Raw genomic sequence first — 57,671 nt, 5'->3', positions numbered from 1 at the left:
CAAGGACAGGTTGGCAGCGGTGATCGTTTTTCCCTCAGAAGCCCCTGGACTGGTGACTAAAATCGTTTGCATCAGCTTGTCGCCCATGGAAAACTGAATGTTTAAGCGAAGGGTACGGTAGCCCTCGACCAGCGGTGACAGCGGCTCCCAATGGGCGATCAGCTTTTGATAACGATCATCAGGCTTCTGCCTTCTCATACTCATTCCTCACTTCCTCCACCTTTGGCTGGCGAAATGCCTTCCGCGTTTTTTTGTCGATCACCGCAATGGTTGCCAGTACAGGTAAGCCTAAATACTCCTCCACTTCTTTTTCCGATTGAAGTCGGGTATCCATCTGCACAAGCAAGAAGACGACGACCACAGAGGTTGCCAACCCGAGGACAAAGGCGATCACCGAATTGAGAATCGGTTTTGGGCTCACTGGGATTGCCGCCGGATTGTTTCGCGCTTCCGCCAAAATATGCACGTTGTTCATGCTGAGCATTTTGACGACTTCTTCCTGAAAGGTCGTCGCGATTGTATTGGCGATGAGCACTGCTCTGCCCTGATCCGGATCTTCCACCGTAATGGAAATGACCTGCGAGTCCTTGACTGGCTCCACCTTCGTCTGAAGCAGTAGATCCTCCATGGTGGTTCCAGCCCCGAGCACATCGAGCACGCGTTCCATCACCCGCGGACTTTCAATAATGACGCGATAGGTCTCAATCAATTTCAGATTGGAATCAATTTCTGCGACGGATAGCATGCTCTCTACGGTTGAATCCAGCGAGCGATTCACTAATATTTCCGTCTTTGCCTGATAAATCGGTGTCAGTAAATAGAAGCTCACGAGCGCTGTTCCGATGGTGCACAAAGAGGTAATCAAAAGGATCAGCTTCCATCGCTTCAACAACATCAGGAGTATTTCACGAAGATTAAGCTCCTCATTCATCCTGCTTCCCCCTTTGCCCCGCCATGCTGTCACTTCCTTCTTTCGGCAGTTGTACGGGAGGTTCGATTTGTTTTTGAAAAGTTGCAAGACTCTCGGTCAACCTCTCACGCTCTTGCGGGCTGACGATATAGTAGTAGATTCCATTGATCATTTGACCCTTTCCTTCCAAACGAATCGTCTCGACGGAGGTAACTGCCGTGCTGTAGCTTAGGGCAAGCTCTTTCATCACATCAAAGGTCATGTTTGTTTTCACGTATTTCTCCATCGTCGCTAGGACGTCGTTCAATCGGGTAGGCGACGCAAGGGTCACCCCTTTATCCAGCAATGCCTTGATGATTTCCTGCTGTCTTTCGTTACGTCCGAGGTCGCCTCTCGGATCTTCGTAGCGCATGCGAGCGTAGACCAAGGCTTGCTTCCCGTCTAACTGGATGGGACCGACTGGAAAGGTGTAATCCGCATAAGTAAAGGCCAGCTTGTTGTTGACTTCCACTCCTCCCAGCGCATCGATCACACCTGCGAATCCTTCCATATTCGCGGTCACTACGTAATCAATAGGAAATTGGAGGAACTGTTCGACGGTGTCTACTGCCTGCTGCACTCCGCCGAATGCGTATGCGTGATTGATCTTATCCTGAGTACCTTTGTGAGCCATAGCTGTTCGCGTATCACGCGGTATGCTGATGAGCAACGCTGATTTCGTTTTCGGGTTGACGGAGAGTACGAGGATGACATCCGAGCGCCCCTTGTCATTTTCTCGTTCATCAACGCCAAGAAGCAGCAGGGTGATCGGTTCTTTGGGCAAAATAGCGGAGTTCTCCACTTCAGCCGCAGGCGGTGTAGCTGCTCCTTGGGAATTCATGGTCGTTGATTGCCTCACTGATGCTGGTTCAGTCGCTACAGGCATCTCGATAGATTTCTGCGTGCGGACAGGGAGGTACATTTTGCTGGCCGTTTCTTTTAACGACAGATAGACGTACACACCATAACCACTCAAGCTGATGAGACAAATCAATCCTCCCCAGGCAAGCAGCCTCTTCCACTTTATCGTGGCAACCTTTTCCTTCCATTTGCCGACGCTCATCCGATCGCCACTGGATAAGGGACTGGCGTAGCCTCTTCCTTCACGTAAGAAGTGGATTGATAGCCAGGAACGATCCCTTGCAAAATCTCGATAATAGATTGTTTGTCCTCTATCGTCGCTCCCTTGTCTGCAATTTGCTCCAACCGGGCGATCCCTGCCAAGAGCTCATTCCAGGAAAAATCGAGCGGCTTCCCAATGAAAATGCGATTATGGCAAGTAGACGACAAGCCTTCTTCTGCCGTCAAAATTTCTTCGTACAGCTTCTCACCTGAACGAATTCCCGTGAATACAACCGGAATATCCTTCCCGGGCTCCAAGCCTGCCAAGCGAATCAGGTCGAGGGCCATATCGACAATTTTGACCGGTTTCCCCATATCGAGAATGAATATCTCCCCTCCCTGGGCAAGTGCTCCCGCCTGAATGACAAGCTGGGCAGCCTCAGGAATAGTCATAAAATATCTCTCCATATCTGGATGCGTAATGGTAATCGGTCCACCTGCCCGTATTTGATTGAGAAAAACCGGAACGACACTCCCCCTGCTCCCCAGGACATTTCCAAAACGAACTGCCGCAAACCGGGTAAGTCCGAAATGGTTGTAACCCTGGATCAGAAGCTCAGCGATCCTTTTCGTGGCACCCATTACACTGGTTGGATTCACTGCCTTGTCCGTCGAGATCAGGATGAAATGAGAGACGCTGGTTTCCAGTGCGCATTCCGCCACGTTTTTCGTACCCAGAATGTTATTCTTCAATGCCTCGCACGGGTTGCTCTCCATTAACGGCACATGCTTGTGGGCTGCCGCATGAAAAACAACAGCGGGACGATACTCATGCATAATCGAAGCAATCCTTTGTCTGTCACGAATATCTGCAATCAAGCTGACTGTCTCCTGCTCAGGAAACAAACGCGAGAGCTCCAGGCTCATTTCAAAAATGCCGTTCTCTTCGTTCCCCAAGAGAAGAAGTTTCCTTGGACCAAATCTAGCTATTTGTCTGCAAAGCTCGGACCCAATCGAGCCGCCCGCTCCTGTCACAAGTACGACTTGCTGCCGCAAGTACCCCGTAATCTCTTCCAGATTGACCTGAACAGGCTCCCTTCCCAATAAATCCTCCAACGCTACATCCCGAATCATGTTCATCGTGATTTTTCCGCTGATGATGTCTGCTACATGCGGCAAAATTTTGACGCTCGCTCTCGTCGTTTTGCAAATGTCGAAAATCTCCTTAATCGTCTGCTGAGATGCGGATGGCATGGCAATCACGATGTCTGATATGGAAAGTCGTTGCACGATGCGGGCGATGTCAGCCCGATTCCCTACAACTGGCAGGCCGTACACACGCAGATTTTGTTTGCTGGGCTCATCATCGATAAAGGCCACTGGACGCAGCTCCGACAAAGGAGAGGTTTTCATCTCTCTGGCTACGAGCACACCTGCGCTACCTGCCCCGATAATTAATGTCCGCCTGCGATCCTGGGTTCTTTTCTCCCGTTCTTCATACCACCACTTCCATACAAACCGGGAGCCTGTGATCCCGAGCAAGACAAAGGCTAGCGTCATGAGAAAGAGTGAGGTAGGAAATCGAATGGACCAGCCAAGCAGGTACGTCATTTTCAGTACCAGGTAGAGTGCCAAAACGGAAAAGCTCGTGGCTAAAATGATCGAGACCAGTTCACGTACACTGACATAGCGGAAAACAGGTCGATAGAGTTGAGCAAAATGCATGCCTGTCACGACAAACAGTACGTGGCCCATCATCAAATACACAGGTTGATATCCGCTTATCTCTGTGAAAGAAAAATCAAATCGAACCAGGCAGGCCAACCAGACAGCCAAGCTGATAATTCCTGCGTCCGATAAGCTTAACCAGAATCTTCTCTTCCGGTAGCTCATATTCATCCGCTCCAGGTGATCGTTATTCAAAAAATGGTCATCATAAACGCCACAGCCTAATTTCTGCCGGGCATGTTTCGCGATTGAGCACGCTTTTCACGTCTGCGATGACACCTTGCCCCTGATACAAGAGTCCGGCAAGCTCCTCCCATCCCAGGTGCAGATATCGCTCATGAGGTACGGCCAATACGATTCCGTGGGCGGGCTGCAGGTCTTCCCACTCTCGCAATTGAATGCCGTATTCCTCTCTCGTTCGTTCCGGACAAGCCAAATCATCCGTCACTTGGACCTCTACGCCGAACTCCTTCAGTTCCTGAATGATGTCGATGACCCGACTATTGCGAATATCCGACACGTTTTCTTTAAAGGTGATGCCCATGATCGTAATCCGGGAGCCTTGTATCGCAATATTTTGCCAGATCATTTGCTTCACGAGTGAGGTCGCGACGAACTTGCCCATTCCGTCATTGATCCGTCGTCCAGCCAGTATGACCTGCGGATGATAACCAACACTCTCCGCCTTGTATGTCAAATAGTACGGATCGACACCAATGCAATGACCACCGACGAGTCCTGGAGAGAAAGAGAGGAAATTCCATTTGGTCCGTGCTGCTTCGAGCACATCTGACGTTGAGATGCCCAAGCGGTCAAAAATAATCGAAAGCTCATTGATCAAGGCGATATTGATGTCACGTTGCGTGTTCTCAATCACCTTTGCAGCCTCAGCCACCTGAATCGAGGGAGCTTTGTGAATACCTGCCTCTACTATCAATCCGTACATCTCGGCAATCGTTTCGCACGTCTGGCGATCTTGCCCTGAAACGACCTTGACGATCTGGGACAATCTCCGTTCCCGATCCCCTGGATTAATTCGTTCAGGTGAGTAGCCGACAAAAAAATCAATCCCCGCGAGCTTCCCAGACGCTTGTTCCAATACAGGAATACAAATTTCTTCTGTCGCCCCTGGATAAACTGTCGATTCATAGACGACGATAGTCCCTGAAGTCAGATGCTGCCCAACGCTTTCAGACGCGAGAATGAGTGCCCGCATATCGGGCCGTTTCGCAGAATCGACAGGAGTGGGTACCGTGATAACGATAAAATCACACGCTGCGAGACTTGAAGGGTCATCCGTATACGTGATGTTGGCTCGCTTTAGCTCATCTGTCGACATCTCTCCTGTTTCGTCCATTCCGCTCTCTAGGCTGCGTATGCGTCTTTCGTCTATGTCAAAACCCACCACTGGAAACACCTGGCCAAAAGCAATCGCTACAGGCAGTCCTACATATCCAAGACCTACTACTCCCACTTTTTTACGCATGCGCGACACCATAATAGCTGACGTACCAGTCTACAAAGCGAGAAATCCCCACATCGACTGGTGTTTTCGGCCGAAAGCCTGTCGCCTCATACAAAGCTTCCACTGACGCATAGGTAGCAGGAACATCCCCCGGCTGAATGGGCAAATAGTCGCGAACAGCCTTTTTACCCAGCTTCTCTTCCAATATCGAGAGAAACGTAAGCAAATCGATCGGCTGGTGATTCCCGATGTTGAAGACCGTATGCGGCGCCTTGTCCCCCTCCCTTTGGGGGATTCGATTCAGCAGTCGCAGCATCCCTTCGACGATATCGTCCACATACGTGAAGTCCCTCGTCATGTTGCCGTAGTTGAAAATGCGGACAGGCTCTCCCGACAAAATCGCCTTGGTAAACGTATAGAGCGCCATATCGGGTCGTCCCCAAGGCCCATATACCGTAAAGAAGCGAAGTCCCGTCGCAGGCAAGCCGTATAAATGACTATAGGTATAGGCCATCAGTTCATTGGCTTTTTTCGTTGCTGCGTACAAGCTGACCGGCTCATCTACGGGATCGTACTCCGCAAATGGCAGCTTTGTATTCCCTCCGTAGACGGAGCTTGAGGATGCGTAGAGCAAATGCCTGACTCTCGACCGTCGGCATCCTTCCAAAATGTGCAGAAACCCGGTGATATTGGAAGTCGTATAGGCATGGGGGTTTTCCAGACTGTACCTGACGCCCGCTTGAGCGGCCAAGTGAATGACAAGCTCCGGCTTCATTTCGCGGAACAACTCGTCCATTTTGCTCTGATCTGCAATATCCGCTTTGATAAAACGAAAGGATGGGTACGCTTGGAGGATTTCCAGTCGTTTGCCCTTCAAGACCGGGTCGTAATACTCATTGCAATTATCTACCCCCCACACCGTCTGTCCTTGTTCCAATAGCCGTCGTGCTACATGAAAACCGATAAATCCAGCTGCGCCTGTCACCAAAATCGACATACTCTCCACCTCTTTGCTTATTCATACGGAGGTTCTAGGACAAATATGCCAGTGGCTGCCCAAAGTTTATGGAACACATTTTTTATGCAGTCCATGCCCTTTTTACGAAATGGTTGTCAACATTTGAGAAATGGTTGAATGAAATGAAAAGAAGACAATCTTGTCTACCAATTTTTGGAGGAGAATGCTTTTATGTGGATGGATGTAAAAACGTACGGAGCAAAGGGGGATGGAGTGACCGACGATACCCAGGCAATCCAGGCTGCCTTGACTGCTGCTCTAAACCAGCAAATTCCTCTGTTTTTTCCTGCTGGTACCTATATTATTGAACCAAACAGGCTAGAGGTCATCCTAGGAACAGGAAAAAGCCTAGTGATGCAGGGAAGCGGTCCTTTTTCCGTGTTAAAAAGGAAAGCCAATTCAACAGCAGCAGATTGGCGCTGGCTCTTCTCGATTACGTCCACGGGTGGTGATGCTGATTCTTTTGTGGTCACGAACCTGAAGATTGATTCCAATGCAAGAGCCAACCCGCTGCCTCCCGATCCTTACGATTACGAGCATAGCGCCGATTTCTACATTCGTGGTGCCGGTCCTAACAGCTATATCAATTATGTAGCGCTACGACAAGTATGGTGTACGGATGGAGTCGCCGACCATTTTTACTTTGCCGGAGTAACGAACTGCTATGTCCGCTCTGTGCAAATTACCGATTTTTACAGCGACAGCCGCAAGCGTACACGCTCTGACATTACGGTTACGGGTGGCCTGGAACGTCTGAATGCAGCGAATGTAGCGTGTGATCGTTTTGAGGTCGAGCTCAATGAAGGGTATGACGGAGCCACACCCATGCACGTAAACCTGAGCAATGTCTCTTGCCGTCAGCAGCTCGACTTGGAGGGTGACCTGTCCTCCCCGATGGTCGTGCAAGGTAGTCAGCTTGTTTCACTCGCCAGCTTCAGTCTCACTGGCATGACAGGCTGTATCAGCTCATCCGTTTTTTATACCGCACCCAATGAGAAAAATCGGGTGAACTTTATGAAAAACATGACGTTCAGCAACTGTCGCTGGGTATTGCATACGACCGCACAAGGAAGTACAAAGACGGTTGGTACTGGGCTTACCGTGGATTATTCGGATGTAGGACTTGTATTTGATGGCTGCAGCTTCGAGGCCAATGATACGGCGACTTCCATCGGCGGCTACGCCTTGAGCTTGGAGCCATGGGATGTGCTCGCCGAGAGACAAGTTACTGTGAGGAACTGTTCGTTTGACCCACGGCTGACCCAAAACATTTCGTTGAACCGCTGCGGAAACGTCTCTCTCATAAACAACCGTTATTCCGGTTCTGACCACGCAATCATGCTCTATGGCACCGGAACGTACCCATTGGTAGTCACCGTGGATGGTGGCGACTTCAGCCAGGTTACTGGAAAAATGTTTTATCACAAGTCTTCGGATAAAATAACCCTCTCCATGAAAAACCTCCCTGTTCCTGTTTCCCTCACTAGCGGCTACAAATCCGAAAACTCTTCCTATATCCCAACTGTTTCGATCAACGAGCGTGTGGTGTATGTAGCAGCCCCACCAAGCACCACCGTCAAATACGGCGGGCTCAAAGGCGATACACTGCGCTTGATCACTCCTGTAAACAACCAACCGTGCGAATGGATTGCAACCACAACCAATAAGACCGCCTGTACCTGGCTGGCGACCAAAATTGCCAAAGCATAAGGTAAAAAAAACATCCATCTGCCCCCGCGTTGTGGGATAGATGGATGTTTGTCATTAGGCAATACGCTCCAAATCCGGATTGTACCGTTTCACATAGGCATAAATTTCTTCCCCAAGCAATTGCGTTCTCACAAGCTCATCTGCCTGTTCAGTCAAATGCTGAGTGAGTTGATTGGTTCCATTTTCGATCCGTCTTTTGGCAGCCTCAGGCAGTGTCAATACATGCGGTACGAGCAATTGCAGGTACCAAACGCCCTTATCTTCCTCGGAGACGTCGATCTCCAGCTCCATATCCGAACTGTCGAAATCGTACAGTTGATTAAAGAGCGACTCCCTTTTTTCCAGCGTCATTGCGGCAATGTCGATTTTTTCCACGCTCAAATAATACTCTTCATTGAACAAGACCATTTTGTCGTCAATTTCCTGATACTTTTTCGCCAGTGGATTCATCGTCATCGTTCCTTTCCATCTCAACATCTATCTTATAGCATACTACCTTACTGAATATTTAGGCAACTCGTCCGTTTAGAAAGGGCCTTGCTCTATGCAAGACCCTCGTTTTTTACACGAGTGTTGATCCCTCCACTACGGCTTGTGCATCCTCCTTGGAAATCAGGACAGCGCGAGCCTTACCGCCACTTTGTCCAGCGACGTACCCATCTGCCTCCATCATTTCGATGAGTCGGGCAGCACGGTTATATCCGACGCGGAAACGGCGTTGCAATCCAGATGCAGAAGCTTGTCCCTGATCGGCCACGAACACGAGCGCTTCCAGATACAACGGATCATCTCCGCTGTCAAACGAAGCAACCTGCTGCTCCAAATCTTCCTTGCTGAAAATGTACGCAGGCTTTCTTTGCTTTTTGATCATGTGCGTGATTCGCTCAATCTCGTCATCCGAAACGAAGTTCCCTTGCAGACGGACTGGAGTCGTGCCGCTCTCAAGGAACAGCATGTCCCCTCTCCCCAACAGTCGTTCTGCCCCAGACTGATCGAGAATCGTGCGCGAGTCCACTTGGGAGAACACGGCAAAAGCAAGACGAGTCGGTACGTTTGCCTTGATGTTTCCGGTAATGACGTCTACGGATGGGCGCTGTGTCGCCAGAAGCAAATGAATACCGCAAGCACGCGCCTTCTGGGCGATCCGGATAATGCAGTCCTCCACATCCTGCGGCGAGACCATCATCAGGTCAGCCAACTCATCAATGACGATCACGATATATGGCAGCTGATCGTCTGTCGTCTGATTGTAGCGTTCAATATCGCGAACACCCGCATCTACGAACAGCGCATAGCGCTTCTCCATTTCTTCCACGGCCCACTTGAGAGAAGCCGTTGCCTGCTTGGCCTCCGTTACGACAGGCGTAACCAGATGCGGCAAATGATTGTAAGGGGCGAGCTCCACCATTTTCGGATCGATCAAGAGCAATCGCACCTGCTCAGGAGTCGCCTTGTACAGCAGACTGACGATGATGGAGTTGATGCAGACACTTTTACCCGAGCCTGTCGAGCCAGCAATCAAACCGTGCGGCATCTTTTTAATATCCGCAATAATCGGCTCTCCGCCGATGTCCATACCGAGTGCGACCGCCAGCGGAGATGAATGTTCCTGAAACTTGTCTGAGCTGATGATCTTCTCGATTAATACAGGCTGGCTGGACATATTCGGGACTTCGATTCCGATGGCATTGCGTCCTGGAATCGGTGCCTCGATGCGAATGTCTTTGGCAGCCAAATTCAGCTTGATATCGTCAATCAATCCTGTAATCTTGTTCACTTTTACGCCGGGAGCCGGTTGCAGCTCAAAGCGTGTCACGGATGGGCCTTTGACAATCCCTACGACCTGAGCGCTGACATTGAAATTCGCGAGCGTCTCTTCCAATAACAGCTTTTGAATTTGCGTATGCTCATCGTCATCATCGCTGACCGGCGGGCTCGGATTCAGCAGTCCCAAATCCGGCAAGGCGTATGGCGGCTGTGCTGACTCTGCTCCTTGGTCAGCTTCATTGGACGAGTCTTTTAACGGAACAGCAGGCTGCCTAGTAATGGATGCCTGAGACATGTTCACGGACTGTGCAACGGATGAAGCTGGGACAGGGACTGGTACGGTTTCCACAACAGATTCTGCAGCTGGTTCTACAACTGGTTCTACAATCGGTTCCACAATTGGTTGAGCAATGGATTCAGGCTCAGTTGGCTCTGTTCGCTCTGGCATCTCTTCGGAAACCGAAGCCGTTCCTGCTGAACTGAGTTCCTGTGGTGAATCTATTTCTGCTCTCTCTAGCAAACGGCTGATAGCAGATGCATAGGCAGGCTCTTCGATGGCATCGCTCTCCAGCTCCGTATTGACTGCTTGATTCTCCTCCTCAACAGAAGGAGAATCCACGTTATCGCCATCATTCTCGCTCTCCACCTGCACAACCGCACTGAGTGTAGTGATCAGTCTATGCTCGGCTTCCTCATGGGCTAGCCGCTCTTCCATCGCTTGAGAGCAGTCTGTAGATTCTAATTGCCCAATAGACTCCGATTCCTTCTCTTCGGAAATCACGCTCGCCATTGGTTCTGCAAGTTCGCTCTCTTCTGCTTGTGCCTCTTCTTCCTCATGCACTTGTGCCACCGTCTCTTCCAATTGTACGGAAGCAGCAACCTCACGTTCTGAATCAAGAGCTTCTGCCACAGCAGTCTCCGCAGCAGCATTTTCTCCTTCGTTATGTACAGAATTATCCGCAACAAAAACATGCTGCGGTTCATTTTGCTCAAAAGAAGCAGACTCTTGCTCCTCTTGAAAATACCGCTCGCTTATCTCTTGTTCCCACTGCTTCATTTGCTGTAAATGCTCTTCTTGCTCCAAACGCGGATAAATGATTCCCGCAGTCGTATGGATTCGATGTTCCGCCTCGCGCGTCGCCGGGGTAATTTTCCCATAAACAGGGGAAACGATTTCAGACGGCTGGTAGGCACGCTTTTCTTCTGTAGAAAAAACGGGTCTCGTTACTTTTTCCGCTTCTTTTTGCGGCGTACGGTTTGGACGCTGCGGCATCTCGATGTTGTTTTTGACAAGCTCAGGTTTCTTTTTCTCGAAAACGGGCTCTGTCTTTGTTTCCAGCACGCGCTCATTTGCTGGCCGCACCGTTTCACGCTTGGGCTCGAAACGCTCACGAGGTGCCTGCTGGCGACTGCGTTCATTCGATTCGGCAGGATTCTCGCTACGATTGCGCTTCTTCTCCAAATAGTCATCCGGGACAACTGGAAAACGAAATTGACGCTCTCTTCTTTGACGCACATTGTCTTCTATATCTCGAGTGTCTACCCGTTCTTTTGGATATATGCTTTTTGTTCTCGCCTGAGGCTGACGGGGAGCGGGAGTACCTGTTGGGTTACCGGTACCTGCTGGACGGCCTTCTTCCTCTATTTCCTCTTCTCTTTCTCCCTGAAAAAAGTTCATCAGCTTTTGAAGCCACGACCACATGTTGCAACGCCCTTTCTTCACTAACCATCTTTTCCCCTTCATCTTACCACGAAAAGGGGGCAGAATTAGCTGGATTGTGATTTTTTTCCGTTTTTGCGAAACCTTTTCTCTATTTGAGCGTAGAACAAAGGGGAATAAAAATTTAAATACATAGGGGAGGAACACATCATGTGGAAAAAAGGTAGCGCCCTTTTGGTAGCAGGTACGGTACTGCTGACCGGTTGTGCTGGCGAGGCATCCCTGGTGCGTGATTCTATCGTAGCGACAATTGACAAGCCAAACTATGATTTCGAAGGCTCTTTGAAGCTGACAGGCGACGTTGAGAAATTGCCTGAAGCATTCGGAGAACCGGCTGACAAAGAAGGACAGGCGTTGTTGTCCGCTTTGAAAGCAGGCGTAACAGTAAAAGGCTCCCAGCTGGATCTGGACACTGTGAAGTTTGAAGTAGAAGTAAAAGACGACAAGCTCCTGCGCGACAACAAGCTCTGGACAGGTGACAAAAAAGCATCCGTTGAAACGATCGTTGACGAAGATAAAGTCTACGTGAAGTCTCCGCTGGACAGCAAATACTTGGTAATCGATTCGAACTCATCCAATCCATTCATGGCTGAGTTTGGCGGCTCCGATGCTGCTAACGCGGCGAAGCTGAAAGAATACCAAGACAAAATGAACGACCTTACTTTCAACTTTGTGAAAAAGTATGTAAGTAAATACGGCTATACATTGGCAGACGCGAAAAACCATGGCAAACAATCCGTTACATTGCCGAACGGTGAAAAAGTAGAAGCGACTCATGTAACTGTAAAAATCGACGCAAAAGAATTGGTAAAAATGTTCTTCTTCACAGCTAACGATGCAGTAGCTAGCAAAGAAGTAAAAGATTTTGCGATCGATATGATGGTACTGACCACTTCCATGACAGAAGATCTGTACCCGGAACTGGGCAAGAAAACCACAGAAGCTGAGAAGCGCGCAAATGCGGAAGCGATGGTAAACGAAGGCATGGCTGAAGCGAAAAAATGGTTGGATGAAACAGGTAAAGAATACACACCTGAAAAAATCGTAGAAGAAATGAAAAAAGAAGGCTTCCACAAGCTCGCTTGGAACCTCGACTTCTACATCGACAGCAACAAAATGCCTGTGAAACAAACAAGCGATCTGAGCGTAACGTTCCAAGCGCCTGAAATGAAGCAAGCTGTAACAATCGGTCTGGCTGCTGATCAATATGCATACAACTTCGGAAAAGCAACCAAGTTCAATGCGCCAGCAAAAGATGCTGGTCTGACTGTAGAACAGCTGGTAAAAGATGAAAAAGCAATCAACAGCTTCAGCGACAAAGGCTTTGTTCGTCCAATCGCTGAAAGCATGGTTGATCAACAAAAATGGATGGAAGAAATGGCTGAGGATCTGGAAGCTGAAGAAGCAGCGACCACTACGAAGTAATATTTTCCCTCACGAAGAAAGCACGGCGCCTCTCGCGTCGTGCTTTTTTACGTACCGATGAAACTAGAGAATTTGGTGCTCTTCCAGGTATGTAAGAACAATCTGGACAGCTTCTTCAATCGTCTGCTTGTCACTCTCAATGACCAACTCCGCTTGAACAGGCTCTTCATACGGTGCTGAAATCCCCGTAAACTGATCAATCTCCCCGCTTCTCGCTTTTTGGTATAGTCCCTTCACATCCCGGCGCTCGCACTCTTCCAATGAACATTTTACGTATACCTCGATGAATTCTCCTGCCTCTACCAGATTGCGCGCAAGCTCCCGGTCTTCCCGATACGGAGAGATAAACGCCGTCAAGGTAATCACACCTGCATCCACGAACAGCTTCGCGACTTCGCTAATTCGGCGAATATTTTCCCGTCTGTCCTCTGCTCCAAACCCCAATCCGTGGTTTAAGCCGTGACGTATATTGTCACCATCCAGTACGTAACTGGCTAGCCCTCTTTGATGCAGTTCGTGCTCGACTGCATTGGCCAACGTCGATTTGCCCGCACCAGACAGCCCCGTAAACCATAAGACACAGCTTTTGTGGCCTGCACGCTTCTGACGGTCTTGTTTGTTTACCGTCGTTGGATGCCATACAATATTCGCGGTGCCCTCTCTACTCATCGTCTCTCTCCTCTCTTACAACTGCTTTCTTTTAGCCGCTTATACGGACACCGGTCGCAGTCCTTCGATCAATACCTGTGCGACCTCAGGACGGCTAAATTCTGGTGGCGGAGCGTCCCCGCGCGAAAGCATTTCCCTCACCTTTGTCCCGGACAGCGCGACATGATGCTCACTGTCATGCGGGCACGTTTTGGTGGAGGCCATGTTTTCGCAGCTCTTGCAATAAAAGCTGTTCTCGAAAAATAATGGCGTAATCCCTAGCTCCTCTGGCTGGAACTGGCGGAAAATATGCTGGGCATCGTACGTCCCGTAATAGTTGCCAACACCCGCGTGGTCCCGGCCTACAATAAAATGAGTGCAGCCGTAATTCTTCCTCACCAATGCGTGAAAAATTGCTTCCCGCGGTCCCGCGTAGCGCATGGCAGCCGGGAACACGGCCAACTCTACCCGGCTAGCCGGATAGTATTTTTCCAGCAATACCTGATAACTGTTCATCCGCACATCAGCAGGGATGTCATCTGCCTTCGTTTCGCCCACGAGAGGATTCAAAAAGAGACCGTCAACGATTTCGAGCGCTGATTTCTGAATGTATTCATGCGCGCGGTGGACGGGGTTACGCGTTTGAAAGCCGACAATCGTTTTCCAGCCCTTCTCGGCAAATCTTTCTCTCGTTTGTGCCGGATCGAAGTGATAGCTGGCAAAACGACCTTTTTCGGTGCGCTTTACCAACGTAATCGGGCCACCCAAATAAACGGCGGGACGCTCCAGCAGCTTTTTCACCCCGGGATGATTCGGATCGTCGGTGCCATAGACGAGCCGGGCCTCTCGCTCCTTGTCAGGTGAATAAATATCGGTGATCGCAAGAATGCCATATACCGAGCCTTGATGGCTCAACCGCACCTTGTCTCCGATCTGCAAGGCTCCTGCGACAGTGGTCGAAACCGGAAGCGTGATCGGAATGCTCCAAACGGTACCATCTTCCAGCCGCATCTGCTCAACGACAGAAATATAATCCGCCCGATCCAAAAATCCCTCAAGCGGACTGTAGCCCCCAATCCCGATTAACTCCAGATCTGCGAGTGCAAATGCATCTATCTCCACCTCATGCGTAGTCACCGACAGGTCTGCCTGTGGATCAAAACGGTTTACCAGCTCTCCCCCGTGAGGTTTCCCACTCATACAAAAGCCCCTCCTATCCTTGGTTTGTTCTTCTCTTTCTCGTTACCTTGCGAGATGCAGCCCACATTCCGTTTTCCCTGCTTGCGCCCAGCGCCCTGCTCTCGAATCCTCGCCCTCTTTTACAGGACGCGTACAAGGCGCGCAGCCGATGCTCGGATAGCTCTGGTCGTGAAGGGGGTTGTACGGCAATTCAAATGCTCGGATATACTGCCACACTTCCTCCGACTTCCAATGAATGAGCGGGCAAATTTTTAGCGACTGGAATTTTTCATCACGATTGATAAACTCGACATTCGCTCTCGTGGCAGACTGCTCTCTGCGTAGTCCAGACATCCACGCAACTGCTCCGGTCAGCACACTTTCCATCGGCTGTACTTTGCGGATATGGCAGCACATATCCGGCTGCCTGCTCCACAACTCTTCGCCATGAAGGTCTGCCTGCTGTGCCAGCGTGATGTCTGGCTGCTTGACCGTTAGCCGCAGCGCAGGATACCTTGCTCTCACCTGCTCAATCAAGCTGTACGTCTCGGAAAAGTGGAGATTGGTATCCAAAAAAGTGACCTTGGCATCCTTTTTCACATCGCTGATCATATCGAGCAGCACCATGGCCTCGGCTCCAAAGCTACACGAATAAATCAAATCATCTGAAAATGTCTTGTAGGCCCATTTGATGACATCTATGGTGTCGCCCTTTGTGAGACTTTTATTGATGGAATCGAGTTGTTCCTCTGTAGCTGATGCATAATTCAGCTGGCTCATATGCCCCCTCCTTGATCATTCAGCGTGCGATCCTTCCTGTGAACCAGTCGCCGACAAGACAAGAGTCTGCCCTTGCTTGGCATGGTCGCGCCACGCCAAAAGCTCATTTATATGGATCGCGCTGTCTGCATGGCTGCTCACGGTTTGCCAGCCCATTCCTCTCGCTGCATCTGCTGTTTCCTTTCCGACGCATACGATCGGTGTCTTTGACCAGACATCGCCAGCGAATTGCGCCAGCGCTGACAGCGTTTGAGCGTCATCCGTCGCTAGCCAGTCAAATGACAATCCTTCCTTTTTCGAACCGGGGTGCTTCTCCTCCCATTCGAGCGTGCCCGCTTGGATCACTTGAATCACCTTGCCGTGGTCCAGCGTAATTTTTTGCGGCTTCCTTGCCCCTGCGTAAAGCACCTGCTCTTCTTTTTCCAAGGCTAGCAGGTCGGGGAGTGCCAGCAGGGATGTGTTTTCTTCCAGCACCAAGTCCGGATATATCCCCCGTTTCTCGAAAGCATCAAAAGCCCGTTGTCCACAAACAGCCAGCTTGCTCGTCAAGCGCCGCACATCATAACGCTGTTGTCGCAAGGCAGAAGTAAAAAAGGCTACTTGCTGCTCATTCTCGAAGACGAGCCAACGATAAGTGGAAAGCTCTGTCATTGGTGTGTCAAACGTGCAGCGTTCGATCAAAGGAATCGGCATGACTTCGGCACCCAACTGTTCCAAAGCAATCACGAGCTCACTATTTCCTTCATCGCTCGCTCTTCTTGCCACAGCTACCCGTTTACCGAACAAGGGGCGTGATTCGTACCAGTTCAGCGATTCCCGCAAACGGACGACCTCACCTACAATAATGATAGCCGGTGCGGCAAAACGAGCCTGCTCGACTTCCTTATCTATCGTCCCAAGCTTGCCGATCAACGTCTCTTGCTCACGCACTGTCCCCCAGCGCACGAGAGCAACGGGCGTATGGGCGGCTTTTCCATGCGCAAGAAGGCGCTCCTTGATACGAGGCAAATTTTTCACACCCATGTAGATGACCAGCGTTTCCATCGAGGCGAGGGCTGCCCAGTCCGGCTCCTTTCCCGCATTTTTATCACACAAGTGACCGGTGACAAAAGCGACGGAAGAGTTGTAGTCACGATGAGTCAGCGGAATACCCGCATAGAGCGGAGCTGCCACCCCGGAAGTAATCCCTGGCACGATCTCAAACGGAATAGAATGGTCACGGCACATCTGCGCTTCCTCTCCTACCCGCCCGAACATGCTCGGATCCCCGCCTTTCAGTCGAACGACGTATTTCCCTTTTTGAGCTTCCCGGATGAGCAGGAGGTTGATCTCCTCTTGCGGCAATGTATGATGATCCGCTTCTTTCCCGCAATAGATGAGAGTGGCTCCCTTTTTTGCGTACGAGAGAAGCTGCGGGCTTGCTAGGCGATCGTACACAATCACATCCGCAAGGCGAAGCGACTCCATGCCGCGAATCGTCAGCAGCTTTGGGTCACCAGGCCCTGCTCCGACAAAAACGACTCTGCCTGTGTTCATTACGAATCCGTCCTCCTTGCTGCTTTTCCCCTTCACAGGAAGAGCCATCGTCCCATTATCCAAACTTTGAGGTCTCCACTACGTACCCGACTCCTTGGCGTCCGAGCGGCTTTTTTTCTACCAGACTCAGTTCTTTGATGCGAGGTGGCGCTATCGTATGTCGCAAGAGATTGTTCTCGGCTGAAGAGAAGGCTCGCTCATCCGTTTTGGCGATCACCACAACCGTCAGTAACCGCCCTTCCTCTAGCACGGCTTCCAGCTTGTAAAGATAGCTCTCTGTTTGTTCCTCTGCCATGACATGTCCCCTCCTAACCTGGCTATATTCCACACAGGGCATTACGCTGGTTGCAAAATGGAGTCTACCTGCGCCTGGATATGGGAAAGTCCTACCCTCTCCACGTAACGCCAGTATGGTTCGCCTTCCTGACGATCCGCCTTGTAGAGCGTAATCAATTGGGCGAGGAACGGACCGAGTCTGTCCACGGTAATCCGCGCATTGAGCTTGCGGTTGAATTGCGGCTCCTCCAGTGTCCCGCCTACATGGATGTCGAACGCCTCTACCATCCCGTTCGGTGTCTTGACCAATGCGCCTTGCAGGCCGATATCCGCAATCTGGCGCTGACCGCAAGAATTCGGGCAACCAATCATATGAATGCGCAGTGGCGTTTCGAGCACAACCGTTTCATCCAAATATTGAGCCAGCAAACGCATCCGCTCCTTGGTCTCCACGATAGCCAGATTGCAATATTCCGTGCCTGTGCAAGATACGGCATACCCGACAAATGTATTGGGCTGCAATTTAAAACGGTTCACAATCATCGGCTCATTGCGGAAAGCTGCGACCCTCTCTTCGGGAATGTTGCGAATCAGAACATTTTGGGTGTTACAGGTGCCAATCGTCCCATCGCCGTATTCGTCTGCCAGACGGGCCAGTTCATTTAATTCTTCTGCATTCATCCGCCCAACTGGAACAGACAAGCCTGCGTAGTACAGTCCTGCTTGGCTCTGCTCGTGAATGCCGTAAAAATATCCGCCATTCCAGCCCGAAGTTAATTCAATACCGCCGGACTCAAGCTCTCCAACCAACTCCATTAATTGCTCCTTGAATTTTTCTGCTCCCCAGTCAGCGACCAAGAACTTGAGACGTGCATGCGTGCGTTTTTGACGGTAGCCGAAATCGCGGAACAGAGTCGTAACTCCTGCCGCAACTTTGACGACCTCTTCTGGTCGGACGAAAACATTCAGCTGCTTCGCCAAGTATGGCTTCGCTGACAAGCCGCCGCCTACCCAGACGTGGAAGCCGATCACTTCCTCGCCTCCGATTACTTTTTTGGCCGGAGTGAAAGCCAGATCGTTGATTTGCGCATGCGCGGCGTTATGGATATTGGCCGAAATCGATATTTTGTACTTGCGTGGCAGATTAGAGAAGTCGCGATTGAGCAAGAAGAATTTTTCTAACTCCGCAACGATGGGACGCGTATCCAGCACTTCATGCGGATCAATTCCTGCCAGTGGGTTCCCCATGATTTGCCGCGGGCAGTCTCCACATGCTTCAAAAGAGGATAGTCCCGCTGATGCGAGCCGATCAAAAATGTCAGCGAGCGATTCTACCGTGAGCCAATGAAATTGCACGGCCTGACGTGTAGTCACATCCACCAGATCACGTCCATAATCTTCCGCGATTGTGGCGAGCACGCGAGCTTGTTCACTGTTCAAAATGCCTCCTGGTATACGCACACGCATCATGAAATGACCATCCTTTGGCCGCTGCTGATAGACGCCTGCCCATTTAAATCGATCCATATCAGAAGATTCAATCGATGCGAAGCCTTCTTTGGAATAGGTGTTTACGATCGTTTCGATGACGTCCAGTCCGTCTTTTTCCAGCTTCGTAAACTCCATTTTGTTGAGGGATGGATCAGCAGCCCACTTCCACTGCTTTCTCTCTGCCATGCTCGTACATGCTCCTTTGTGTGAAGATGTCAGTTACCAATGCCATTCGAATCGATTGGGTCATCCAGTCCGCAATCAGTGGGTGGGGCAAGTACGCACTGCCCTCATAGCGATAAGCCAAGCCCGCAAGCCGTTTCGGGATTGCTTGTCGCGTGAAGTAGCCCTGGCTGACGAACAGAGGAAGCACGAGGACATCCCCTTTTTGTGCCAGTAAACAGGCTTGTTCGTACAGCGTATCAGGTCTCAGTGTCGCATATCCGGCAGCGGCAAATGCATAGCGGTTTTGCAAGCGGAATGTCAGACGCAAGAGCAGCTTTTCCCAGCGCTCATGACATCCAGGCAAGTCACTGCCGTGCCCGACGAGCAACAAAGCCTCCTGACTAGGCAAGCGTGATAGACTTGCGATTCGCTCTGCCACGATCTGCTCGACATTTCCATGATCCTCCAATGGCGGACACCAGAGAATTCTTGCCTGAACCGGAACGCGAATCAGGTCTGTTTCTCCTGTCGGCCATGGGTCCAGTCCAAGCATCGCACGGATTTCCCCTACGTGATTGCTTCCTGCCGTGGCGAATAGCGGAACGACGACAATCGTTTTCGCTCCTGATGCTTCCAGACGTTTCACTTCATCGCTGATGCCTCGTCCTTCCACTCCTCCCAAGTAAGCTACCCGAATTGGCAAATCAGTGCGGCACTGCCAAACGGCTGATTCCACCAATGCCAACCAGTCAGGATCAGGTGAACCGTGAGCAATTACCAAAACAGCTGTTTTCGCCATCGGATAATCCCCTTATCCAAACTTATTTTGTAATTCATATATGTTTACTCGGAATTATAATTGGGATGGATTGCCTCGTCAATAACAAAATCAACTTTCACTTGAACATACTGTTTGGGACGTTGCTATAGGTGAGGGAAGAAGTTCATTTCCAGTCTGCGCTTCGGCCTATGCCCTGAACGGGGGATTGACTGTCCGCTTCGGAATAAATGGCGGGAGCGCTTCAAACGTAGAAGTTTCAGAGAGGCATTCCATAAGTGAAGCTTAAATTCCCCGCCATTTATTCCTACGCTTGGTCGGGCTCCAGAGGCGCTTTGACTGGAAATGAACTTCTTCCTACGCAGGTTTTTTACATTATGAAAGTGATTCAAAATGGAGAAGAAAAAAGCTGCCAGGCCTTTTGCCTGACAGCTCTCCCCTTATTCCTCACCCTTTTTCCTCGTTCGACGATACAGCAAATCCATACTTTCTTTAAGCGTCTCATACTCGCGCTCGGTCAAGTTTTCGATCTGCTGGATATTTGCGATCGCCTGCTTTTTAATCTCTTCGGTCAAGCGATCTTTCTCCTGGCTTTTGCTTTCATGTGTCTCTGTCCAATGCGTAGCAAAATTCGCCGTCAAAGCTCCAAGCATTCCGATCCCCGTTATCATCAAGATCGTCGCCATGATCCTTCCTCCTGCCGTCACAGGCGAAATATCCCCATAGCCGACTGTCGTGGTTGTCACAATCGACCACCACAACGCATCTGGGAAGCTTTTGATGTTCTCGTTTACACCGTATTCGAGCAAATAAATAGCAGTCGAGCTCCACAGCATGATGATCGTGACGACACCAAATACTTGACGCATCGGGCCTGATCGAATGATTCCCAACAAAAACGGAGAAGCTCGCACGATGCGAACCAGCCGAAGCACGCGCATGATTCTGGCTAAATACAAATACGAGTCCAATGGAATCATTGCGATCAGATCGAACCAGTTGGCGAAAACGAATTTTCGTTTGTCTTTCGCTCTCCATAGCCGGAACAAATACTCGACAATCAGCAAGATGATCAGCCCAGTGTCTACCTTGTCCATCAGTTCATCAGTCAACAGAGGATGATTAGAAAAGTCTGCGAACAACAGGATCGCATACGTAATCACAAGCATAATGATAAAAATCTCATACATGACGCGCCAGAACAAAAAGACTCCTCCCTGTGCTCATAAGTGCCTGTTCAAAATATGATCTGTTCTGCATCGAAAAAGAGGCGAGAACCTGAAGCGGGAGGAGCCAAATGTAGAGAACCTACATGAGCACCATACTTCGAAGGTGAACGCCTCTTTCCATGCTTAGTAGCTGATCAGCGCAGCCATCAACAAGCCCGCTGCAATACTCAACCGCGAAGCGAAAATACCGACGGATACGTTCCCGTTCGGAATTTCAGACACGACTTTAAATGGTGTGACCCATTCGAACAAATAAAAAATGATGACTTGAAATACCATTCCTACAATACCCCAGATGACCAAATCCCACAAGTTAACGGAGTGGTATACAGCCGAAGCGAGGACGATTGCCAAACCGATGATTTTGCCTCCCAAATCGTGCGAGGCTGCTTTTGCCGCTGCCATCTTCTTCGGATCGTCAGTCTGTGCTCCCTGCTTGATCAGATCAAACTCCTTGTAAGGAGTCGTAATCGCAAACACAAAAATCCCCACAGCCAATATCGGAATGGTCACTGCCAAATACGTTAAAAAGTTTACTACGTAATCCAATTGTCCCAACATGTAAGTTGTCCTCTCCTTTCGCTACTTGTCTATGCCGACCGGCAAATAATAGGATAGGTTGTTTGTAATCGGTCCTCCGACACGGGCTACAATTGCCGATGCCTCTGTGCCGATCCAAAAGGACCCCCAGAGCAGCCGTCCAGCATAAGCTCCTTTCATTGTCTGAACCGTTATCTCTGGAAGCTCTACCCGTTTCTGATAAATCATCGGCTGCTCCCAGTAAAACTCTTCCTGATCCTTCTCTTGCAGCGTACCATCTGATGCAAACAGCATGACGCCGCCACCTTCCCGCCCAAAAATCGGCTTCGTGACGTAGTCCTCCCTGCCTGCAAACCGATTTTCAAAATAAGTCGGCAGCATGTAAGCTTCGATGATCACGTGCTCCTCTTCTGTGAAAAACTCATTCGCCTCATGCAAGTTCCAGATGAGCGCCTGCAAAGCCTTCGTCTGAATGAGAAACGCAGAAGGAGGATTAATAATGGCCAGCTTTTTGCGGGCAATCAACGAAAGCACATGCTCACCAGTCCGGTAGCCATCTTCATCCTGTTCTGCCGCCAGCTTTTCCAAAGCATGCAGACGGTACAGCACATCGACTGGCAGTAGCTCCTCATTCTCCTTTACATAGAGACGATCTTGCCAAACACGCAAATGCTCCAAAGCGGCAAACCGGGCAGACAAACCCGATTGGTTCAGTAAGTATAATGTCGTTCCCTTGTCTTCCTCATGCCAGTCGAGCGAGCTAAACCAGATAGAGTCCGTATCATAGCCCTGCGCCCGATAAGCGTCGACCACCTTGCTGAACGCTGAACGCAACTGCCGCTCCATCCCTTCATTCGGGTCCTCGCGCAGGAAATGACGACAAGCACGACCGTTCACATAAAAAGCCTCGACGATTCCTGTAGGGGTATCACTGTTGCACTCGAGCATCTTCAATCCTTCTGTCGTCTGGGCAAAATCAAAGCGTCCAATCACAGTCGGCATTGTTTGGGAAACGGCGACCCTGACTGCCTGCAAAGCCTGCTTTGGCACTCCTAGTTCCAGCAACAGGGAGTCCTCTGCACGCTGCAATACCGGAACGACCTTTGTAAAGATTTGCCCAAGCCGCTCGGTTGCCATCGCGATTTCCTCTCGAAAGGAGGGAGAGATCAGGTGGATATCATGAAGCGCATATTCCTCGCCATACATCCAATCCCAGGTAAATACGCCCTCTTCCCGCATCGGGCTGTACAGCGCCTCTCGTTCTCGTCGGTAATGGTCTTCCACTTCTCTCACCTCACCCGGAGCTGGAATAGCCCGAGCTGCCGATTCCGCCCTTAGAGCTGCTCGTGCTTATCCCACTCGATACTCCGGATTTGCTCTTGTAAGACCTGTAAGTGGAGCCAGAACCTCCGCTACTACTGCTGCTATCGTCACAATAGCCGTCATTGTCGTTATCGTAGCAATCATCATCATAGTCGTCCCCGGAAGAACAACCGCTGATCGCAAGTGCAGCCGCGACGAACAGACCGACTACTTTCTTCGATTTCGTTTGTGCCATTTTCCTTCCTCCTACACTGGCTTCGCGTAGTAAACATAAACCTGCCGATCTTCATCCACCTCGGCCGATGTCTTTTCCCATTCGCGTCCATTCACGTACAAATAGTCGCTTTGCAAATGCAAGAGAGCATCGTCATCGTCCTTGAAATAAAACGTGTGTACCAGCGGATAAATGCTTGCATTTTCTTGATATTCACGCATTTCGATCTGAATGCTGCCCCAGCGTGCAGTCACAGCCTCCGCATAATCGACAGCCTGCTCTTCTGTAGAGCGCTTGACGTAAATCACATACGTGCCGTTTTCGATTGCACAGGACGTCTTTTCATAAACAACATGCCCCTTCACCAAATAATCGCAAGCGAAACGCAAGGAGACCTCATCTTTGTTCACGTTGTCGTAGTAAAACTGAACAGGGAATCCCCTCGCCTCATCCAGCAGCCGATATTCCATTCGTGCCATTTTTCTCACCTCTTTTACCTATCATAGAATAGCAAATCATACGCAACAATTTTATACGTCCGCCGAAACATTTGGTTGCCAATAAATGAAAAGAAATCCAGCAAAGCCATAAACCGCTACATAAGTCCTGCTTCTTTTGTTCCTGTTACTGTCGAATCATACCGCGAATCGTTTCATGCAAATGCCCGTTGCTCGCCACCAATGAAGGAGTGTGATCTTGTTGGAACGGCTCATGCTGATACGGTTTTCCAGACCAGTCCGTAATCGTTGCACCCGCCTCCTGGGCGATGACAATTCCGGCGGCTACATCCATAATATTGGATCGCTGCATCACGACATAATCGAGCCATCCGTTTGCCAGCAAGCACCAATCCAGCGCAGGCGCAATATTTCGCATGAGACGCTTGGTCTGGAAAACAAACGGTTCTGTGAAAGCCATCTCTTCTTCCTTCGTGACCGTATCGCGTCCACGGATGTACGTACCGACTGCACGTGTAAGGTCTTGGCGGTTATTGACGTTCAATCGTTTTCCGTTCAAATAGGCTCCTTTTCCTTTTTCCGCCCAAAACATTTGACCCGCTACCGGATTGTAGACGACGCCTAGCACCAGCTCGCCCTTGTGCTGCAACGCAATCGAGATCGAGAAATACGGGTAGCCGATAAAATAGTTATTTGTTCCATCTAAAGGATCGATAATCCACAAATACTCTTCCTCACGGGAAACCATTCCAACCTCTTCAGAAAAAATGGTATGTGTCGGGAAGTGGCGATGCAGTACTTCAATGATGCGTTTTTCACTGCCTTTATCCTCTGGCAGCTTCACGTCGTTATGCAATTCCTCATCGGGCACGAGCTGTTCGAGAAAACGTTCCTTCAAAAACGCACCCGCGACACTTGCTGCTTCTTTTGCAATTTCGATCATGTCATTTCGCTCCTTATTTTTGTATGGAACAACCTTTCACTTGCACTTTCACATGGAACATTACTATCATAGAAAGACACCCGAAGGAGGGGGATAAACATGAATACCGACTTCATTCGGCTGAAAAATATGGAAGGTGAACTCAAATTCACCCAAATGAACAATAGCTACGGCTTCTCTGTTACCACAAAGGAGCTTGTTCTTTTCAAGCCACACATGACCTACCATTTGTTTTTGCAGGATATCATCAGCATGGTCCCGATGAAGCTGAACGCTACCCCTGTCACGTTTCGGCATCAGAGTGAGACCGTTCATGCCTCATTTGGTTCCGATTACTACAAGCTGACCGCCAAGTGGGCACGGATTGTTTCCCGATCCGGTATCGTCGAAAAAGAAAACATGGAGTTTATCGTACCGCTTTCAGCCAAAATGCTCACTTATATTTCGGAATACAGCGGTCTCGTTGTCATCAAATAACACCGTCACCCCTCGCTCTCACCTTTTTGGTGTGGAGCGAGTTTTTTTATTTCCGATCATTTCTGGATAGCACAATGAACGTTCCTGTACCGTGGGCGATCCGCCTATTCCGATCATCGTAGACACTGCCCTCCATGACGACCAACGTGTGTCCGCGATGCAAAAAGCTCGCTTCTGCGCGCAGCCGCTCCCCTATTCCCGGAAGCAAATAATTGAGCTTTAGCTCTGTCGTCACTGCATACTGATTGGGTGGCAAGGACCGATTGATCAAGGAGCCCATCGCTGAATCGATCAAGGTCGCGAGAATTCCTCCATGAACAACTCGACCTGAATTGTGCATAAAAGGGGTCAGAGGCAATTCGAAGCGATATGACTGCCTTTCTTCGTCTATGAACTCTCCCTTTAACCCAAGAAACCCAGAGATAAAAGCGCTATTCCGTTCCCGCTTCTGATGAATTGCCTGAACAGCCAGCTCGAGAATACGACGCTCCTCTTCATTCCCGTCCGACCAGATGTTTTTTAATTCATCTAACATTTTGTTCACTCCAACCAAAATAGAATTGATTCTTCTATTTTATCCCAAACAAGCTGATTTCGCTATGATTCCTAAGCTTATGCCAATCGAGAGCAGCTGTCCGAACCATTCGAGACTGAGCAAATGTTCAGACTTTTACGGTTGTTTCTGTTATTAAAAATTGATAAGATAGTTCAAAACATAAGACAGGCATTATCCGTATGGGAAGGGAGTTTTTCAAATTGGCCAGACAACGAAGTGACATGATCAAAAAAGGATTCGACCGCGCACCGCACCGCAGCTTGCTTCGTGCAGCAGGTGTAAAGGATGAGGATTTCGATAAACCGTTTATCGCTATTTGCAACTCGTACATCGACATTATTCCAGGTCACGTGCACTTGCAGGAGTTTGGAAAACTGGTCAAGGAAGCCGTTCGTGCTGCTGGCATGGTTCCATTCGAATTCAATACGATTGGTGTTGACGACGGAATCGCAATGGGACATATTGGGATGCGCTACTCCCTCCCGAGCCGCGAGATCATCGCAGACAGCTTGGAAACCGTTGTCGCTGCTCACTGGTTTGACGGCATGATCTGTATTCCGAACTGTGACAAGATCACGCCTGGGATGATTATGGGTGCACTTCGTGTCAACATTCCAACCGTATTTGTAACCGGTGGTCCTATGAAAGCCGGAAAAACGAGTGATGGTCGCTCCATCTCGCTTTCCTCCGTATTCGAGGGTGTCGGCGCTCACCAAGCAGGTTTGATCAACGACGAGCAACTCGAAGAGCTGGAGCAATATGGATGCCCAACTTGTGGTTCCTGTTCCGGTATGTTTACAGCGAACTCGATGAACTGTCTGCTCGAAGCCATCGGTTTGGCTCTGCCTGGCAATGGTACGGTACTCGCAGTCTCTCCTGAACGTCGCGAGCTGGTACAATCATCTGCTGAAAAACTGAAAAATCTGATTGAACGCGACATTAAACCACGCGACATCGTGACACTCGAGGCAATCGACGATGCATTCGCACTCGACATGGCGATGGGTGGGTCAACCAATACCGTTCTCCATACACTGGCTATTGCACAAGAAGCAGGCATCGAATACCCGATCGAGCGCATCAACGAAGTAGCGAAGCGCATTCCGCATATTTGCAAGCTGGCTCCTTCCTCCGACTATCATATCGAGGATTGCCACGAGGCAGGCGGCGTATCAGCTGTTCTGAAAGAAATTGCGAAAAAAGCAGGCGCGATCCATCCAGACCGCATCACCGTCACGGGCAAAACCCTTGGCGAAAACATCGCTGACGCTGAAATCCAAAACGATCAAGTCATTCGTCGCCTGGACAACCCGTACAGTGTTTCCGGCGGACTCGCTGTTCTGTTCGGCAACTTGGCAGAACAAGGCTCGATCATCAAAACAGGCGGTGTCGATCCTTCTATTAAAAAGCACGAAGGTCCAGCCATCTGCTTCGACTCCCAAGAGGAGGCTCTGGCAGGAATCGCTGCTGGCAAAATCAAATCCGGTCATGTTGTCGTCATCCGCTACGAGGGACCTAAAGGCGGCCCAGGTATGCCAGAAATGCTGGCTCCTACCTCACAAATCGTGGGTATGGGCCTCGGTAAGGAAGTCGCGCTCGTTACAGACGGACGCTTCTCCGGTGCTTCTCGCGGGATCAGTATCGGTCACGTGTCTCCAGAAGCCGCAGAAGGCGGTCCAATCGCCTTCGTACAGGACGGAGATATCATATCAATTGATCTCGAGGAGCGCACGATCCAACTGCACGTGGATGAGGCTGAGCTGGCTCGCCGCAAAGAAGGCTGGAAAGAATTCGAGCCGAAAGTAAAAACTGGTTATCTGGCTCGTTACTCCAAGCTGGTAACGAATGCGAGCATGGGTGGTATTTTGAAAATCTAGCACACTGCTAGCATACAGACCAAAGCCCTTGTCTTTGTGGAAGACTCCACAAGGCAAGGGCTTTCGCATTTTTTACAAGATTTGCATTCCTCGATTCTCGCAACAAATTGCGTTGCCAGACGTATTAGTAAGTAGAGAGCCAGACGAGTAGATTACAAGACTCGCCGTGCCGAAACGAAGCGCTTCTCCCAGGACGTGCCTTTAAAGGTCGAATACGTCACTCCTGGTTTTCCATATGTATGTAAGAGTTTATTGTTGCCTGCATAAATCGCCACGTGTGTAATCCGTTTGGACGTCGTCGTCGTACTCGCCTTAAAGAACACCAAGTCTCCCTTTTTCAGGTTGGCCTTGGACACACTCGTTCCTTTCTTGGCTTGATCGCGAGAAGAGCGCGGCAAGCTCTTGCCGACTGCAACTTTAAATACGCGCTGTGTAAAGGAAGAGCAATCAAATACGGCTGTGGTATTACTGCTCGCGCCGAATTTATAAGGAGTACCCAGATACTTTCTTCCCGTGGCAATGACCTTGTCCGCCCTGGATTGCGACCATGCAGCCTCGGCTACATTTTGCTCTTGCGGCAGTGGAGCGACAATCGCTGTGACTCCCATTACTACTCCCATTACGATTCCGATGAGGGCTTTATGTAATTTCATGCTGTTCATCCTCCCTTTTCTTGTGAAAAAGATCCCTGCTCAACAAGGGACCATTTTATGCAAAGTTTGGCTGACCTCTCACTTGTTCTCTACTTTACCAAAGCTCACCCTCTATGAAATTACCAAAAACTTACCAAAAACTATTTTTTCTACTGGATATGATTACCGCTTGACGCCTTCGCGCTTGATTTAACAGGCATTCCTCAAATTTTCAGTCTATTTTCTTGCCATAAAGTCCCTCCTAAATTGGCAAAATTTATCCAACCCCGATTTGTTCAAATCCGCGCCACGCGTGACTTTCGTCCTAGTCCCATTTACAAAAAACCCCTTTTCACTCCTTTTTCACGTAATCTGCATCTGGAATCTCGCTTCCCTTTCTTCTCTCTCTACTTGCAACTAGCAGGGAGTCATCGTAAAGTAGATAGGAGTTCGTTTTGAAGGAGGCACATATGCGACTGCGTAACATTCCAGGTGCCGAAGCGGCCCTGAGAGAATATCCGACGTTTGTAGACAATCCCCTTTCCTATAAAGGAAATTGGAAGGAACGCTTCGGGAATAACAACCCGATTCATGTGGAGATCGGCTGTGGAAAAGGACGTTTCATTAATACATTGGCCGAGCGTCACCCTGACATCAATTTCATTGCGGTTGAACTGAAGGCGGAGGTCGTTCTGCGTGCGGTCCAGCGTACGGAGTACAAAGCTGTTCCGAATCTGGCCTTTGTCCAATACGACGCTTCCAAGTTGACCGACTTGTTTGCCGATCATGAAATTTCTCGCATCTATCTGAACTTTAGTGATCCGTGGCCAAAAACCCGTCACGCCAAGCGCCGTCTTACTTACAAAAGCTTCTTGAACACCTATCGTCAGGTACTTGTGGCAGACGGCGAGATTCATATGAAGACAGACAACGAGAACCTTTTTGAGTTTTCACTCAACCAATTCGCTGCGGAGCGCTTCCAGATGCGCAATATCACCTTTGACCTGCACCAGTCCAAGCTAGCGGCAGATAATGTGATGACGGAGTACGAGGAGCGCTTTTCTTCTCGCGGGCAGCGTATTTATCGGGTGGAAGCGAGCTGTGTGATTAAGTAGGCCCTGGTTTGAGTCAACATAGGGGAGGAGAAGAAAAAGCACAGTTCTCTTCGGGTCCCCTTTTGGAAGTTCCGACTGGGTGGGCGTTGTCAAGGTCTGCGAGATCTGTGCTTTTTCTTCTCGCCAGCTTTGTTGGTTCATCGGTACTTTCTTAAATGCCAATCTAATACAAAAAGACCCTCCGCACTCTCAAGTAGGCTCGAACCTTACTTGCGGGCGCAGAGGGTTTTTTATTCTTTTTGCCGTCCAACGCTCTTGTATACGCGCTCTGGACGTCCGACGACACCGTACGAAAGGTCTGCGATGGCGTCTCCTTTGGCTACTAAATATTCTAGGTATCGCCTTGCTGTTGAACGGCTAATGCCTGTTTCTTTGCTGACCAAATCCGTCGTAGCCTCCTGCGTCTGCATGAGAAAGCCAGAAATCTTGTCCAACGTAATTTGATCAATACCTTTGACTGCCCTTGTCTCGGTTGTCTTCTTCTGGCCTGTCCGGGCAATGAGCTCATCGATTTGGGCTTGACTGATTTGATCGGTGTCTTTTTTCCAATCACTCACCTTTTGCCTGAACTCCTGATAATTCCGTAACGTTTGTTGCAGGCGAGCAAAGATAAGCGGCTTGGTAATAAAATCGAATACGCCGTAGCGAATCGCCTCTACAACCGCATCCACTTCTTTGGCAGCTGTCAGCATGATGACATCTGTTGCAGGGAACTGCTCCTTTATGATCGACAAAAAATCGAGGCCGTCCATATCCGGAAAATAAATGTCGAGCAACACGAGATCGGGCTGCAAAATTTCCATTTGGTCCTTGGCCTCTTGCCCATTCGTGGCAATGCCAATCACCTCGTACCCCTCCACTTTTTCCACGAAGCGTCGGTTTACCTCTGCAATTCTCAGGTCGTCTTCAATAATGAGTACCCGTATCACCTTTAACGGCCTCCTTCCGTTCTGCCGTGCGTGCATCTTTTGGTATCGTCACGGTAAAAATCGTTCCTCCCGCCGGATTTCCCGTATGCGTAATGTTTCCGTGTACGTGTAAGACAGCTTGTTTGACTAAATGTAAGCCGTAGCCATGATTGGGTTGTGATTTCGTAGAGAAGCCCAGCTCAAAGATTCGTTCAGCATTCTCTTCGGAGATGCCTGGTCCGCGGTCCTCTACCTCTATGAGCAAGACCTCTTCCACATTGAGCAAAAAGATCGTAATTTCTGGTGCAAATGCCCCTGGAGCTTTTACAGCGTCCATCGCATTATCTATCAAATTGCCGAGAATGACAATCAGCTGTGAGCGATCGATCGAGGCAGGAATGTCACGGAAGTTGCTTTCCGGATCAATCTTTAATTCCACTTTGCGTTCGTTGGCTTGATTCAGCTTCCCGAGCAGCAAGCCACCTATCAGTGGGTCGGGGACTTCTTGCATAATAAACGTCGTATTGTGGACATGCACATTTAACTCAGAAGAAATCGTTTCAATGGCTTCCTGATACGATTCGAGCTGGATAAGTCCTGATATGAGATGCAGCTTGTTGGAATACTCGTGCGTCTGGGAACGAAGGACTTCCGCGTACTCCTTCACCCGTGACAGCTCCTGTGTGACCTCGAACAGCTCGGACCGATTGCGAAAGCTCGCTACAGCACCCATAACATGGCGCTCCTTATCCATAATCGGGACGCGGTTCACGACTAATACGTGCTCGTCCACATTCGTTTCGCGGTCAAATTCGGCTTTCCCTGTCTGAATCACCTCATGAAGGCCCAGCGAACGAACCAGCTCGTCCTGTTTGTCCATGATACTGTCTTTATCCTTCGCTTGCCCCAGCATATGGAGGGCGGTCTGATTCGCGAGCGTGATCGACCCTTCCTTGTTGACCGCCACGATGCCTTCGCGAATCGATTCCAGCACAGCTTGATTTTCCTGATACAATCGCCCGATCTGTTCTGGCTCCAAACCAAATATGGCTTTCTTTACATTCTGTGAAAGAATGAGTGTAGCCACCACACCCAAGAGCAAGGTGACGATACCGATGACGAAGATTCGATTGCGATACGATTCGATCGTTTCATTTATATCCTCAAACAAAAAGCCGACAGAAACGACTCCCATCACCTTTCCTTCCTCATCATAGATCGGAGTCTTTCCTCTGAGTCCGGGGCCTAGCGAGCCGACTGTCTCAGAGATGATGGATTGCCCCTCAAATACTGCCTCATTGTCGCCTCCCACCATCTTTTTGCCAATCTGCTCTGGTTCAGGATGTGAATAGCGGATGCTTTGCAAATTTCCTACTGTTATAAATGCCGCATTCGTGTCCACGCGTATTTTTTCCACGATTGGATTGATAATCTTGGCAGGATCTTCTGCGTCAAATGCCTGTTTGATCTCGGACATTTGCGCGACGGTCTTGGCGGTATGCAGCGCTCGCGTCCCGATCTCATGCTCCAATACGCCCGCCAGCATCTGTTCAAACATCGTACCGAGTATGACAATCACACCAAATAGGAGCGAGCAAATAATCAACATCAGCTTGCTGTGAAAACGCACATTGTCCCCTCCTCTTCTTCTCATTGTATCTCATTTCGCTCGATGACGAAAAAAGAGGCCATGAGCAGGCCTCTTTTTTTATTTCTTCCTTCTTATAGTTAACTAGAATGAGATGACTCCGGTAAGAAGAGCAAGCGCAATCATCACGATCGATGTTCCAAATGCCCATTTCAGAATGAACTTTTGGGTTTCCGCGTAATCGACCCCAACCATTCCGATCAGCAAGTACTGTGCTGCAAACAACGGGCTGAGTACGTGCAGCGGTTGACCCAGGATGGAAGCGCGACCAATTTCCGCCGGATCGATTCCGTAAGCGGCTGCTGCATTCGCCAGGATTGGAACGATCCCGAAGTAATACGCATCGTTCGACATGAAATACGTGAATGGCATGCTTGTCAGCGCTACGAGTAGAGGCATATGGGAACCAAGTGAATCCGGAATCCAGGAAACGAGTGTGCTCGCCATCGCATCGATCATCTTTGTTTCAGTCAGGATGCCTGTAAAGATTCCCGCAGCGAAAACCATGGACACTGTAGCCAGTGCATTAGCTGCGTGGGCTGCAATCCGCTCTTTCTGATCTTGCATTTTCGGGTAGTTCATAAACAGGGCAATAGCAAAAGCGAGCATGAACATCGTCGGCAATGGCAAGAAGCTCGTAATCAGACCGACCATCAGGGCTGCGGTCAACAACAGATTGAACCAGATCAAACGTGGACGTTTCAATGCAGCAGTCTCATCTGCCGCCGCTACTTCTTGTCCTGCAAGCGATTGCAAATCTTCATCTGGAATCTCAATAATTCCCAAACGCTTGCGCTCTTGTTTGCCCAGAATACAGGCTACGATTATCACCCATGCAATTCCGCCAATCATCGCAGGAATAACAGGGACGAAAATCTCGGAAACATCCAGATGGAGTACACTCATAACACGTGCTGTCGGTCCACCCCAAGGCGTCATGTTCATGACACCGAGTGCGAGCATCGGCACGACTGCCAAAATCATCGGTTTGATTCCCAGCTTGCGATACAAAGGCAGCATCGCAGTAACCGTTATCATATACGTCGTGGTTCCATCTCCATCCAGTGCGACCAAGGTAGCGAGAATCGCTGTACCTACAATAACCTTCAGCGGGTCACCCTTTACAATTTTCACGATTTTCTTAATTAATGGATCAAACAGACCTGCATCCATCATGACTCCAAAGTACAGAATGGCGAACAACAGCATAATTCCCGTCGGCGCAATTTTCTTGATGCCTGCAAGCATCATGTCGCCAATTTCTGTACCAAATCCGCTAATCAACGCAAAAACAACAGGAACAACAATCAAAGCAACTAATGCCGAAAGCCGTCTCGACATAATCAAATACATGAAAACGGCTACCATGAGAAATCCGAGTAATGCCAGCATACGCTAGTTCCCCCTTGCAAGAATGCGCTTACAATGATGTTGTAGCAACCATGACGAATGCGCTTTCATATTGTGCTGTCATTATAGCAATGTTCGTAAAAATCCGAATAGAATATGCGCATAAACTGTTTTAACCGCATTTGCTCTATTAACATCATAAAAATCACGAAATGCGCATATGATGATCGCCATGCAAGTACATAAAAAAGAGGCCTTTCGTAAAAGGGCCTCTTTCCATTACGAAAAAGAACGGCACGAATCAGCCGTTCTCTTTTTTTCTTATAAATCTCTCTTTTGAAACACCCGAATGGACAGCCCCAATGCCACGATGCCATAGAAAATGGTATAGATGAGCATGGTAGTACTCGGAGGAGAAGTCGTACCGAAAATTCCTTGCGAAGCAAAGGACAGCGGATCGTCAGCTGTATCAAATAGCGAGATCGTCATTTGCCTAAATAGCGAATCGGTTGGAAATACCAGACTGGAAATAATCCCGATGTTCGTGAGTGAACTGTTGCTAAAGGCAACACCAAGCTGCTCGATAAAGCCACCAATGAAGCTGATTCCGTACAGAATGATCAGGATAATCCCGCCTGTTACTGTTGTAGTCATACTGCTCAAGAACATGGCTACACAGACAAGAATGATCGGCATACCTACGAAGAAAGCGGCTGCTTTCAGGATTTGGTCTCCTCCTACCTGAACAGCCACCGCACCTCCGCCCACCCATTGGTTGATCGCCAAAAGTCCGAAGAACATCAGGAGTCCGTACAGCCCCAACATACTTGCCAACCCGAAAAATTTCCCCAATACATATTTGTAGCGAGGAAGTGCGCGGGCCAGCCACGTGTCGATTTGGTGGCTCTCGATTTCAGATGCGATGCTCCCAACACTACTCAAAATCGCCAAGAGTGCCGTAATGACGGAGCCAAAGTACAAGCCCATCCCCAAGAGCTGCGTGGAAAAGAAGTTTTTTTGTAGCACTGCATCTGGACCTGCGTTTCCGAACGATTCCTTCATTTCCTTAATCGCATAGCCGGTTGCCAGTCCAAACAGCAGCAGGAAGGCCAGCGACATGATCAGCGTAATCGTGAAAATACGCTTGGAGATCATTTCTCTATACGTGATTTTGATGATCGGCCACATGTCGTTCCCCCTCCTTTCTCTTCACCCAATACAGAAATACGTCTTCCAGTGATTGCTGCTTGCGCACGACTTCATGTACTCCAGCCCCTGAAGCAATCAACTGTTGCAACAGAGCCGGTACCCGATTGTCCTGATCCAGCGTCATTAACCATGTATCACGGTTTTCCTCTTGTCTTACGAGACGACTCTCTGTGACGAAGGAAGGAAGCTCGTTATGAAAGCCTGCGCTATCCTTGTCCACTGTCAATTCAATTTGTGGTTGGACGGTGCTCAGCTTGCGCCAGTCGCCTTGTACGACCAGCTCACTACGGTGAATGATCCCGACGTAGTTGCACACACTCTCCATTTCACTCAGTAGATGACTGTTGAGAAAAACCGTCTTTCCTTGGTCACGCAGCCGTGCGATCAGCTCACGTACTTCCTTTCGCCCGATTGGGTCCAGTGCGGAGGTCGGCTCATCGAGGAAGATCAGCTCTGGATCGGATAAGAGGGCGCAGGCAATCCCAATTCGCTGCTGCATGCCTTTGGAATAGCCCCGGATGCGTTCACGCTCACGTCCAGCCATTCCGACCAGCTCAACGACGTTTTTTATCACGGATTTGCTCTCTCGATGTGTTAATCCACACAACTCGGCATGATGCTCCAAGAGCTGCTGGCCCGTCAACCAATCCGGATAGCGAAACAGCTCTGGCAAGTATCCTACCTTTTTTCGTGATTCTACACTGCCAATCGGCTGCCCAAGCATGACTGCTTTGCCATTCGTTGGGTGCAATAACCCGAGCATCGTCCTGACAAAGGTACTTTTACCCGCTCCATTTTGACCGAGGAAACCAAATACGGAGCCGCGCGGTACTTGTAGCGTAATATTTTTGCAGCCGGCTTTCCCGTTATATTGCTTGGTCAACTCCCAGGTCTCTATCACATAATCTGACATCGCTTACCCCACTTTCTCCATTGCAAACGGGACAAAGCAGAGCCCTCCTCCTTCAGGAAAACTCTGCCAACACCCCACTATTTGTTTACTTATTTCAGCTGATTTGCAAAATCCAACAGCCCGTCAGCGTTCTTTTCGCTGCCTTCCAGCATGTGAATCTGTCCATCCTGCTGCCACATCAGATGCGAATTGTATTTACCTGTGATCAGCATTCCGTTATGACCATTCACTTTTACTTCCTTCATCTTGCTCTCGCCGTCTGCCATGTATGGTACAGGGAGTGTATGCTGCCAGTCTTCGATGCTAATCATCTGCTTTTTCACTTGATCTGGAATGAACGGCAGGGCCAAGAGTGTCTCGCGAAGCTGTGCCAGATCGACTCCCTCTGGTGCGCTTAGCTCAGGAGCGTCTATGACAGAGTAGCCAATATTTTCTTTTCCGACAATCATCCAGACCTGCTGCATCTGTGGAATCTTCAAGGAGAAGCGTTTGCCACTCAGCTTTTCATCAAAGCGCGCCTCTACCTGCAATTGTGCCAGTAGCTTGTTTGCACGATCGGCATCGATCTCCATGTGCATGGTAAAAGGAGATTGGATGTTTACACTATCCACCGTGGCGTCCTTCGGCAGCTGTGGCAGCTTCACGCCAGCCTTTTCAGCGGATTCCTTGTTGTTGTAATAATAGCTTCTTTCCTCAAGTTTCTCTTGATCGTTTTTATCCATCCAGATTTTTCCGATCCCAGGCAGTTCCGTCTCGCCCCAATTGCCGTTTGCGATCCATTGTTCCAGCTCTTGCATATCTTCTTGCGTCACTTTGACGAATTCAACTTTATCCATGCGGAAAATGGACAGAAAATCGTTCGCTGCTGCTTGTACTTGGGGGAAAGACAGGGACACAGCCAATACTGCTGCTGCCGAAGCACCTGTCACCCATCTTTTTGTTTGCTTGTTCATCTGACTCCAGCTCCTTCTGATTGTTGCTCGATTGGTTATCGCTTGTCGATCTTGTGCATATGCGTTCGTCGGTTTCTCGATTGTTTGCGAAAAACGCTGCCACGCTACTTCCGTATTGACATTCACATCGTTTGTCTCGGAAAAAGCATGCTCCATCTTCTCACGCGTCCAGCTATCCAACGCGGATAGTTCATCCAGCTGTGTACGACAGGTTCCACAGTACTCCAGATGAAGCAGGAATTGCTCACTTTCTTTTGAACTGCACTCACCGTCCAAGAACGCCTGGACAAAGCCTGTATCGGCACATTTCATTCCTCTTCCCCCCTTATCCGGCCATAGATGGTACGAAATTTACTTTTCGCTCTCGCGAGGAGTGTTCCCACCGAGCTGATCTGCGTGCCAGTCGCTTTCGCCAACTCCGCATATGGAAATCCGGAATATTTCATGACCAGCAAGGTTCGTTCCCGCTCGTCTAGCTCCTCTAGCACATCGCGGACGATACTCTGGGACTCTTTTGCAAGCCACATCTCTTCTGTAGAAGGACTGACGTGCTCTTGCTCGGACGCACTTCGCTCTTGTCTTGCATACCTGCGTTTTTCTGAACGAAGATAATTGTACGCTGCGTAGAGCGCGGACTTGGACAGCCATGCCGGGATATGTTCAATCTCCGAGCGATCCGTATGGTAAAAGGAGAGAAATACATCCTGTGCAATATCTTCTGCCGTTTGTTGATCTTTCACAATTCGCATGATCTGTCGGACCACAAACGGATAATAGGTCGTAAACAATTCTTGAAAGGAATCTGCATGATCCTCTACTCGAGCATGGTTCATCACCAGGTTTGCTTGCACCTCCACTGGAATTCCTCCTTCCTGCGTGCCATTGACGAATGCCTCTACTGCTTCGTTCATCTAATAGAAACCGCCCAGGCGATTTTTGTGACAGGAAGAATCAAATTATTTTTCGTTTAGAAAAGTTTCAGGTTTCTCGAGGAACCTGCGCGTCAATTGATAATGCTCTGTATCGCGATAATTCACCTCTTGTACAGGCGATTCGTCAAAATTGAGAATGGTCGCACCGGGATAGCCCAATAGAATCGGCGAGTGCGTCGCAATGATAAATTGTGCTCCTTCTTCCACCAAATCGCGCATCACGTACAAAAAAGCGATCTGACGCTTCGGTGAAAGAGCAGCCTCTGGCTCATCCAGCAGGTAGATTCCCCTGCCGTTGAAGCGATTGGCAAACAGCGCGAAAAAAGATTCTCCGTGCGACTGCTCATGCAGTGAGCGACCGCCGTAGTTTTTATAGCTTTCAGAGCCCATCTGATCAATATGGCTGGCAAACTGATAAAAGCTCTCAGCCCGCAAGAAAAAGCCATTCGTTATTTTGGGCAGCCAGGAAAGACGTATGTAGTCACCCAAGCTCGCCTCCGAGCGATGCACCTCATAAAAATTATTCCGCGATCCTCCAGCCGTGTGAAAACCACATTGATAGGCAATGGACTCCAATAATGTCGATTTACCTGATCCATTCTCTCCTACAAAAAAAGTGACACTGCTCTCAAGCTCGATCGCTTCCAACTTGCGCAAGGAGGGCAAGTGAAACGGATATTCTTTCGTATTAGGAAAGTTTTCTCGCAGCAGCTTGATCGTTCGTAAGTAAACCATTTTTGACCTCCACTCTCATTATTTTCCCGGCTCACGCCGATACATCCTTATAAGGGCGCCTTTTTGAACGCTCATTTATTTGGAGGAGAAGTATCCGTGGACAAGGTTTCCTTTCTTCAGGAAAAAAGTACATTTCATATGAAATATCCGGATCAGAGCGACCTCGCCTTTTACCGGTGGTATACGACTCAATATCCAAACGAGGCCATCGGCTGGTTTCACCTTGGCCAAGAACGAGAAGCACAAGGAAACTCGGAACAGGCTCTCGAAGCGTACAGGCGTGGTCTCGTATCCAAGCAAGGCTCGTACTACAACGAGACCCGTGACGCTTATCAACGACTGCTGCGGGAGCGACAACGCAATTCCTTGGGCAATCGAACGCGTTTACTCTTGGCTTCGCTCTTGTTTCTCTATTTTCAATTCGCTTTTTCGCCCGGACCGTTGAGAGATGCGTCCTCCAAGACACCGCAGACTGCCAAACAGCCCGTACCGACACCTGCTCAAACCCAGCCACATGTCGAGGTCATTGCAGTCCCTCCTACACTCAGTGCCCGTGAGCTATCTGAACAGGTCCGGCGCTATGTAGAGTCCCGGCGTCCTGCCCTTACGCAGCCTTTTACCGTGATGGTTGTCCCAGAAGTACCTGGTTCGCCGTTGTTCCGTCCCTTGCTGTTTTATCAGCCGCGTGAAGTCCGAGGCATCTTGCGTTACAATCCGGCGAGTCGGACTGTTCTCAGCGAAAAATGGTGGGATAAACCGGTGCAGTTGGAACGAGAACCGACACTTGCCATAGGTAAGGCAGAACTCACGGATGAGCAGCTAACCCTCCAGCATGTACTGATCTTGCGAAACGCCTTGTACCGCTATTATCAGCAAACGGGTACGCTGCCTGCCCAGCTGTCTGATCTGGCTGGCGCTTATCCAGGCAATTATTTGCCGCAAATTCCCGTACCGCCAAAGAGACTTTTGTTAAAAAGCTATCCGTATCATCCCAAAGCCTTCTTGCCAGAGTCCGCATGGGACAGCTTGCGCAATGTGCTGCCGCTTCCCGGTTATCCGGAGCCAGTGGTGCCTTTCGAACCGTTACAGCTTCACTTGTCTACCTCGACACATACGATGAAGCTCATCAGCGGTTCCCATCTGGTACGCAGCTATCCCGTCGCCATAGGCAAAAACGGTTCTACACCCGAAGGCTACTATACCATTCAACAAAAAATCAATCAGCCCCGCGGACATGACAATATTTATGGAACGAGAGGCATGGTCTTTCAGGAGAACGGGTATGCCATCCACGGGACAAACCATCCCGAGAGCATCGGCTCATCTGTTTCGCTCGGATGTGTTCGCTTGTACAATGCCGCTGTTGAGGAGCTGTACACCTTTGTTTCATTGGGGACAGAATTCATCATCTCCAATGCCCCCTCTTCTGCCCAGCCTTGGAGCAACCCTGTTCCATTCGTTCTCCCTGCTGGTCCTGAGGAAGAGACGCCACAAGTCATTTACAATTGGCTCCATTGATTCTTTGGCTACGTAAAGAAAAGACGTGCGGAACGCCATACCGTTACGCTCTGATTTTTACCAGACGCTTATCCAACGAAAAAAGCCCTTCTATCCCTTTTTAAAAAAGGTGTAAGAAGGGCTTTTCTTTCTATAAATGGGGAGATTACTCTGCGTTCACGATCACGTTGTACGGAATCGTCGTGTTGTTCGTGTTGTAGACTAACAAGTAATATTTCCCTGGTTTTGCCTCAAATTCTCCCGTCAGTTTCTTACCTGCGTTTTCGGGGTAGCCGAAATACGTTTCGAGATCATCTTCATGGAACACCACCCAGTTTAAGCCTTCGTCCATCTCGCTGCTTACCGTCACTTGAACGATCCCTTCTTCTTCAACCTGAATGATGTACGTGTCCTTGTCATCTGTACGATCGGTTTGACCACTTATCTCTTCGCCCAACTGTAGCGCATTCGCCTCATCGAATGAATTGTTCGGCTCCGTTTCGGTTGGTTCTGATTCTTCTTCTGGCAATTCCGCGGTTACTTTGTATGGAATCGTTTCACCGTTAAAGTTGTACACGGACAAATAATAGGTACCCGGAGTTGCTTCAAACTCACCGGAGAGCGTTTTTCCTGAGGTTTTGGGGTAAGCGATATATTCATCCAGATCATCCTCGTGGTGAACGACCCAGTTCAAACCAGTATCATGCTCACTCGTTACGTTGATTTTCACCGTTCCGTTGCCCAATACCTTCAAGGCAAAAATGTCCTTGTCGTCTTGTTTGCTTGTTTGACCACTCAACTCCACATTGCTTTTCAACGGATTTGCTTCTGAAAAACTGTTGTTTGGCTCTTGTTCCTTTTCCCCGATTTCTCCCCCCTGCTCCTCGATCGTGATCGTAATCGATTTCGCAGTAACCGCTCCTTTGTTATCCGTTACTCGCAGCTTCACGGTATATTCTCCCTGATTTTCGTAGACATGCGTAGGATTGGCATCACTGCTGCTTGTGCCATCTCCAAATTCCCACAGATAAGATACGATACTGCCATCCGGATCGGAGCTTCCGTTACTGCTAAACGTCACTTCCTCGTTTACGGCTGCTTTTGACGGTCCGTTCATGACAATAACAGGCAGCTGGTTTTCTCCATCTCCTTGTTCTGGAAGTACCCCGTGGAACGTGACATCATATTCAAACTGATTGGACGCATTTACTCTGTAGTTGGTAAAGTAGGCGGTTACGGTTTTGTAGCCGTTCCATGGATGGGAAGTAAGTCTGGTTAGAAACTCGTCTGTTATCCGACTCATCGTTTCCCAGTCCTCCTTCTCCCCCTGTGCCTGCGTACCCGTGTACGTCCCTGTTAACGTGAAGGTTTGGAAGAACTCTGATTCGTGCCTGTTTGTAGACACATTTTGCAATCCGGTGACATCTTCAATTTCTTGGAAGATTGCTGCACTTGCTTTGGGGTCCGGTGTTACCAGATAATCATCCGACACCAGCGGCACCGTCAGATCGGGATAGCTGTCTACCAACGATTCCATAGTACGGTGGTAATCCCGATTTAGCTCTGAATCGTCACTTAACGTACGGATTAACTGGTCATAGCCATCCACGTTATTGGCCTCTATGTAATCCATGATATCATCCAGCTTGTTCCAATCCTCTTTCATCATGTGATACTGCAAGGCGTATGAATACGTATAAAAGTCCCATGTGCCGTAGCGTGCATGCAAAGTTTGAGACGCCGTATACCAATTGTCCTGTCCAAAACGAATGAGATTGCCGACCATGGATTTTCGCGGCAGAACACCTGATGTTCGCGTGGAGCCTGCAAAAAGTTCTGCTCCCCCTTCTTCAAACCACGATAGTCTCTCGTCTCTGTAAATCGGGCCTTCATTCCACAAGCCAGGTATAGTGTAGCGCCCTTGCAAATAGTGCGTGAATTCATGGCGGAACAGCTCTTCCAGTGTGTACGTACTCTGCTGCGGTGTTCGTTCGTATGTGAAGAAAGTTCCTTTTCCCTCGATATACATGCCCCCGTTGTCCGTCTCATAGCCATACAAGGGGTTGTTCATCTTGTACTCTGAGGGACTATTGTAGAGGACAATGGTCAAAATATCGTCGGGGTTCCCTTCTTCCATCGGTTCATCTCGTCCTGCCATCCGATGAAACTGAGCTTTTACCTCTTTTGCCGCCCAATATAACCGTTTGACTTTTTCTTCTGTGACATCTCCGCCTGTTTTCATGACGATGCTTCCGTCATCAAACGTATATTCGTTGGGCAGATACTTTTCCATGGCATCCTCACGAATCTTGTTGAACTGGATGTCCCTTCCTTGAGCGTCTTTTCCGCCGTAGACCGTCTGGATCAGATTTGCTGCTTGCATATACTGAAGTCCTACATACGGATAAAGCTCCAACGCTTCTGTGAGCACCTCATTCCCCTTATTCGGATTGGAATGGTATTCTCCCAAATAAGCACTGTGATAAAAACCATTGTCGAGGACCCATTCTTTCGCTTCATCTGTATCGCCATGCAAGGCGAGTTTTCCCATCTCGTTCAGATACGTATCGATTTTGCCGTAAAACTCCTGTTGCTTGGTTGGTTCATCCACTCTCCACATCAAAATATAGCTAACCTGGCCCATAATACGGAATACAGCATCACCCGCACTCCGCTGCGTAATGAAGGTATCCATTTGCTCTTCGTATTGACGGATAATCGGTGCAGCTTTCTCCACAAGGGAAGCGCTTACAAAAGTGTTTCCGATAAGTCCACCAAATGCACCTACTACCTCATTTTGAGCATCTGTTCCCAATTTGAAATTCGGATTGTCTGCAATGGCATGCAGAGCAGGGAACACTTTTTGATGCTCGCTTCTCTGATTGAGATAGGATAATTCCTTATGGTAGTAGCCGAGGTAATATCCAGAGCGAAGCACCTCAACCAAGGTGTCAATTCCTTTGGAATCGTTGCTGGAGTATTGTGTGCCTCTGACTTGCAATGCGTCAATGATGGCCTGAACGCGCTGCCGATCGTTGTAAAAGGCATACGAATCGGGAGTAAAATCAAACAATTCAGGAATCTGCTCCCAATTAATCGTCACCAGTACATTGACCAATTCGTCGTAACTGAGCTTGTTCAAATCGGACATCGCGTACTTTTCGGCATTTGCCTTCATGCTCCGCTGCTGTTCGCTAGAAGACTCTTGCTCCTCTACACTCCAGGTCGGCTCCACTGGATGCGGATACTCTCCTGCTTTGTCACTGGATTGATGCTGAAACGAGGTGACCGGGTCCAGCGTTCTCCCCACATTTTTTCCGGAAGGCGGAACGTTTTTACCCCCATCCCTACCGATCGCACTCGAGTAATCCTTGACTGCCAAGGCTTGGACAGGACTTCCAACCGTCCCCAATAGAAATGATGTCGAGAGAAGGACACCAGCCACCATGCGGCCTGTGTGTACCGTGCGACTCTTTTTCTTCATGAATGAGCAAACCTCCTTTGAATGGGTAACCGTTTTTTCGCTTGTTGCGAGGAAACCGTATTTCGTTTTGGGCAGATTCACCTTCTCTCCATCTGAAATGCAATAAAATACACCCTGTTAGAATTGCAATTATGGTGCCAATACATATAACAGAAAAGAAGATCAAGGTTGTATACATTTTTTTACAAAAATTCATAAACATGTATGAGATATTAGACACGGTTCCCATCAAAGGTGAGCTTTGCTTAGCGCACGCAAAAAAGCGCGTTCCCGCAAGTGGGAACGCGCCATGTTTTTACGATCACATTTATTTTTCTTCTTCCAATTCCCTCATCGATTCTTCTTGTTCTTCTTCCGGGTTCCAATAATCGAGCACTTTTCCTTGCAGAACCTTGCCTTGAATGAATTCTACCTGCTGCTCACTGAAATCCTCTGTCCACTCAATACCCAATTGTTCAGCTAGACGTACGACGGTCAACAGTTCTGACCAAGCCACGTAACGTTTGTACCAGAAGAACTGTGGCTGCTCGTTCATGTATGGGTAAAGATCATCGAAATCGGTGTGTTTACAGTCAAGAGCTCGCTCAAAATTCACCTTGGTTTGGCGTAACTGTTCTTTGAAAAATGTGGGTAGATCTCTTTGTGCGTAGCCAGACATGGACTGTCCCCCCTGTCTCCCGATTTACTGGTATTGTACCACGCGAAAGAAGCTGTGCAAATAGTCGAATCGGTTTTGAATCGTTCTTGCTGGGCTAATCTTTAGCCGTTTGATGCATCTGGGAACTGGTTCTGCCCCTCCTCTTGCGGAGGTGGCGGCAGTTTAATTTCGTTTGAGGAACCATCTGTCTGACTAGGGTCTGGATTCACGATGTCCGGTGGAACCTCGCCTGTTCCCGGATTTGGCGGTTGGCTGCCATCTCCATTATTTGTATGCTCACCAGTTCCTCCGGTACCTTGGTCAGGTGGAATTTCACCATTGCCATTCTCGGTACCATCTGGATTTTGTCCCTGATCGTTACCTTCCTCGTTATGACCTGGATCTTGATTAATCAAATTCTCCAGCTTCTTGGAGTCGATTGGGACTGTTTTTGAAGGTGTGCCTTCCTCGCCTTGTGCATTTCGTGGAACGACTTGATACTGATACTGTTTCGGACTATCCAGCACATCTACATAAGAGGTTTCCTTCATACCTGCAGAGATGAGTTGTCTTTCGCCGTTTTCGCCAATGCGGTAAAGATCGTACGTATCGCCGTCAGCGCCACCAATCCAGCTAAGCACAACCATCAATTTATTCGTACTTGAGTCAAATGACATGTCTGCAGCCAATTGGAGCTCTGGTTCTACTTCCACCTCTTTATGTTCTACCGCACCTGCTGGTCGAACAAAGTCCGATGATGGTACACCTTTTAAGGCTGTTGCCAATACTTTGGAGAACATTTGCGCCGTCATGCTACTTCCTTGGTGCATCAAATGCTGTTTGTCCTCTGGATCGAAGCCCATCCAAACGGCACCGACATATTCCGGTGTATATCCGACGAACCAAGCATCCTTGTTTGCTTTGCTGTCGCCTGCTATCGATTGGGTCGTACCGGTTTTACCTGCAACATGGCGTCCAGAGATACGCGCTGCCTTCCCTGTCCCTTCCTGAACTGCTTTCTCCAGCATGGTGTGAATCTCCCAAGCTGCTTCCGGCTTCAGTGCCTCAGATTGTTTTGGCTGGTATTCACGGACGACACCCTCATCCTTGTTCTCGACCTTGGTGATCGAGTGCGCCTCAGACACTACCCCTGCATTCACAAAAGGTGTATAGGCCTGAGCCATTTCCAGCGGTGACGTACCTACATCCAATCCCCCGAGGGCAATTGCCAGGTTTCGGTCATTCGGAGTCAGCTCAATGCCGACTTTCTTGAGGTATTCCAAGCTTTCTGAGACCCCAATTTCATTTAACAGCCAAACCGGCGGGATATTCGCGGAGTCGATCATCGCCCGGTTCATGCTCATCGTTTCCGTGTATCGGTTATTGTAGTTGCGCGGCTCATAGCCATTGAAGCTCTGCCTTTTGTTGCTCAGTTGCGAATTCGCGTTCCATTTGTTGATATCTTTATTAACTGCTGGAGCAAACACGGCAATCGGCTTAAAGCTGGAGCCCGGCTGACGCTTCATGTCTGTCGCGTAGTTAAAGCCTTTTGGCGCATAGTTGCGTCCGCCCATCATCCCGGCAATTCCGCCTGTTTTCGCGTCGATGACAATCATGGATGATTCTACACCGCGCTTGGCACCGTCTTTCGGGAAGTTTTTGGCATTGGCATATTCCTCTACCATGGCATCCTGTACTTTCGGATCGAAGGTCGTGTAAATGTTCCAGCCCCCGCGGTACAGCTCTTCTTCTGTCACGCCGAACGTGGCTTCAGCTTCTTCTACCATATTGTCAAAAAACGCGCGATAGCCTTTTTTCAGGGTTGAATCGGCTATTTCACCAGATTTTTTTGGCAGTGGCTCTGCTTGAGCTGCCAACTTTTGTTCCTCTGTAATCAGTCCTTGCTCGTGCATTAATCGGATAATGGTATCGCGACGCAACTTTGCCTTTTCAGGGTTGTTAAATGGGTTATATGTTGTCGGTGCTTTAGGAATCGCAGCTAACATTGCCGCTTTTGCGATGGTAAAGTCCTTATGATCTACAGGGATACCAAAGTAATATAAGGACGCATCCTGGACTCCAAACTCTCCTTTACCCAAGTAAATCCGATTAAGATACATTTCTAATATTTGATCCTTCGAGTATCTGCGTTCCAAACCGATTGCTATACTCATTTCTTTTGTTTTGCGCCAAAACGTTTGATCTAGGGTGAGAAAGACGTTTCTTGCTAACTGTTGGGTAATCGTACTTCCCCCTTCAGCTAGTGATCCTTTTTTAATGTCATTAACGATGGCGCCACCGATCCGAACCATATCGACGCCTTTGTGTTCATAAAAGCGTTTATCCTCGACCGCGAGGAAAGCATCAATTAGCACTTTTGGCATTTCATTGATTGGCTTGTATTCACGGTTCTTTTCACGAATCAGACTCGTCATCTCTTGCCCGTTTTTGTCGTATATGACTGTTGGTTCAATTTTCAAGTCCTTCAACTTCTGCTCGTTTTGCTCAATCATCATGTCTCCCGCGTACAACAGGGCAAAATATCCCCCGATCACGCTAAGGAAAAGAAAAATTGCAAACGATACGGCAATCATCAGCAAGTTGTTCTTTTTCTTCTTGATTTTCTTCTTGGCCTTTGCTGCCATTATTCACCTCCTGGTTTTCTCTCTCCCCCACATCTTATATAGACGGTGCCATTTCAAAAAAGTTTCTGTTTTGGGTCGTAGTCTATCATTCCATATTCAACTTTATTTGTCACTGGAAAAGCCTATCTCCTGAAACAGAAGATAGGCTTTTTCCTAAGGGTAAACCATTTATTTCAGCAGTTTTTCTGCTTCAGCCACAACGTTTTCTACCGTGAAGCCGTATTCCTTCATGATGCGCTCACCTGGTGCAGATGCGCCAAACTGATCGATTGCGATGACCGTACCGCTATCGCCAGCGTAACGCTCCCAGCCCATTGGAGAGCCCATTTCTACTGCCACGCGCGCTTTTACAGATGGTGGAATCACAGCGTCGCGATACTCTTTTGGCTGACGCTCGAACAGGTTCCAGCTCGGCATGGAAACCACGCGTGCTTCAATACCTTTCGCGAGGAGTTGCTCACGCGCCTGCATCACGAGGGATACCTCAGATCCAGTTGCCAACAGGATGAGCTGCGGTTTGCCGCTTGGCGCGTCTGCGAGAACATACGCACCCTTGCTCACGCCTTCTGCCGCTTTCTCAATGGTCTCAGGCAGGACTGGCAGGTTTTGACGAGTCAGTACCAGCACGACTGGCTCATCTGTGCGAGATACAGCATATTTCCAAGCCTCGTTCGTCTCCACTGCATCAGACGGGCGAAGAATGGTCAAGCCTGGCATCGCACGCAAGGAAGCGAGCTGCTCAATCGGCTCATGCGTCGGACCGTCTTCACCAACCGCGATCGAGTCATGTGTAAATACGTAGACAACAGGCTGCTTCATCAGTGCAGAGAGGCGAATCGCCGGACGCAAGTAGTCGGAGAACACGAAGAACGTACCGCCGTATACTTTTACGCCACCGTGGAGAGCCATACCGTTGAGGGCTGCCCCCATCGCGAATTCGCGAACACCAAACCAAATGTTGCGGCCATCGTAAGAACCTGGCAGGAAGTTGCCCGCTTCTTTAATCACCGTGTTGTTGGAATGTGCCAAGTCAGCCGAGCCGCCCAGGAAGAACGGAACGCTGTTTGCCAATGCATTGATCGCATTACCGGAAGCAACACGTGTCGCAAGCTTTGCGCCAGCTTCATACGTTGGCATATGGTTGTCCCAACCAGCAGGCAGATGACCTTCTTCTGCAGTCGTAAATTGCAGCGCCAGTTCCGGATACGCTTTTGCGTAAGCAGCAAACAGGTCGCGCCAAGCAGCTTCTGCTTTTTCTCCAGCATCAGCCAAGCCTGCATAGAATTCAGTCACTTCTTGTGGTACGTGGAACTCACTTTCATGGTGCCACTCGTAGTTTGCTTTTGTCAGCTTCACTTCGTCTTTTCCAAGCGGAGCGCCGTGAGAAGAGCTGGAGCCGCCTTTGTTCGGGCTTCCGTATCCAATGACGGTTTTTACTTCGATCAAGGTAGGACGATCCAAATCTTTTTTCGCTTCTGCGATAGCCGCATCAATGGCAGCCAGATCATTGCCGTCTTCTACGCGAATATATTGCCAACCATACGCTTGGTAGCGACCCGCTACGTTTTCAGAGAAGGAACGGGAAAGCTCGCCATCCAGAGAGATATCGTTCGAATCGTAGAGCACGATCATTTTGCCCAGTTTCAGGTGAGCAGCCAGGGAAGAAGCCTCGCTGGATACACCCTCCATCAGGTCACCATCGCCGCAGATTACGTATGTGTAATGGTCAACGATGTCAAAATTGTCACGGTTGTAAACAGCTGCCATGTGCTTTTCAGCCATCGCCATACCGACAGCCATCGCGATCCCTTGTCCCAAAGGACCCGTTGTCGCGTCAACACCCGCGGTGTGACCAAACTCAGGGTGACCAGGCGTTTTGCTGCCCCATTGACGGAAGTTATGTAGGTCTTCCAGTGAAACATCGTATTTCATCAGATGCAACATCGAGTATAATAGCATAGAGCCATGTCCTGCTGAGAGGACAAAACGGTCACGGTCAATCCATTTTGGATTGCTCGGATTTACTTTCATAAAGCGGCTCCACAGTACATGTGCCATAGGGGCTGCACCCATCGGCATTCCCGGGTGACCGGAATTCGCCTTCTCGATGGCATCAATCGCCAACGTGCGGATGGTATTAATGGATAGCTGATCAACAGACGTATGCTGAGTCATCTCGCAAAATCCTCCCTGCGTTTTCTAGAAATTACTACCGAGAATCAGGTAAAAACACACTGTGCCATTATAGCATAGTTCCCATTCATAATCATGTTCGCTTTGCATGAATTAAGGAGGTCTTTTTCATTGAATTGGTTTTATCTTACAATTGGAATCGTATTGGGTGCTGCTGGAATTATTATGCTGCTTATGGCCTTGACCAGCTCGCCTATTTTGAAAAAAAACAGACTGGAACGGCGTAGAAAGGCTGCCGAGAATCATCGTCCGGAAGAATATCATCAATAGAGGAGAATCCGCATGCAGAAAGAGCGCTTCGCCATGCAGGTAGCCGTTCACCTTTTCCTGGTGAAGGATGCGCAAGTCTTGTTATTACGCCGCTACAATACCGGCTACGAAGACGGCAATTACAGTGTTCCCGCTGGACATCTGGACGGGAATGAAGAAGTGAAGACAGCCGCGATCCGCGAGGCCAAAGAAGAATGCGGAATTGACATCGATCCAGCGAGCTTGGAGATTGTAGGCGTCATGCATCGTCGCTCCAATGATGAGCGTATCGATTTTTTTGTTACTGCCACAAAATGGCGCGGAGAAATTATCAATGCCGAGCCAAATAAATGCGATGAGCTCGTATGGGTGGACATGGATAAATTACCCCCGAACGTCATTCCTTATGTGAGACAAGCTCTCTCGAACTTTAGACGAAAGCAGTGGTTTGACAGCTTTGGCTGGGAGACTGCATTCGAGTTGAAGAAGCAATAAAAAGCAACCCCATCCACCAAAAGCAGGCGCCTGCCATCCAACATGTTCATGGACAGATAGGCGCCGTACTTTAGGAATTCGTAAAGATTAAGAAACAGGAGGTTGCTTATTCGTTCTAGGTTCTTTCATTCCACCGAGACGCTGCAACTGGCAAATCATGAGGAACGAAAACCCTGCGAAGCAAACGATCGTCAACGTAATTTTGCTATATTGATAAACGCCAGCAACCATTATTTCCAGTTGATCAAAGAACCAATAGCCCGCTACAAAGTAATGCATGGTCCAAATGATACTGCTCGGCAAAAAGAATAGGAGGAACTGCCGAAACGGCATTCGGTTGGCACCGGCGAGAATAGGCACGATATGACGAATAATCGGAAGAAAGATACCAAAAGCAAGCAACCAGCCCATTGACCCGCGCAATGCAGACAGTAAATCAGCACGCAAGCCCAGATTCCGGCTCATCCAGCCAAATGCCTTCGCTCCCAGTAAGTACCCCGTACAAGAAACGATGAAAAAAATGGGGTATATGACGGCAAATGCTGTAAAAAAGTCCGCTCCTGTATTGGCAATCTGCGCCCCCACGGTCATCACCGTAATCTCATCAGGAATAAATTTTCCCAGCATGCCTGTAACCATCTCCCAGAATAGCTCGTAATACCCTGTAAACTCCACCTGCGTCGCCTCCTTTCTCTCTGCCCTCTATCCTAACGGGTAAACCTTTCAAAAGAAGACAGAAATCCTTAAGAAAAGGATAAGTATTTCTGAAGAATTTCTTACGAAGCGCAAAAAAGCTCATTCCTCCTTTGTGTTTAAAGTAGAATGAGCTTCTTAAGTGAATTGAACGATCTTGCTATTAAAATTGGAAAACTGGTCAACACAAAATGATAGAAATTCAGTTATTCGTACACAATAAACACTCTATTTCCACTTTGAATTGCTTGCTGTAAAAAGCTAATAATATCCATTGTAATAGCCGGGAGTACTGGAATAATATTACTTGATTCATTTTCTGTAACTTTCTTAACATCAAATAGTTTAAACAATTGTACTGCTTTTTCAACATCTTTGATTTCCCAAGGGCTTTCTTCATACCATCCTTCATGAACGTAATATTCATGTAAAATTCCATCTTGAACGGAAGTCTGTTGAACCAAGCAATCTAGCAATAATTCAAAATACCCATTCCAAAGCTTGAGCACTTGCACTTCATTTGATTTTTCATACATAAAGATTATCTCAGGCTCTCCTTCAAACCCAACATAATATAAATCATTTATCACTTCTGATTTCATAATATTACTCCTTCCAATGACCTTGATCTAATATTCTTACTTGTTCAGGTGTAGCGGTTCCCGCTTTTCTAGCAGCTATTGCTTCATACCATTTGTACCCTTCCACCCATTCATTTTCTCCAATTTTATAAAATGACTTTGGTTTTTGTCCTCCACTACCAGGAATAGTTCTTTGAATTACCCAAGTGTTTCCTTGATCAACAGGCGCTCCAGAGGTTCTTGTATGCCACCTGACTTCATACTTATATGTCCCGTCATTCCACTTGTAAGTTATTTGTTCGTAGCCATCGTTCATAGACTTTGCTTTCATATTTGCATTTTCAGGTATTTCGATTGGTGCATTCTTTCTATACTCTTTTGCTATATTCAGTTGTTGCTCTTCACCCATCTCGGAAAATTTAGTATTTTTATTAATATCAACCTTCCTCTTATTTACATTCGCTAACCCATCCCATAAATCCGCAGCATTTTTACTTCTTCCCACCGTAAGTGCCGCAAAAACAATCCCACCGACTGCATCTGCATCGGCAAGGTTTAACTGATCATCCCGCAACGTATCCAAGTCTTCCTGTATCGGCTTAACATAGCTTTCTTGCACAAACAGATTTACACCCTTAGGTAAATCCTCTGCCGCCTTCTGCAAACCTTTCGGCAAATCATTTGCGGCTTTCTCCAAAGCTCCCGGCAGCTCACTTGCCGCTTTTTGCATTGCAGCAGGAACATCTCCCAGCTTTGATATTCCTTTGACGAAGTTGTCCCACATGGTTGGCTTTTCCTGTGGCTTCTCGCAAGCTGGTCCTTGTCCAAAACTGGCATCTGAAGGCCCACTGTTAGCTGACGATTGATTCCCTATCGTTACACCACCCAAATCCTGCCCATCGTCTTCAATCTTGATCAGTCCGCAATGGAAACACATATTCGTGGATTTGTTCAGCAATGCGGGGTGTCCACCAACCATTTTGTCCGGCTTGCCATCTATCCATGGCATGGTCATTACAGGTGTGCACGGCATCGGCGTTAGTACACCATTATTTGCTGTGGTGGCAGAAGCGACAGCGGGATTCTTCAAGTTGTTGCACTTTCCAAATGGCATGATATTTATGTTGGGAACGAAGTCCATGATATTCATTTGCGGCTTCCCTTTTACAAAAACACCATGACTGAACGGCATCTTCAGCCGACTTAACCGACTTCCGCTGCTGCATGACAAAATAGCACCAACGACCACATAGCTCTTGCGTTCCGCATTCGATTTTTGGATGGAGATACCTTCAATATTGGGCATACAGTCTCCTCCTCTCTGTAAGGTTCCTATACAGATGGAAGATGCTCGTGCTAATAGATGAAGACCAATATCCACTCTATATATAAAAAGGAAATAATACCCATATGGTACGTATCGGACACTGGACTGATCAAAATAATAGGTATAAAGTTCCAAAATTACATTCACATTCGGATATGAACAAAAAAAACGTGTTCACCATCTCCCGCATACACACGGCTTGGCAAACACGTTCTTACTCTCTATTCTATTCTCTTCCCTCAGCCTTACGCTTGCTGCGCAACGCTGACATGGCTTCAATGAACTCTTCCTTGTCAATGACATTCAGCTCATATAGCTCCCGAATTTCATCTTCTATCAACAGCAAATCTCCTTCAGGATCGCCTGTATAAATAACCAATCCGAAACGGTGCAGAAACGCCTTCAAATCGAATTCATTCGGGTTTATTTTCAATGAGCTCCCTCCAGATCGATTTCCATCCTTGCGAGGACGGCATCGTAATCAAACTCGACAGCAAAGCCGGTAATGACGATGATCTTCGCGTGTGGATACGCTTCTTGCCACGCCTCCTCCTCTTCCGGTTTCAATCCGACGATATACAAAGGGTCGGCAGATAGCTGTGAATGTTCTTGACACAAGCGTAAAAACTCCTTGCATCTCTCCTGTTCGACAGCCGCATTTAGAACGAGGACAGCTCGGTCAACTTCTCCGGACTCTCTTTGTTTAGCCAGCAACTCAAACGTTTTGACCGAAGGCACAATGGCATTGATCTCAGGAAAACGATCGAGCACTTCATCCAGCCAATCATCTTCATGCCAGGCCAGGTAGTAAAGCATCGCAGTAGACATGTAACAAACACCTCATGGATATATACTTGACATTATAGATAGCCATTCTTATTTCTTTTCTATTATAGCACGTCTCGCGCTAACTGCCCACGTTGCTGGCTTGACTTCGCCTTTTCCTTCACGTAAGGTGGAAAAAGCAAACAATCCGCTTGAACAGATTTTTGTGCGAAAAGAGGTAGACGTAGTGAATAAGAAGCACCTTGCCCTCTTGTTCTTTATTGCATTTTTCATCATGCTCGGCTTTGGCATTATTATCCCCATTCTTCCCTTTTTCGCGGAAAAATTGGGTGCGACTTCGTTTCAAATCGGCGTGCTTTTTGCCAGCTACAATATTATGCAGCTGGTGTTTGCACCGATTTGGGGAGCACTTTCAGACAGAATCGGGCGAAAGCCACTCATATCATTCGGGCTGTTCGGCTTTTCCATCACCTTTATCCTGTTTGGACTAGCTGACAGTTATACAGAAATGCTCCTGTATCGCATACTGGGTGGAATCGTCTCGGCTGCCGCATTGCCAACCGTAACCGCTATGGTAGCGGATCTCTTCCCTTCAGAAGAACGCGCAAAAGGGATGGGGGTCATTGGCGCCGGGATTGGACTTAGCTTTGTCTTCGGTCCGGTAATTGGTGGACTGCTCAGTGAATTCGGCTTTGCCGTTCCCTTCTACGCTTCGGGTATCGTGGCGTTGCTTACGTTTTTCCTGATCCTGTTTGCCTTGCCAGAAAGCTTGCCGAAAGAAAAACGGGCGAATCTGCAAAAAGAACAGCGGCAAAATCCGCTTGTCTCTTTGTTCGGCTCCATGTCCTTGCTGTACGGTATATTGTTCACTGTCTCCTTTGCTTTTTCCGGATTGGAAACGACTTTTGCCCTGTACATAAGTGATTTGTACGGCTTTACCTCCAAAGACCTCGGCTATATGTTTCTCGTCATGGGCTTGATCGCTGCCGCGGTACAAGGCGGGCTGATCGGAAGAATGGTCAAGCAGCTAGGGGAAGCAAGTGTCCTCGTCATTGGGATGATTCTTTACGGCATTGGCTTTTTCGCCATTCCGCTATCGGGTAACTTTTGGGTGCTGGCGCTGATCCTCTCGTTGTTCGGAGCGGGACAAGGGATGATCAGAGCGACGGCCACAGCAATGATCACCCAACGGACAACGCAAGGCCAAGGCGTGACGAGTGGAGCAATCAGCTCGATGGACAGCCTTGGACGTATCTTGGGTCCATTAGCTGGTGGAGCGGTTTACCAAGTCTCCCACAGCGGTCCGTTCTTCCTCGGAGGGGTCTTGATGGTATTGCTCCTCCTCTGGTTCGTCAGCAGCTATCGTCGCCTGCCAGAACCAAGCACACAAGCACAATCGTAAGCTATACAAAAAGAAGCACCGCCAGCTTTCCACTATTTGCTGGCGGTGCTATTTTTATTGCAGCCTACTGTTCCTGTAGCTCCATCCACGCCGAAAAGGTTACATCTATCTCCAGCTGCACCTGATCGATCGCTTGTTGCCAAGCTACTAACTGCTCGTAATCGACTCCTTCACTCTGGAGCAAGGCCGTCAGTTCACCTTTTCTTCCTTCTAATGACGCTATTTTTTGTTCAAGCTCTGCCAACTTGTATAGATTCGGACGTTTGGCTGTTGCATTCGTCACGACCGTCTCTTGGACTTGCTTGACCGCTGGCTGCTTTTGCTCTATTTCCTCCGGCTTACTGGCACGAGCACCGATCCTCTGTTTTTGCTTTTCCCTTGCTTCCTCATACGAACCCACATCGTGAACAAGCCGCTTATTTTCCACCCAAAACACACCATCTACCATCTTTTGCAGGAAATAGCGATCATGCGAGATGATAAACAAAGACCCGCGAAAATCCGCCAGCGCTTCCTCCAATGTTTCTCGCGCTTCAATATCCAGATGGTTGGTCGGTTCATCCAGAATGAGCAGGTTGATTTCCTGATGCATCATTTGGGCCAAGCGCAGTCGCATCCGCTCTCCGCCACTTAACTGCCCGATCCGCTTGAAAACTTGTTCGCCGTAAAACATAAACCGTGCCAGCAAATGTCTTGCTTCCGGCTCCGTCACTCTGGCTACCTCACGGAAAACGTCAATCAGCCGCTGGTTTTGATCCCCTTCCAAAGCTTGCTGTGACAAGTAGCCTACCTTAACGCTGCTGCCAATTTTAAGCGTACCTGCGTCTGGCTCAACCTCTCCCAGCAGCATGCGAATCAGCGTAGATTTCCCGCAGCCATTTGGTCCAAGCAGCGCTTTTCGCTCGCCATAGCGCAATAAAAAGCTAGCGTCCGAAAACAACTGTTTTCCTCCAAATGTTTTCTGTACCCCCGTCGCTTTCAGCACATCCTGCCCGCTTCGGTCAGTTTTCATAAACTGCAAGCCCATGCGATCCGCTTCCATTTTCGGTCGCTCGATACGCTCAATCCGCGCCAGCGCTTTTTCCATGCTTTTTGCCCTTCGGTGAAAAGCCTCGTTCGGCGGATTGGAGCGATTGCCCCACTCCTTGAGCCTTTTGATCGTCTCTTTCATTTTCTTGATCTGCTTCTGCTGTTCCTGATAAGCGGCAAACTGGCGCAGCAAACGCTCTTCACGTTCCGTAGCGAACGCGCTGTAATTGCCGATATAGAATTCGGCTTCTCCTCCGTCCACATGATAGACAGACGTGACGACGGCATCCAAAAAATAACGGTCATGGGAGATAATTAAGATCGTCCCCTGATAATTTTTTAAAAACTCCTCTAGCCACTCCATCGACTCCACATCCAAATGGTTGGTCGGCTCATCCAAGAGCAGGACATCGCTTTGCTGGCAGAGTAGCTTTGCAAGACCAGCCTTCGTCTTTTCCCCACCGCTGAGTTGAGCAAAAGGTGTCGCTAACAGCTCAGAACTAACTCCCAAGCCCTGTGTCACCTGGGTCATTTTCGTCTCCCACTGATAGCCATCCAGTTGTTCAAATTCATCTTGCAGCTTTTGATAGCGCAGCATGAGGCGGTTTAGCTCTTGTTCATTTTCGTAAAGCAATCCCATCTGCTGCTCGAGCTCGCGCAGCTGCTCCTGCAGCTTGATGACGTCTGCAAAAGCGCTGGCTACAACATCCGCCCCCGTCCACTCAGCCGGATACTGCGGCGTTTGCGGCAGGTACGCCCATATCGTTCCTTTTGCCCGAAAAAGCTCACCAGAATCGGGGCTTTCGATACCTGCCAGCAGCTTGAACAACGTAGTTTTGCCTGCTCCATTCGGTCCGACGATCCCGACTCGTTCTCCTGCTTTTATTTCCAATGTAATATCTTGTAAAACCGGATCTGCTCCGTACGATTTCTGCAATTGCTGTGTTGCGATAATAATCATGATTATTTCCTCCTCGAAATGTGGGTAACGGTTCAAAATAATGGATTTCCTGGTGGCCCCGGCACAATTTTGAGACCACACCGCACGTGCAAGTGGACGCAAAAAAGCCGCAGGCCATTACCTGCGGCATCGTGAAAGGGACCGACCTTACGTCAGTTACCCATTATAGACAAGAACAAACCGCCCCTGATCGATGCATGGTACGCCTATGGAAACTCCGTTCAGTTGTATGCGCAAAAAAGGACAGACTGGTCCCGTTGAATGTAAAATCATGCGTCATACTGGAAGTTTCTACCACAAACCATGCTTGCAGAGTTCCGAACACGTACACACACCTCCGTTTCTCAAGGGATAGGAAATCACAACCATATCTTACATCAGGAGTCACACAAAAACAAGAGGGCCTGCTAAGTACTCCCATTAGCAGACCCTATACGTCTTTTACCCGATTTTCTTATCGACTTCCGTTGCCTTCTGTGGCAAACAGCGGCTTCTTCGTCTCTGCATCCAGAAAGATAATCGTCGTGTAAGGTGGCAGCTTCACTTTTGCCGCCAAATACGGATAGGAAATCACTTGCGGGTACATTCTTCCCGGATCAGGCAGCGTTTGTTTGACATACACAAAAACCTGCTCCCAGCTCTGCTCGACTTTGGTTACTTGCAGTCCGTAGCCAGGATTCGGTGAGGGACCACGTGCGATGACATATAGATCTCCCTGCTTGTGAATGCCTTGCTGTTCTTTTACCGAGTCAATAAATGAACGTTCCTGTTCCGTCAGCTTATCGGCATCGACAAGCGTAAAGGCACTCTCTTCACCGGCCATCACAATTTCCACCGCCTTTTTCTCGGCATTCCACGTGATTTGATGTCCGGCCTGTTCTGCCATCCATCTCAACGGCACATACACTTGCTTGTCACGCACGATTGCGCCCTGCCCATCTTGCAGCGACTTGCCATTTAACGCTACTTTTCCTGTAGCGAGTTGAAAAGTCAGCGTACCTTTTGCCAGCTTCATTTCTCCATTCGTTGCATCTTGTTTCCAAGTACCTTTTAAAATCCGGCTCGCATCCTCGGCAGATACATAGGTGCGCTGCTGGACGAGAATCGGTGCTTTTGCCAAGGAAGATTGCTCTCCGTTAACCAGTATCGCAGTTGTCGCTGTTTGTGCTGTGCTAGCGCCTGCCGCGTGCACAGGGTAAGCCGCCAACATCTGAAGTGTCAGTGCAACAGCCAAAATCGATTTGCCTTTCATTGTTGTTCCTCCATCCCTGATTATCATTTTCGTCATTCTTTACTTGTTAGACATAGGTTTCCTCTGATTCGTTTCACTATGACTGAGATTGGCGAGAGATTAGTGCAAAAGCCAATTTCCCATGACCAGAACAACCGGGATGGACAAGAGCGCCAGCAAGGTGGAACAAACCGTCGTCATAGCCCCCATCTCCTCATCCGCCGCATAGCGCCCGAACAAGATCGAGGCTAATGTCAGGGTGGGCATTGCTACTTGCACAAGGGAAACGCTGACGATATCGCTGTCGATTGAAAAAACGGACAAAAGAAACGCCGTCATCAGCGGAAAAACAACTAATTTAAACGCGAGTGGCATACTCAAAAGCTTCAATGACACTTGCGGTTTGTTGCGCAAAAACATAGGCAAGAGCATACCAATGTACATCATGGCTAACGGAGAGGCGAGCTTGGACAGCGTTCCAAACAGCTGCTTCACAGGCTCAGGGGGCACAAACCCGATGATGGCAGAACCGAGTCCAAATACAATCGCAATCATCGGAATGTTGATGAGTGTTTTTAACCCTTTCAAGGAAAAGCTTCCTTTTTCCTGGAGCATCATTACGCCTACTGTCCATAGCACAACATCCACGCCTGCGTCGAAAATAGCTGCCAAGAGTGCCCCTTTAGGCCCAAACAATGCCGCACAAAGCGGCAAACCGATGAAGCCTGTATTCCCCAAGCCGGACAAGAGCG

51 protein-coding genes and 1 pseudogene (2 of these 52 running past the window's edge) are annotated in these 57,671 nt (G+C 48.8%); 9 read left to right on the top strand and 43 right to left on the bottom strand.

All coding sequences use genetic code 11. The features are described from left to right. The 6 genes in view from EL268_RS08815 to EL268_RS08790 are tightly spaced (at most 40 nt apart) and all read right to left on the bottom strand, a layout consistent with a single transcriptional unit that may run on beyond the window. On the bottom strand, window positions 1-204 hold the start of the coding sequence (locus EL268_RS08815) for a CpsD/CapB family tyrosine-protein kinase (RefSeq protein ID WP_106654495.1). It extends 492 nt beyond the left edge of the window; 204 of the gene's 696 nt are visible here — the first part of the coding sequence; its start codon is at window positions 202-204; the stop codon falls past the left edge of the window. Beyond that, on the bottom strand, window positions 179-931 hold the full coding sequence (locus EL268_RS08810) for a YveK family protein (protein WP_106654494.1): 753 nt from the start codon (window positions 929-931) through the stop codon (window positions 179-181). The genes EL268_RS08815 and EL268_RS08810 overlap by 26 nt, the downstream gene beginning before the upstream one ends. Continuing rightward, window positions 924-2,012: an LCP family glycopolymer transferase gene (locus EL268_RS08805; protein WP_106654493.1), complete on the bottom strand. Its 1,089-nt coding sequence runs from the start codon at window positions 2,010-2,012 to the stop codon at window positions 924-926. The genes EL268_RS08810 and EL268_RS08805 overlap by 8 nt, the downstream gene beginning before the upstream one ends. Continuing rightward, a complete protein-coding gene (locus EL268_RS08800; protein ID WP_106654492.1) occupies window positions 2,009-3,904 on the bottom strand; it encodes a polysaccharide biosynthesis protein in 1,896 nt (631 codons plus the stop codon). The genes EL268_RS08805 and EL268_RS08800 overlap by 4 nt, the downstream gene beginning before the upstream one ends. A 40-nt stretch (window positions 3,905-3,944) precedes the next feature. Further along, window positions 3,945-5,225 (bottom strand): nucleotide sugar dehydrogenase, encoded by a 1,281-nt coding sequence (locus EL268_RS08795; RefSeq protein WP_232030339.1) that lies wholly within the window; start codon window positions 5,223-5,225, stop codon window positions 3,945-3,947. Further along, the gene (locus tag EL268_RS08790; protein ID WP_106654490.1) at window positions 5,218-6,201 is read right to left on the bottom strand and encodes an NAD-dependent epimerase; all 984 of its coding nucleotides are present in this window, start codon (window positions 6,199-6,201) and stop codon (window positions 5,218-5,220) included. The genes EL268_RS08795 and EL268_RS08790 overlap by 8 nt, the downstream gene beginning before the upstream one ends. Window positions 6,202-6,393: 192 nt before the next feature. On the opposite strand from EL268_RS08790, the gene EL268_RS08785 reads away from it, so the two are divergent. Then, the gene (locus EL268_RS08785; RefSeq protein WP_106654489.1) at window positions 6,394-7,932 is read left to right on the top strand and encodes a glycosyl hydrolase family 28-related protein; all 1,539 of its coding nucleotides are present in this window, start codon (window positions 6,394-6,396) and stop codon (window positions 7,930-7,932) included. Window positions 7,933-7,986: 54 nt separating this feature from the next. Here the strand turns inward: EL268_RS08785 and EL268_RS08780 are convergent, their stop codons facing one another. Both EL268_RS08780 and EL268_RS08775 read right to left on the bottom strand, forming a co-directional pair. After that, complete coding sequence (locus EL268_RS08780) at window positions 7,987-8,388, bottom strand: hypothetical protein (protein WP_232030337.1); 402 nt, start codon at window positions 8,386-8,388, stop codon at window positions 7,987-7,989. A 106-nt stretch (window positions 8,389-8,494) separates the two neighbouring features. Further along, entirely contained in the window at window positions 8,495-11,401 is a 2,907-nt protein-coding gene (locus tag EL268_RS08775; protein WP_164724569.1) for a DNA translocase FtsK, read from the bottom strand. Between the two features lie 168 nt (window positions 11,402-11,569). Here EL268_RS08775 and EL268_RS08770 point away from each other — a divergent pair, with 168 nt between their 5' ends. Continuing rightward, window positions 11,570-12,844: a hypothetical protein gene (locus tag EL268_RS08770; protein ID WP_106654615.1), complete on the top strand. Its 1,275-nt coding sequence runs from the start codon at window positions 11,570-11,572 to the stop codon at window positions 12,842-12,844. 63 nt (window positions 12,845-12,907) lie between these two features. On the opposite strand, the gene cysC is transcribed toward EL268_RS08770, so the two are convergent. The 13 genes from cysC to EL268_RS08700 form a co-directional block, all read right to left on the bottom strand. Continuing rightward, window positions 12,908-13,513 (bottom strand): adenylyl-sulfate kinase, encoded by a 606-nt coding sequence (cysC, locus tag EL268_RS08765; RefSeq protein ID WP_106654488.1) that lies wholly within the window; start codon window positions 13,511-13,513, stop codon window positions 12,908-12,910. A gap of 39 nt (window positions 13,514-13,552) precedes the next feature. Then, window positions 13,553-14,692 carry a sulfate adenylyltransferase gene (gene sat, locus EL268_RS08760; RefSeq protein ID WP_106654487.1) on the bottom strand — a complete coding sequence of 380 codons (1,140 nt, stop codon included), beginning with the start codon at window positions 14,690-14,692 and terminating at the stop codon, window positions 13,553-13,555. A 42-nt stretch (window positions 14,693-14,734) separates the two neighbouring features. Beyond that, the gene (locus tag EL268_RS08755; RefSeq protein ID WP_106654486.1) at window positions 14,735-15,451 is read right to left on the bottom strand and encodes a phosphoadenylyl-sulfate reductase; all 717 of its coding nucleotides are present in this window, start codon (window positions 15,449-15,451) and stop codon (window positions 14,735-14,737) included. Between the two features lie 15 nt (window positions 15,452-15,466). Further along, on the bottom strand, window positions 15,467-16,987 hold the full coding sequence (gene cobA, locus EL268_RS08750; RefSeq protein WP_106654614.1) for a uroporphyrinogen-III C-methyltransferase: 1,521 nt from the start codon (window positions 16,985-16,987) through the stop codon (window positions 15,467-15,469). A 55-nt stretch (window positions 16,988-17,042) separates the two neighbouring features. Next, window positions 17,043-17,282: a DUF3906 family protein gene (locus tag EL268_RS08745; RefSeq protein WP_106654485.1), complete on the bottom strand. Its 240-nt coding sequence runs from the start codon at window positions 17,280-17,282 to the stop codon at window positions 17,043-17,045. A 41-nt stretch (window positions 17,283-17,323) separates the two neighbouring features. Next, window positions 17,324-18,940 (bottom strand): nitrite/sulfite reductase, encoded by a 1,617-nt coding sequence (locus EL268_RS08740; protein ID WP_106654484.1) that lies wholly within the window; start codon window positions 18,938-18,940, stop codon window positions 17,324-17,326. Beyond that, window positions 18,906-19,718, bottom strand: coding sequence for a sirohydrochlorin chelatase (locus EL268_RS08735; protein WP_106654483.1), 813 nt, complete (start codon window positions 19,716-19,718; stop codon window positions 18,906-18,908). Before EL268_RS08735 ends, EL268_RS08740 begins: the two co-directional genes overlap by 35 nt. A 419-nt stretch (window positions 19,719-20,137) precedes the next feature. Further along, complete coding sequence (locus EL268_RS08725) at window positions 20,138-20,902, bottom strand: potassium channel family protein (protein WP_106654482.1); 765 nt, start codon at window positions 20,900-20,902, stop codon at window positions 20,138-20,140. A gap of 147 nt (window positions 20,903-21,049) precedes the next feature. Next, complete coding sequence (locus tag EL268_RS08720; protein ID WP_106654481.1) at window positions 21,050-21,487, bottom strand: DUF350 domain-containing protein; 438 nt, start codon at window positions 21,485-21,487, stop codon at window positions 21,050-21,052. Between the two features lie 21 nt (window positions 21,488-21,508). Then, entirely contained in the window at window positions 21,509-22,750 is a 1,242-nt protein-coding gene (locus EL268_RS08715; protein ID WP_106654480.1) for a glutathionylspermidine synthase family protein, read from the bottom strand. A gap of 10 nt (window positions 22,751-22,760) precedes the next feature. Next, window positions 22,761-23,024, bottom strand: coding sequence for a hypothetical protein (locus EL268_RS08710; RefSeq protein ID WP_106654479.1), 264 nt, complete (start codon window positions 23,022-23,024; stop codon window positions 22,761-22,763). Window positions 23,025-23,035: 11 nt separating this feature from the next. Next, complete coding sequence (locus EL268_RS08705; protein ID WP_106654478.1) at window positions 23,036-23,482, bottom strand: hypothetical protein; 447 nt, start codon at window positions 23,480-23,482, stop codon at window positions 23,036-23,038. 145 nt (window positions 23,483-23,627) lie between these two features. Further along, window positions 23,628-24,404: an inositol monophosphatase family protein gene (locus tag EL268_RS08700; protein ID WP_106654477.1), complete on the bottom strand. Its 777-nt coding sequence runs from the start codon at window positions 24,402-24,404 to the stop codon at window positions 23,628-23,630. Window positions 24,405-24,503: 99 nt separating this feature from the next. Between EL268_RS08700 and EL268_RS08695 the strand changes: the two genes are divergently transcribed. Then, window positions 24,504-24,881, top strand: a complete 378-nt coding sequence (locus EL268_RS08695; RefSeq protein WP_106654476.1) for a hypothetical protein — start codon at window positions 24,504-24,506, stop codon at window positions 24,879-24,881. Window positions 24,882-24,927: 46 nt separating this feature from the next. Here EL268_RS08695 and EL268_RS08690 read toward each other — a convergent pair whose 3' ends face one another. Continuing rightward, window positions 24,928-25,416 (bottom strand): PaaI family thioesterase, encoded by a 489-nt coding sequence (locus EL268_RS08690; RefSeq protein ID WP_106654475.1) that lies wholly within the window; start codon window positions 25,414-25,416, stop codon window positions 24,928-24,930. Between the two features lie 221 nt (window positions 25,417-25,637). On the opposite strand from EL268_RS08690, the gene ilvD reads away from it, so the two are divergent. Beyond that, window positions 25,638-27,314, top strand: a complete 1,677-nt coding sequence (ilvD, locus tag EL268_RS08685) for a dihydroxy-acid dehydratase (protein WP_106654474.1) — start codon at window positions 25,638-25,640, stop codon at window positions 27,312-27,314. A gap of 152 nt (window positions 27,315-27,466) precedes the next feature. Here the strand turns inward: ilvD and EL268_RS08680 are convergent, their stop codons facing one another. Continuing rightward, window positions 27,467-27,967 (bottom strand): C40 family peptidase, encoded by a 501-nt coding sequence (locus EL268_RS08680; protein WP_106654473.1) that lies wholly within the window; start codon window positions 27,965-27,967, stop codon window positions 27,467-27,469. Window positions 27,968-28,416: 449 nt separating this feature from the next. Here EL268_RS08680 and trmB point away from each other — a divergent pair, with 449 nt between their 5' ends. Beyond that, window positions 28,417-29,061, top strand: coding sequence for a tRNA (guanosine(46)-N7)-methyltransferase TrmB (gene trmB, locus EL268_RS08670; RefSeq protein ID WP_047071745.1), 645 nt, complete (start codon window positions 28,417-28,419; stop codon window positions 29,059-29,061). A gap of 230 nt (window positions 29,062-29,291) precedes the next feature. Here the strand turns inward: trmB and EL268_RS08660 are convergent, their stop codons facing one another. The 8 genes from EL268_RS08660 to EL268_RS08625 form a co-directional block, all read right to left on the bottom strand. After that, a complete protein-coding gene (locus tag EL268_RS08660; protein ID WP_106654470.1) occupies window positions 29,292-29,990 on the bottom strand; it encodes a DUF977 family protein in 699 nt (232 codons plus the stop codon). Beyond that, window positions 29,968-31,599, bottom strand: a complete 1,632-nt coding sequence (locus EL268_RS08655; protein ID WP_429789406.1) for an ATP-binding protein — start codon at window positions 31,597-31,599, stop codon at window positions 29,968-29,970. The genes EL268_RS08660 and EL268_RS08655 overlap by 23 nt, the downstream gene beginning before the upstream one ends. Before the next feature lie 102 nt (window positions 31,600-31,701). Continuing rightward, complete coding sequence (locus tag EL268_RS08650; protein ID WP_106654468.1) at window positions 31,702-33,009, bottom strand: CitMHS family transporter; 1,308 nt, start codon at window positions 33,007-33,009, stop codon at window positions 31,702-31,704. Between the two features lie 279 nt (window positions 33,010-33,288). Beyond that, window positions 33,289-34,155 (bottom strand): ABC transporter permease subunit, encoded by an 867-nt coding sequence (locus EL268_RS08645; protein ID WP_106654467.1) that lies wholly within the window; start codon window positions 34,153-34,155, stop codon window positions 33,289-33,291. Further along, the gene (locus EL268_RS08640) at window positions 34,127-35,089 is read right to left on the bottom strand and encodes an ABC transporter ATP-binding protein (RefSeq protein ID WP_106654466.1); all 963 of its coding nucleotides are present in this window, start codon (window positions 35,087-35,089) and stop codon (window positions 34,127-34,129) included. The genes EL268_RS08645 and EL268_RS08640 overlap by 29 nt, the downstream gene beginning before the upstream one ends. Before the next feature lie 89 nt (window positions 35,090-35,178). Further along, window positions 35,179-36,354, bottom strand: a complete 1,176-nt coding sequence (locus tag EL268_RS08635; RefSeq protein ID WP_106654465.1) for an anti-sigma factor family protein — start codon at window positions 36,352-36,354, stop codon at window positions 35,179-35,181. Continuing rightward, complete coding sequence (locus tag EL268_RS08630) at window positions 36,351-36,953, bottom strand: RNA polymerase sigma factor SigX (protein ID WP_232030335.1); 603 nt, start codon at window positions 36,951-36,953, stop codon at window positions 36,351-36,353. The genes EL268_RS08635 and EL268_RS08630 overlap by 4 nt, the downstream gene beginning before the upstream one ends. A 45-nt stretch (window positions 36,954-36,998) precedes the next feature. After that, on the bottom strand, window positions 36,999-37,709 hold the full coding sequence (locus EL268_RS08625; RefSeq protein ID WP_106654464.1) for an AAA family ATPase: 711 nt from the start codon (window positions 37,707-37,709) through the stop codon (window positions 36,999-37,001). Window positions 37,710-37,805: 96 nt separating this feature from the next. Between EL268_RS08625 and EL268_RS08620 the strand changes: the two genes are divergently transcribed. Next, window positions 37,806-39,227 carry a L,D-transpeptidase family protein gene (locus EL268_RS08620; RefSeq protein WP_106654463.1) on the top strand — a complete coding sequence of 474 codons (1,422 nt, stop codon included), beginning with the start codon at window positions 37,806-37,808 and terminating at the stop codon, window positions 39,225-39,227. A 145-nt stretch (window positions 39,228-39,372) separates the two neighbouring features. On the opposite strand, the gene EL268_RS08615 is transcribed toward EL268_RS08620, so the two are convergent. From EL268_RS08615 to tkt, 4 genes are all read right to left on the bottom strand, one after another. Next, the gene (locus tag EL268_RS08615) at window positions 39,373-42,690 is read right to left on the bottom strand and encodes a collagenase (RefSeq protein ID WP_106654462.1); all 3,318 of its coding nucleotides are present in this window, start codon (window positions 42,688-42,690) and stop codon (window positions 39,373-39,375) included. Window positions 42,691-42,997: 307 nt separating this feature from the next. Continuing rightward, window positions 42,998-43,348: a hypothetical protein gene (locus EL268_RS08610; protein ID WP_007721499.1), complete on the bottom strand. Its 351-nt coding sequence runs from the start codon at window positions 43,346-43,348 to the stop codon at window positions 42,998-43,000. Window positions 43,349-43,449: 101 nt separating this feature from the next. Next, complete coding sequence (locus EL268_RS08605) at window positions 43,450-45,972, bottom strand: PBP1A family penicillin-binding protein (RefSeq protein ID WP_106654461.1); 2,523 nt, start codon at window positions 45,970-45,972, stop codon at window positions 43,450-43,452. Between the two features lie 168 nt (window positions 45,973-46,140). Beyond that, the gene (gene tkt / locus EL268_RS08600) at window positions 46,141-48,147 is read right to left on the bottom strand and encodes a transketolase (RefSeq protein ID WP_106654460.1); all 2,007 of its coding nucleotides are present in this window, start codon (window positions 48,145-48,147) and stop codon (window positions 46,141-46,143) included. Between the two features lie 129 nt (window positions 48,148-48,276). Here tkt and EL268_RS08595 point away from each other — a divergent pair, with 129 nt between their 5' ends. Further along, the gene (locus tag EL268_RS08595; protein ID WP_232030333.1) at window positions 48,277-48,435 is read left to right on the top strand and encodes a hypothetical protein; all 159 of its coding nucleotides are present in this window, start codon (window positions 48,277-48,279) and stop codon (window positions 48,433-48,435) included. 12 nt (window positions 48,436-48,447) lie between these two features. Continuing rightward, the gene (locus tag EL268_RS08590) at window positions 48,448-48,909 is read left to right on the top strand and encodes an NUDIX hydrolase (protein WP_106654458.1); all 462 of its coding nucleotides are present in this window, start codon (window positions 48,448-48,450) and stop codon (window positions 48,907-48,909) included. A gap of 87 nt (window positions 48,910-48,996) precedes the next feature. Here EL268_RS08590 and EL268_RS08585 read toward each other — a convergent pair whose 3' ends face one another. The 5 genes and pseudogenes from EL268_RS08585 to EL268_RS08565 form a co-directional block, all read right to left on the bottom strand. Beyond that, on the bottom strand, window positions 48,997-49,584 hold the full coding sequence (locus tag EL268_RS08585; RefSeq protein ID WP_106654457.1) for a DedA family protein: 588 nt from the start codon (window positions 49,582-49,584) through the stop codon (window positions 48,997-48,999). A 224-nt stretch (window positions 49,585-49,808) separates the two neighbouring features. Then, a complete protein-coding gene (locus EL268_RS08580; RefSeq protein WP_106654456.1) occupies window positions 49,809-50,204 on the bottom strand; it encodes a hypothetical protein in 396 nt (131 codons plus the stop codon). 865 nt (window positions 50,205-51,069) lie between these two features. Further along, window positions 51,070-51,489: pseudogene (locus tag EL268_RS33835) on the bottom strand (DUF4280 domain-containing protein); the annotation flags it as partial. 247 nt (window positions 51,490-51,736) lie between these two features. Then, window positions 51,737-51,943, bottom strand: coding sequence for a YqgQ family protein (locus EL268_RS08570; RefSeq protein WP_015892550.1), 207 nt, complete (start codon window positions 51,941-51,943; stop codon window positions 51,737-51,739). Beyond that, window positions 51,940-52,338, bottom strand: a complete 399-nt coding sequence (locus tag EL268_RS08565; RefSeq protein WP_106654455.1) for a hypothetical protein — start codon at window positions 52,336-52,338, stop codon at window positions 51,940-51,942. The genes EL268_RS08570 and EL268_RS08565 overlap by 4 nt, the downstream gene beginning before the upstream one ends. 22 nt (window positions 52,339-52,360) lie before the next feature. Between EL268_RS08565 and EL268_RS08560 the strand changes: the two genes are divergently transcribed. Continuing rightward, window positions 52,361-53,698, top strand: a complete 1,338-nt coding sequence (locus EL268_RS08560; protein WP_269149409.1) for an MFS transporter — start codon at window positions 52,361-52,363, stop codon at window positions 53,696-53,698. Window positions 53,699-53,762: 64 nt separating this feature from the next. Here EL268_RS08560 and abc-f read toward each other — a convergent pair whose 3' ends face one another. The 3 genes from abc-f to EL268_RS08545 form a co-directional block, all read right to left on the bottom strand. After that, on the bottom strand, window positions 53,763-55,688 hold the full coding sequence (abc-f, locus tag EL268_RS08555; protein ID WP_106654453.1) for a ribosomal protection-like ABC-F family protein: 1,926 nt from the start codon (window positions 55,686-55,688) through the stop codon (window positions 53,763-53,765). A 454-nt stretch (window positions 55,689-56,142) separates the two neighbouring features. Continuing rightward, a complete protein-coding gene (locus EL268_RS08550; RefSeq protein ID WP_106654452.1) occupies window positions 56,143-56,940 on the bottom strand; it encodes a stalk domain-containing protein in 798 nt (265 codons plus the stop codon). A 99-nt stretch (window positions 56,941-57,039) separates the two neighbouring features. Further along, window positions 57,040-57,671: the 3' portion of an AEC family transporter gene (locus tag EL268_RS08545; RefSeq protein WP_047071715.1), read on the bottom strand. It continues 307 nt past the right edge of the window; the window shows 632 of its 939 coding nt (coding positions 308-939); the start codon falls outside the window, past its right edge; the stop codon is at window positions 57,040-57,042.

Source organism: Brevibacillus brevis, assembly GCF_900637055.1.
Lineage (GTDB): Bacteria > Bacillota > Bacilli > Brevibacillales > Brevibacillaceae > Brevibacillus > Brevibacillus brevis.
This window is presented reverse-complemented; position numbering and strand designations above follow the sequence as displayed.

Coding starts and splice junctions, on each gene's coding strand:
- EL268_RS08790 (WP_106654490.1), bottom strand. CDS start 6,201: ATGTCGATTTTGGTGACAGGCGCAGCTGGATTTATCGGTTTTCATGTA.
- EL268_RS08770 (WP_106654615.1), top strand. CDS start 11,570: ATGTGGAAAAAAGGTAGCGCCCTTTTGGTAGCAGGTACGGTACTGCTG.
- EL268_RS08650 (WP_106654468.1), bottom strand. CDS start 33,009: ATGCTGGCATTACTCGGATTTCTCATGGTAGCCGTTTTCATGTATTTG.
- tkt (WP_106654460.1), bottom strand. CDS start 48,147: ATGACTCAGCATACGTCTGTTGATCAGCTATCCATTAATACCATCCGC.
- sat (WP_106654487.1), bottom strand. CDS start 14,692: ATGAGTGGGAAACCTCACGGGGGAGAGCTGGTAAACCGTTTTGATCCA.
- EL268_RS08630 (WP_232030335.1), bottom strand. CDS start 36,953: ATGAACGAAGCAGTAGAGGCATTCGTCAATGGCACGCAGGAAGGAGGA.
- EL268_RS08810 (WP_106654494.1), bottom strand. CDS start 931: ATGAATGAGGAGCTTAATCTTCGTGAAATACTCCTGATGTTGTTGAAG.
- EL268_RS08775 (WP_164724569.1), bottom strand. CDS start 11,401: ATGTGGTCGTGGCTTCAAAAGCTGATGAACTTTTTTCAGGGAGAAAGA.
- EL268_RS08640 (WP_106654466.1), bottom strand. CDS start 35,089: ATGTCAGATTATGTGATAGAGACCTGGGAGTTGACCAAGCAATATAAC.
- EL268_RS08785 (WP_106654489.1), top strand. CDS start 6,394: ATGTGGATGGATGTAAAAACGTACGGAGCAAAGGGGGATGGAGTGACC.
- EL268_RS08580 (WP_106654456.1), bottom strand. CDS start 50,204: ATGAAATCAGAAGTGATAAATGATTTATATTATGTTGGGTTTGAAGGA.
- EL268_RS08690 (WP_106654475.1), bottom strand. CDS start 25,416: ATGTTAGATGAATTAAAAAACATCTGGTCGGACGGGAATGAAGAGGAG.
- trmB (WP_047071745.1), top strand. CDS start 28,417: ATGCGACTGCGTAACATTCCAGGTGCCGAAGCGGCCCTGAGAGAATAT.
- EL268_RS08735 (WP_106654483.1), bottom strand. CDS start 19,718: ATGGCGAAAACAGCTGTTTTGGTAATTGCTCACGGTTCACCTGATCCT.
- EL268_RS08680 (WP_106654473.1), bottom strand. CDS start 27,967: ATGAAATTACATAAAGCCCTCATCGGAATCGTAATGGGAGTAGTAATG.
- EL268_RS08635 (WP_106654465.1), bottom strand. CDS start 36,354: ATGAAATGTGCCGATACAGGCTTTGTCCAGGCGTTCTTGGACGGTGAG.
- EL268_RS08610 (WP_007721499.1), bottom strand. CDS start 43,348: ATGTCTGGCTACGCACAAAGAGATCTACCCACATTTTTCAAAGAACAG.
- EL268_RS08795 (WP_232030339.1), bottom strand. CDS start 5,225: ATGCGTAAAAAAGTGGGAGTAGTAGGTCTTGGATATGTAGGACTGCCT.
- EL268_RS08805 (WP_106654493.1), bottom strand. CDS start 2,012: ATGAGCGTCGGCAAATGGAAGGAAAAGGTTGCCACGATAAAGTGGAAG.
- EL268_RS08625 (WP_106654464.1), bottom strand. CDS start 37,709: ATGGTTTACTTACGAACGATCAAGCTGCTGCGAGAAAACTTTCCTAAT.
- EL268_RS08695 (WP_106654476.1), top strand. CDS start 24,504: ATGAATACCGACTTCATTCGGCTGAAAAATATGGAAGGTGAACTCAAA.
- cysC (WP_106654488.1), bottom strand. CDS start 13,513: ATGAGTAGAGAGGGCACCGCGAATATTGTATGGCATCCAACGACGGTA.
- EL268_RS08645 (WP_106654467.1), bottom strand. CDS start 34,155: ATGTGGCCGATCATCAAAATCACGTATAGAGAAATGATCTCCAAGCGT.
- EL268_RS08710 (WP_106654479.1), bottom strand. CDS start 23,024: ATGGCACAAACGAAATCGAAGAAAGTAGTCGGTCTGTTCGTCGCGGCT.
- EL268_RS08800 (WP_106654492.1), bottom strand. CDS start 3,904: ATGAGCTACCGGAAGAGAAGATTCTGGTTAAGCTTATCGGACGCAGGA.
- cobA (WP_106654614.1), bottom strand. CDS start 16,987: ATGAACACAGGCAGAGTCGTTTTTGTCGGAGCAGGGCCTGGTGACCCA.
- EL268_RS08720 (WP_106654481.1), bottom strand. CDS start 21,487: ATGTTGGGACAATTGGATTACGTAGTAAACTTTTTAACGTATTTGGCA.
- EL268_RS08705 (WP_106654478.1), bottom strand. CDS start 23,482: ATGGCACGAATGGAATATCGGCTGCTGGATGAGGCGAGGGGATTCCCT.
- EL268_RS08740 (WP_106654484.1), bottom strand. CDS start 18,940: ATGGCAGAGAGAAAGCAGTGGAAGTGGGCTGCTGATCCATCCCTCAAC.
- abc-f (WP_106654453.1), bottom strand. CDS start 55,688: ATGATTATTATCGCAACACAGCAATTGCAGAAATCGTACGGAGCAGAT.
- EL268_RS08605 (WP_106654461.1), bottom strand. CDS start 45,972: ATGGCAGCAAAGGCCAAGAAGAAAATCAAGAAGAAAAAGAACAACTTG.
- EL268_RS08755 (WP_106654486.1), bottom strand. CDS start 15,451: ATGAGCCAGCTGAATTATGCATCAGCTACAGAGGAACAACTCGATTCC.
- EL268_RS08590 (WP_106654458.1), top strand. CDS start 48,448: ATGCAGAAAGAGCGCTTCGCCATGCAGGTAGCCGTTCACCTTTTCCTG.
- EL268_RS08550 (WP_106654452.1), bottom strand. CDS start 56,940: ATGAAAGGCAAATCGATTTTGGCTGTTGCACTGACACTTCAGATGTTG.
- EL268_RS08780 (WP_232030337.1), bottom strand. CDS start 8,388: ATGACGATGAATCCACTGGCGAAAAAGTATCAGGAAATTGACGACAAA.
- EL268_RS08745 (WP_106654485.1), bottom strand. CDS start 17,282: ATGGCAGAGGAACAAACAGAGAGCTATCTTTACAAGCTGGAAGCCGTG.
- EL268_RS08565 (WP_106654455.1), bottom strand. CDS start 52,338: ATGTCTACTGCGATGCTTTACTACCTGGCCTGGCATGAAGATGATTGG.
- EL268_RS08700 (WP_106654477.1), bottom strand. CDS start 24,404: ATGATCGAAATTGCAAAAGAAGCAGCAAGTGTCGCGGGTGCGTTTTTG.
- EL268_RS08615 (WP_106654462.1), bottom strand. CDS start 42,690: ATGAAGAAAAAGAGTCGCACGGTACACACAGGCCGCATGGTGGCTGGT.